The 55462-nt window shown below is 63.1% G+C and carries 54 protein-coding genes, 1 tRNA gene, 2 pseudogenes and 1 riboswitch (1 of these 58 cut by a window edge); of the genes and pseudogenes, 20 read left to right on the top strand and 37 right to left on the bottom strand.

The features are described from left to right. Together FHS78_RS07765 and FHS78_RS07760 are read right to left on the bottom strand one after the other, a co-directional pair. On the bottom strand, window positions 1-1504 hold the 5' portion of the coding sequence (locus FHS78_RS07765; RefSeq protein WP_167093232.1) for an MFS transporter. It extends 122 nt beyond the left edge of the window; 1504 of the gene's 1626 nt are visible here — the first part of the coding sequence; it begins with the start codon at window positions 1502-1504; its stop codon lies off the left edge, out of view. Window positions 1505-1661: 157 nt separating this feature from the next. Then, window positions 1662-2309 (bottom strand): NUDIX hydrolase, encoded by a 648-nt coding sequence (locus FHS78_RS07760; protein WP_246220393.1) that lies wholly within the window; start codon window positions 2307-2309, stop codon window positions 1662-1664. 432 nt (window positions 2310-2741) lie between these two features. On the opposite strand from FHS78_RS07760, the gene FHS78_RS07755 reads away from it, so the two are divergent. Then, window positions 2742-3341: a MarR family winged helix-turn-helix transcriptional regulator gene (locus tag FHS78_RS07755; RefSeq protein WP_205305244.1), complete on the top strand. Its 600-nt coding sequence runs from the start codon at window positions 2742-2744 to the stop codon at window positions 3339-3341. Window positions 3342-3385: 44 nt separating this feature from the next. Here the strand turns inward: FHS78_RS07755 and FHS78_RS07750 are convergent, their stop codons facing one another. From FHS78_RS07750 to FHS78_RS07725, 6 genes are all read right to left on the bottom strand, one after another. Then, complete coding sequence (locus tag FHS78_RS07750) at window positions 3386-3976, bottom strand: DsbE family thiol:disulfide interchange protein (protein ID WP_167092830.1); 591 nt, start codon at window positions 3974-3976, stop codon at window positions 3386-3388. After that, window positions 3973-4152, bottom strand: coding sequence for a heme exporter protein CcmD (gene ccmD / locus FHS78_RS19355; RefSeq protein ID WP_167092828.1), 180 nt, complete (start codon window positions 4150-4152; stop codon window positions 3973-3975). The genes FHS78_RS07750 and ccmD overlap by 4 nt, the downstream gene beginning before the upstream one ends. A gap of 7 nt (window positions 4153-4159) precedes the next feature. Next, the gene (locus tag FHS78_RS07740) at window positions 4160-4906 is read right to left on the bottom strand and encodes a heme ABC transporter permease (protein ID WP_425500292.1); all 747 of its coding nucleotides are present in this window, start codon (window positions 4904-4906) and stop codon (window positions 4160-4162) included. Window positions 4907-4999: 93 nt separating this feature from the next. Then, window positions 5000-5677: a heme exporter protein CcmB gene (gene ccmB, locus FHS78_RS07735; protein WP_205305243.1), complete on the bottom strand. Its 678-nt coding sequence runs from the start codon at window positions 5675-5677 to the stop codon at window positions 5000-5002. Continuing rightward, window positions 5677-6300 (bottom strand): heme ABC exporter ATP-binding protein CcmA, encoded by a 624-nt coding sequence (ccmA, locus tag FHS78_RS07730; RefSeq protein ID WP_167093224.1) that lies wholly within the window; start codon window positions 6298-6300, stop codon window positions 5677-5679. The genes ccmB and ccmA overlap by 1 nt, the downstream gene beginning before the upstream one ends. A 31-nt stretch (window positions 6301-6331) precedes the next feature. Next, window positions 6332-7144: a crotonase/enoyl-CoA hydratase family protein gene (locus tag FHS78_RS07725; RefSeq protein ID WP_167092825.1), complete on the bottom strand. Its 813-nt coding sequence runs from the start codon at window positions 7142-7144 to the stop codon at window positions 6332-6334. Between the two features lie 75 nt (window positions 7145-7219). Here FHS78_RS07725 and FHS78_RS19350 point away from each other — a divergent pair. From FHS78_RS19350 to FHS78_RS07715, 3 genes and pseudogenes are all read left to right on the top strand, one after another. Further along, window positions 7220-7945, top strand: a pseudogene (locus tag FHS78_RS19350) (histone H1-like repetitive region-containing protein); the annotation flags it as partial. A gap of 171 nt (window positions 7946-8116) precedes the next feature. Further along, a pseudogene (gene acnA, locus FHS78_RS07720) lies at window positions 8117-10780 on the top strand (aconitate hydratase AcnA); the annotation flags it as partial. A 198-nt stretch (window positions 10781-10978) separates the two neighbouring features. Next, a complete protein-coding gene (locus FHS78_RS07715; RefSeq protein ID WP_167092819.1) occupies window positions 10979-11719 on the top strand; it encodes a DUF1223 domain-containing protein in 741 nt (246 codons plus the stop codon). A gap of 3 nt (window positions 11720-11722) precedes the next feature. Here the strand turns inward: FHS78_RS07715 and FHS78_RS07710 are convergent, their stop codons facing one another. The 4 genes from FHS78_RS07710 to FHS78_RS07695 are packed head-to-tail and all read right to left on the bottom strand — an operon-like array spanning window position 11723 to window position 16620. Next, window positions 11723-12892: a DUF4340 domain-containing protein gene (locus tag FHS78_RS07710; RefSeq protein WP_167092816.1), complete on the bottom strand. Its 1170-nt coding sequence runs from the start codon at window positions 12890-12892 to the stop codon at window positions 11723-11725. A gap of 5 nt (window positions 12893-12897) precedes the next feature. Then, window positions 12898-14838 carry a GldG family protein gene (locus tag FHS78_RS07705; protein WP_167092813.1) on the bottom strand — a complete coding sequence of 647 codons (1941 nt, stop codon included), beginning with the start codon at window positions 14836-14838 and terminating at the stop codon, window positions 12898-12900. A gap of 4 nt (window positions 14839-14842) precedes the next feature. After that, complete coding sequence (locus FHS78_RS07700) at window positions 14843-15577, bottom strand: ABC transporter permease (RefSeq protein WP_167092810.1); 735 nt, start codon at window positions 15575-15577, stop codon at window positions 14843-14845. Then, window positions 15574-16620, bottom strand: coding sequence for an ABC transporter ATP-binding protein (locus FHS78_RS07695; RefSeq protein WP_246220392.1), 1047 nt, complete (start codon window positions 16618-16620; stop codon window positions 15574-15576). The genes FHS78_RS07700 and FHS78_RS07695 overlap by 4 nt, the downstream gene beginning before the upstream one ends. Window positions 16621-17205: 585 nt before the next feature. Here FHS78_RS07695 and FHS78_RS07690 point away from each other — a divergent pair. After that, window positions 17206-17628, top strand: coding sequence for a DUF2794 domain-containing protein (locus tag FHS78_RS07690; protein ID WP_167092807.1), 423 nt, complete (start codon window positions 17206-17208; stop codon window positions 17626-17628). Window positions 17629-17701: 73 nt separating this feature from the next. Here the strand turns inward: FHS78_RS07690 and FHS78_RS07685 are convergent, their stop codons facing one another. The 3 genes from FHS78_RS07685 to FHS78_RS07675 all read right to left on the bottom strand — a co-directional run bounded on the left by FHS78_RS07685 (window position 17702) and on the right by FHS78_RS07675 (window position 21856). Beyond that, complete coding sequence (locus FHS78_RS07685; RefSeq protein WP_167092804.1) at window positions 17702-18460, bottom strand: Bax inhibitor-1/YccA family protein; 759 nt, start codon at window positions 18458-18460, stop codon at window positions 17702-17704. A 133-nt stretch (window positions 18461-18593) separates the two neighbouring features. Next, a complete protein-coding gene (locus FHS78_RS07680) occupies window positions 18594-21167 on the bottom strand; it encodes an ABC transporter permease (RefSeq protein ID WP_205305242.1) in 2574 nt (857 codons plus the stop codon). After that, a complete protein-coding gene (locus tag FHS78_RS07675; RefSeq protein WP_167092801.1) occupies window positions 21164-21856 on the bottom strand; it encodes an ABC transporter ATP-binding protein in 693 nt (230 codons plus the stop codon). The genes FHS78_RS07680 and FHS78_RS07675 overlap by 4 nt, the downstream gene beginning before the upstream one ends. Window positions 21857-21989: 133 nt before the next feature. Between FHS78_RS07675 and FHS78_RS07670 the strand changes: the two genes are divergently transcribed. The 3 genes from FHS78_RS07670 (at window position 21990) to thpR (ending at window position 24463) form a co-directional block, all read left to right on the top strand. Further along, a complete protein-coding gene (locus FHS78_RS07670; RefSeq protein ID WP_167092799.1) occupies window positions 21990-22670 on the top strand; it encodes an arylesterase in 681 nt (226 codons plus the stop codon). Between the two features lie 56 nt (window positions 22671-22726). Continuing rightward, a complete protein-coding gene (locus FHS78_RS07665; protein WP_167092796.1) occupies window positions 22727-23773 on the top strand; it encodes an aldo/keto reductase in 1047 nt (348 codons plus the stop codon). Window positions 23774-23890: 117 nt separating this feature from the next. After that, the gene (gene thpR / locus FHS78_RS07660; protein ID WP_167092793.1) at window positions 23891-24463 is read left to right on the top strand and encodes an RNA 2',3'-cyclic phosphodiesterase; all 573 of its coding nucleotides are present in this window, start codon (window positions 23891-23893) and stop codon (window positions 24461-24463) included. Here thpR and FHS78_RS07655 read toward each other — a convergent pair. Both FHS78_RS07655 and FHS78_RS07650 read right to left on the bottom strand, forming a co-directional pair. Beyond that, window positions 24460-24933 carry a low molecular weight protein-tyrosine-phosphatase gene (locus FHS78_RS07655; RefSeq protein WP_167092790.1) on the bottom strand — a complete coding sequence of 158 codons (474 nt, stop codon included), beginning with the start codon at window positions 24931-24933 and terminating at the stop codon, window positions 24460-24462. The two genes, thpR and FHS78_RS07655, sit on opposite strands and share 4 nt — an antisense overlap. Continuing rightward, window positions 24933-25331, bottom strand: a complete 399-nt coding sequence (locus FHS78_RS07650) for a metallopeptidase family protein (protein WP_246220391.1) — start codon at window positions 25329-25331, stop codon at window positions 24933-24935. The genes FHS78_RS07655 and FHS78_RS07650 overlap by 1 nt, the downstream gene beginning before the upstream one ends. Window positions 25332-25370: 39 nt before the next feature. On the opposite strand from FHS78_RS07650, the gene FHS78_RS07645 reads away from it, so the two are divergent. Then, window positions 25371-25766, top strand: coding sequence for a 4a-hydroxytetrahydrobiopterin dehydratase (locus tag FHS78_RS07645; protein ID WP_167092787.1), 396 nt, complete (start codon window positions 25371-25373; stop codon window positions 25764-25766). A gap of 73 nt (window positions 25767-25839) precedes the next feature. Here the strand turns inward: FHS78_RS07645 and FHS78_RS07640 are convergent, their stop codons facing one another. Continuing rightward, window positions 25840-26622, bottom strand: a complete 783-nt coding sequence (locus tag FHS78_RS07640) for an SDR family NAD(P)-dependent oxidoreductase (RefSeq protein WP_167092784.1) — start codon at window positions 26620-26622, stop codon at window positions 25840-25842. Between the two features lie 391 nt (window positions 26623-27013). On the opposite strand from FHS78_RS07640, the gene FHS78_RS07635 reads away from it, so the two are divergent. Next, on the top strand, window positions 27014-27373 hold the full coding sequence (locus tag FHS78_RS07635; protein WP_425500293.1) for a YkvA family protein: 360 nt from the start codon (window positions 27014-27016) through the stop codon (window positions 27371-27373). Between the two features lie 3 nt (window positions 27374-27376). On the opposite strand, the gene FHS78_RS07630 is transcribed toward FHS78_RS07635, so the two are convergent. The 3 genes from FHS78_RS07630 to FHS78_RS07620 form a co-directional block, all read right to left on the bottom strand. Continuing rightward, window positions 27377-28600 (bottom strand): serine hydrolase domain-containing protein, encoded by a 1224-nt coding sequence (locus FHS78_RS07630; protein WP_167092778.1) that lies wholly within the window; start codon window positions 28598-28600, stop codon window positions 27377-27379. Between the two features lie 40 nt (window positions 28601-28640). Continuing rightward, window positions 28641-29501 carry a GDSL-type esterase/lipase family protein gene (locus tag FHS78_RS07625; protein ID WP_167092775.1) on the bottom strand — a complete coding sequence of 287 codons (861 nt, stop codon included), beginning with the start codon at window positions 29499-29501 and terminating at the stop codon, window positions 28641-28643. A 74-nt stretch (window positions 29502-29575) separates the two neighbouring features. Then, complete coding sequence (locus tag FHS78_RS07620) at window positions 29576-30580, bottom strand: NADPH:quinone oxidoreductase family protein (RefSeq protein WP_167092772.1); 1005 nt, start codon at window positions 30578-30580, stop codon at window positions 29576-29578. Between the two features lie 285 nt (window positions 30581-30865). Here FHS78_RS07620 and FHS78_RS07615 point away from each other — a divergent pair, with 285 nt between their 5' ends. The 4 genes from FHS78_RS07615 (at window position 30866) to FHS78_RS07600 (ending at window position 33656) form a co-directional block, all read left to right on the top strand. Next, entirely contained in the window at window positions 30866-31411 is a 546-nt protein-coding gene (locus FHS78_RS07615; RefSeq protein WP_167092770.1) for an invasion associated locus B family protein, read from the top strand. 159 nt (window positions 31412-31570) lie between these two features. After that, window positions 31571-32812: a dual-specificity RNA methyltransferase RlmN gene (gene rlmN, locus FHS78_RS07610; protein WP_167092767.1), complete on the top strand. Its 1242-nt coding sequence runs from the start codon at window positions 31571-31573 to the stop codon at window positions 32810-32812. Further along, on the top strand, window positions 32809-33333 hold the full coding sequence (locus tag FHS78_RS07605; RefSeq protein ID WP_167092754.1) for a hypothetical protein: 525 nt from the start codon (window positions 32809-32811) through the stop codon (window positions 33331-33333). The genes rlmN and FHS78_RS07605 overlap by 4 nt, the downstream gene beginning before the upstream one ends. Further along, the gene (locus FHS78_RS07600) at window positions 33330-33656 is read left to right on the top strand and encodes an antibiotic biosynthesis monooxygenase family protein (RefSeq protein WP_167092751.1); all 327 of its coding nucleotides are present in this window, start codon (window positions 33330-33332) and stop codon (window positions 33654-33656) included. Before FHS78_RS07605 ends, FHS78_RS07600 begins: the two co-directional genes overlap by 4 nt. 125 nt (window positions 33657-33781) lie before the next feature. On the opposite strand, the gene FHS78_RS07595 is transcribed toward FHS78_RS07600, so the two are convergent. From FHS78_RS07595 to FHS78_RS07585, 3 genes are read right to left on the bottom strand one after another with little or no spacing between them, the layout of a single operon-like run. Next, complete coding sequence (locus FHS78_RS07595; protein WP_167092748.1) at window positions 33782-34372, bottom strand: DsbA family protein; 591 nt, start codon at window positions 34370-34372, stop codon at window positions 33782-33784. Continuing rightward, window positions 34369-35304 carry a DUF3137 domain-containing protein gene (locus tag FHS78_RS19645; RefSeq protein ID WP_167092744.1) on the bottom strand — a complete coding sequence of 312 codons (936 nt, stop codon included), beginning with the start codon at window positions 35302-35304 and terminating at the stop codon, window positions 34369-34371. Before FHS78_RS19645 ends, FHS78_RS07595 begins: the two co-directional genes overlap by 4 nt. 28 nt (window positions 35305-35332) lie before the next feature. Next, window positions 35333-35908: a LemA family protein gene (locus FHS78_RS07585; RefSeq protein ID WP_167092741.1), complete on the bottom strand. Its 576-nt coding sequence runs from the start codon at window positions 35906-35908 to the stop codon at window positions 35333-35335. 129 nt (window positions 35909-36037) lie between these two features. Between FHS78_RS07585 and FHS78_RS07580 the strand changes: the two genes are divergently transcribed. From FHS78_RS07580 to ppa, 4 genes are all read left to right on the top strand, one after another. Then, window positions 36038-37276 carry an APC family permease gene (locus FHS78_RS07580; protein WP_167092738.1) on the top strand — a complete coding sequence of 413 codons (1239 nt, stop codon included), beginning with the start codon at window positions 36038-36040 and terminating at the stop codon, window positions 37274-37276. Window positions 37277-37351: 75 nt separating this feature from the next. Continuing rightward, window positions 37352-38674, top strand: coding sequence for a DUF3422 family protein (locus FHS78_RS07575; protein WP_167092735.1), 1323 nt, complete (start codon window positions 37352-37354; stop codon window positions 38672-38674). A gap of 138 nt (window positions 38675-38812) precedes the next feature. Next, the gene (locus tag FHS78_RS07570) at window positions 38813-40042 is read left to right on the top strand and encodes an argininosuccinate synthase (protein ID WP_167092732.1); all 1230 of its coding nucleotides are present in this window, start codon (window positions 38813-38815) and stop codon (window positions 40040-40042) included. Window positions 40043-40083: 41 nt separating this feature from the next. Beyond that, window positions 40084-40617 (top strand): inorganic diphosphatase, encoded by a 534-nt coding sequence (gene ppa, locus FHS78_RS07565; RefSeq protein WP_167092729.1) that lies wholly within the window; start codon window positions 40084-40086, stop codon window positions 40615-40617. Between the two features lie 31 nt (window positions 40618-40648). Here ppa and FHS78_RS07560 read toward each other — a convergent pair whose 3' ends face one another. The 5 genes from FHS78_RS07560 to FHS78_RS07540 all read right to left on the bottom strand — a co-directional run bounded on the left by FHS78_RS07560 (window position 40649) and on the right by FHS78_RS07540 (window position 44762). After that, window positions 40649-42076: a serine hydrolase domain-containing protein gene (locus tag FHS78_RS07560; protein ID WP_167092727.1), complete on the bottom strand. Its 1428-nt coding sequence runs from the start codon at window positions 42074-42076 to the stop codon at window positions 40649-40651. Next, the gene (locus FHS78_RS07555; protein ID WP_167092725.1) at window positions 42063-43067 is read right to left on the bottom strand and encodes an aldo/keto reductase; all 1005 of its coding nucleotides are present in this window, start codon (window positions 43065-43067) and stop codon (window positions 42063-42065) included. The genes FHS78_RS07560 and FHS78_RS07555 overlap by 14 nt, the downstream gene beginning before the upstream one ends. A gap of 36 nt (window positions 43068-43103) precedes the next feature. Further along, complete coding sequence (gene folD, locus FHS78_RS07550; protein WP_167092723.1) at window positions 43104-44012, bottom strand: bifunctional methylenetetrahydrofolate dehydrogenase/methenyltetrahydrofolate cyclohydrolase FolD; 909 nt, start codon at window positions 44010-44012, stop codon at window positions 43104-43106. Window positions 44013-44031: 19 nt separating this feature from the next. Then, a riboswitch (ZMP/ZTP riboswitch) is annotated at window positions 44032-44118 on the bottom strand. Window positions 44119-44155: 37 nt separating this feature from the next. Then, window positions 44156-44491 carry a DUF167 domain-containing protein gene (locus FHS78_RS07545; protein ID WP_167092722.1) on the bottom strand — a complete coding sequence of 112 codons (336 nt, stop codon included), beginning with the start codon at window positions 44489-44491 and terminating at the stop codon, window positions 44156-44158. Beyond that, window positions 44469-44762: a YggT family protein gene (locus FHS78_RS07540; protein WP_167092720.1), complete on the bottom strand. Its 294-nt coding sequence runs from the start codon at window positions 44760-44762 to the stop codon at window positions 44469-44471. The genes FHS78_RS07545 and FHS78_RS07540 overlap by 23 nt, the downstream gene beginning before the upstream one ends. A gap of 244 nt (window positions 44763-45006) precedes the next feature. On the opposite strand from FHS78_RS07540, the gene FHS78_RS07535 reads away from it, so the two are divergent. After that, a tRNA-Ala gene (locus FHS78_RS07535) sits at window positions 45007-45082 on the top strand. Between the two features lie 100 nt (window positions 45083-45182). Next, window positions 45183-45419: a GIY-YIG nuclease family protein gene (locus FHS78_RS07530; RefSeq protein WP_167092718.1), complete on the top strand. Its 237-nt coding sequence runs from the start codon at window positions 45183-45185 to the stop codon at window positions 45417-45419. A 132-nt stretch (window positions 45420-45551) separates the two neighbouring features. Here the strand turns inward: FHS78_RS07530 and FHS78_RS07525 are convergent, their stop codons facing one another. From FHS78_RS07525 to FHS78_RS07490, 8 genes are all read right to left on the bottom strand, one after another. Next, window positions 45552-46271 (bottom strand): glutamine amidotransferase, encoded by a 720-nt coding sequence (locus tag FHS78_RS07525; protein WP_205305240.1) that lies wholly within the window; start codon window positions 46269-46271, stop codon window positions 45552-45554. Between the two features lie 75 nt (window positions 46272-46346). Next, entirely contained in the window at window positions 46347-47132 is a 786-nt protein-coding gene (locus FHS78_RS07520; RefSeq protein ID WP_167092716.1) for an SDR family oxidoreductase, read from the bottom strand. Window positions 47133-47177: 45 nt separating this feature from the next. Further along, entirely contained in the window at window positions 47178-47558 is a 381-nt protein-coding gene (locus FHS78_RS07515; RefSeq protein ID WP_167092714.1) for a hypothetical protein, read from the bottom strand. A 12-nt stretch (window positions 47559-47570) separates the two neighbouring features. Continuing rightward, window positions 47571-48740 carry an acyl-CoA dehydrogenase family protein gene (locus tag FHS78_RS07510; protein WP_246220389.1) on the bottom strand — a complete coding sequence of 390 codons (1170 nt, stop codon included), beginning with the start codon at window positions 48738-48740 and terminating at the stop codon, window positions 47571-47573. 14 nt (window positions 48741-48754) lie between these two features. Continuing rightward, window positions 48755-49567 carry an enoyl-CoA hydratase/isomerase family protein gene (locus FHS78_RS07505; protein WP_167092710.1) on the bottom strand — a complete coding sequence of 271 codons (813 nt, stop codon included), beginning with the start codon at window positions 49565-49567 and terminating at the stop codon, window positions 48755-48757. Window positions 49568-49713: 146 nt separating this feature from the next. After that, complete coding sequence (locus FHS78_RS07500; protein ID WP_167092708.1) at window positions 49714-50799, bottom strand: WD40/YVTN/BNR-like repeat-containing protein; 1086 nt, start codon at window positions 50797-50799, stop codon at window positions 49714-49716. Between the two features lie 562 nt (window positions 50800-51361). Continuing rightward, window positions 51362-52720: a DUF1329 domain-containing protein gene (locus tag FHS78_RS07495; RefSeq protein ID WP_167092706.1), complete on the bottom strand. Its 1359-nt coding sequence runs from the start codon at window positions 52718-52720 to the stop codon at window positions 51362-51364. Between the two features lie 419 nt (window positions 52721-53139). Further along, on the bottom strand, window positions 53140-55164 hold the full coding sequence (locus FHS78_RS07490; RefSeq protein WP_167092704.1) for a DUF1302 domain-containing protein: 2025 nt from the start codon (window positions 55162-55164) through the stop codon (window positions 53140-53142). Between the last annotated feature and the right edge of the window lie 298 nt (window positions 55165-55462).

Genomic DNA, 55462 nt, shown 5'->3' with positions numbered 1-55462 from the left:
CCGCCACGATGGCGAAGGAAACCGTGGGCAGGAAACCGCCGAACCAGCCATTGCCGATATGATAGGGCAGCGACATGGAAGTATAGCGGATGCGCGTGGGGAAGAGCTCGACAAGCGCCGCCGCGATCGGGCCGTAGACCATCGTCACCAGCAGTACGAGCACGAAGAGCAGTGCGATCACCGCCACATAGTTGATCTCGTCCGGATTGGCCGATTTCGGATAGCCCGCATCGCGCAGCACGGTCTCGAGCGTTGCCGTGAAGGAAGCGCGCATCTCCATCGCGCCGTCCTGCGTGGCGTCGAAAGACGCGATCTCCGCCTCGCCGACCTTCACGACCGCCCCTGTCCCGGCGGGCGCGGCTTCATTGCTGTAGGGAATGCCGTCTTTTGCCAGTACCGATTTCGCCACGTCGCAGGACGAGGTGAAGGATGCCGTGCCGACCGGATTGAACTGAAAGGAGCATTCCGCGGGATCGGCCACGACCACGACCGGCGCTTCGCGCTGCGCGACTTCCAGCGCAGGATTGGCGAAATGGGTCAGCGCGGTAAAGATCGGGAAGTAGCTCAGCGCCGCGATGAGACAGCCTGCAAGGATCACCGGCTTGCGACCGATCCGGTCGGAAAGCGACCCGAACACAATGAAGAAGGGCGTGGCAAGCAGCAGCGAGGCCGCGATCAGCAGATTGGCCGTCTGCCCGTCCACCTTCAAAATCCGCGTCAGGAAGAAAAGGGCGTAGAACTGGCCCGTATACCAGACCACCGCCTGCCCCGCCGTGAGACCGAGCAGCGCGATCAGCACGATCTTCAGATTGGGCCATTTGCCGAAACTTTCCTTGATCGGCGATTTGGAGAGCGTGCCTTCCTCTTTCATCTTCTTGAAGAGCGGCGACTCGTTGAGCTGCACGCGAATCCAGACGGATATGCCGAGCAGGATGATCGAGAGAATGAAAGGAATGCGCCATCCCCAGCTTTCGAATTCGGCGCCGTCCATCGACAGCCGCACACCGAGAATGACCAGCAGCGACAGGAAAAGGCCCATCGTCGCCGTCGTCTGAATCCATGAGGTGTAATTGCCGCGCTTATGCGTCGGCGCATGTTCCGCGACATAGATCGCGGCGCCGCCATATTCGCCGCCCAGTGCAAGACCCTGCGCCAGACGCAACGCGATCAGGATGATCGGGGCCGCCATGCCGATGGTCGCATAATTGGGCAGAAGGCCTACGATGAAGGTCGAAAGCCCCATAATGGTGATGGTGACGAGAAATGTATATTTGCGGCCGACAAGATCGCCCAGCCTACCGAACACCAGCGCCCCGAAGGGCCGCACGGCAAAACCCGCGGCAAAAGCGAGCAGGGCGAAGATAAATCCCGCGGTCGGGTTCACGCCAGAAAAGAACTGGACACTGATGATCGCGGCAAGCGAACCGTACAGATAAAAATCGTACCACTCGAAAACCGTGCCCAGCGACGAGGCGAAAATGACCCGCCTCTCTTCGCGTGTCATCTTGTGCTTATAAGCCTGCTCACCGCCCGACAATTCGGCCACGTCATTTCCCTCCCCCGATGAAACGGCCCGTCTCCTTCCGCACGAACGGGCCTCCTCCGTCGGGGATCATGCCCAAAGGAGACGGCAACGCCAAGCGGCGAAAATACGAAAGCCCTCAGCCCGCGGAAGGGGCCGCGGGAAAGAAATTCCCGTTCTCTCCTTCCGGATTGCCGAACGGTACGATACCGGCCTTGTCCATAACGCTGCGATATTGTGTGAGCGCCCAATAGACGCTGGGGAAGGCAAGCTCTTTCCACGGAATATCGTCCCATGCAAAAAGCGCCACCTCAAGGCTCTCTTCGCCGGCGGAAAATTCGGGCCGGGCCAGCGTTGCGCGATACATGAGCTGTACCTGCGAAATACGCGGAATATTGTAGACGGCCAGCAGATCGTGAATGGCGATTTCAGCATTCGCCTCCTCGCGTGCCTCGCGCCGTGCGCCGTCCTCCGTCGTTTCGCCCTGCTCCATGAACCCCGCCGGCAATGTCCAGAACCCCCGGCGCGGCTCGATGGAACGGCGGCACATCAGAATACGCCCGTCGTGCTCGACGACGGATCCGACCACGATCCGCGGATTCACATAATCGATAAAACCGCAAGCGTCGCAGATGTCGCGGGCAAGATTGTCTCCATCCGGCACGCGGCGCGAAAAGGCGACATCCTCCGCCCGCCCCGGCTCCTGGGGCTTGGGCACACGATGCGTGACGGCGTCGCGCATTGCAGTTCGTTCATCTTCGTTGTCGTCTCGGTTGTCGCCCGTCATCGCCGTGTCACTTTTCGTTATTGCTACTCAATCGTTACCGCCCGCCCGAAAGGGTCTGTCTGCCCACGGAATTACGCAACTACCGCTCGGATAGGCAGCCGAAGCGGCGCATTATTGCTCCGGCTACAGATATATGCGCCCCATAAGCACGATTCTTTCGTCCTACCCTCTTGCGCGGCAGGGGTCCGCAGGTGCATATGATGATAGATCGGCGCAGACGTTCAGGCCATATCCCGGCACACAGGCATTCGAATATGCGGTGTTGCCATGGCCGGCCATCGCGCGCCGGGCAGCGTTGTCGTTATGCGCTCGATTCAGCCAGCAGGACAACGCGTCCAGAATGACAACATGGCTCAAGCCAGCCGTCGGCTTTCCGCATGCGGCCCGTTTCCCGCGGATCACTCCGGCGACAAACATCTGAAGGAAAATTGCATGGCCCCGAGGAAGACTGCCGGAAGTTTCGACCTTGAAAGCTCGCTGAGCCATTTGCTGCGCCGCGCGCAGCAATTCGCCTATGACCAGTTCGTGCAGGAAATGGGCGACAGCTCGCTCACGCCCCGCCAGTTCATCGTTCTATTCGCCGTCAACGAGGAAGAGGGCCTGAGCCAGACCGATCTGGTGAACCGCACGGGCATCGACCGTTCGACGCTGGCCGACATGATCAGCCGCATGATCAAGAACGGCCTTCTCGCCCGCAAGCGCACCGCCGAAGATGCCCGCGCCAATTCCGTGCGCCTCACCGCCGCCGGCCGCCGCGCGCTCAAAAGCGCCATGCCGCGCGCTCTGGCCGCCGAGAAGGCGCTTCTCGACATCATGCCCAAGACCATCCAGTCGGACCTGATGAAGGCGCTCACCCATCTGAATGAAGCGGTGGAAGGCCTGAAGGCCGGGGAAAGTGCCGCGCCTGCCAAAAAGGCCCCGGCCAAGCGCGCGCCGGCCCGTAAGAAACCGGCCGCGAAAAAGCCCGCCGCCAGGAAGGCCCCCGCCCGCAAGCCGGCGGCGAAGAAGGCGACGGCCCGCAAGAAGAAGTAATCCGTTTTCGCCAGTGGCCCGGCAGCGGCGGCTGCCACCCCAGACTAGGACCCGGCGGCCTCGGCTGCCGGGGATGCGGCCCGCAGCGCCGGAAGGATATCGTTCTCGATACTTTCCGGTGTGAGCGGGCCGACATGTTTCACGGCAATCCGCCCCTCGCCATCCACCACATAGGTTTCCGGCACCCCATAGACGCCCCAGTCGATGGAGGCCTGTCCCTTGGCGTCGGCGCCGATCCGGTCGAACGGGTTGCCCAGTTCGGAAAGGAAACGCCGCGCGGCGCGCGGATCGTCCTTGTAATTGATCCCGTAGAGCGGCACCTCGGGGTGCTTTTGCCGAAACTCGACCAGCATCGGCATTTCCTCGCGGCACGGCACGCACCAGCTCGCCCAGACATTGACGATGCTCGCTTTGCCCCCGCGCAAGTTTCCGTCGGCGAGACCCGGCTGCTGTAGCCCTTCGACGGGCGGCAGGTCGAACGCGGGCACCTCCCGCCCGATCAGTGCCGACGGCACACGGGATGGATCGCCGCTGAACAGCGCCACGAGAAAGAAACCGGCCAGAACGAAGAAAACCGCGGCCGGGATCAGCGCCAGCAGTCGCCGTCTTCCTCCCGCCGAAGGCTCGTCCGTCACGCGCCGTCCTCCGGTTTGCGGTTGCGGCGGCGCGTTTCCAGCTTGTCCACCAGACGCTTCTGCGCCCTGAGATCGGCCAGGCTCTGCCAGATCACACCGATAAAGACAAGCGCGGCCAGCCCGTAGCTCGGCCAGACGAAGGCGGCATATCCGCCCATATGGAAAAATTCGGCCATATTCGCCCTACCCTTCGGCCCGGCGCAGGCTCATCGCCCGCACACGCCGCCTGAGCACTTCCGCCCGCATCCGCACAAGCAGCATCACGACAAAAAACAGCGTGAAACCGACAGCGAGCGTCATCAGCGGCACGAGCATGGAGGATGCGACGGTCGGTCCGTCGATCCGGAACACGCTGGCCGGCTGGTGCAGCGTATTCCACCAGTTCACCGAGTAATGGATGATCGGCACATTGACGAACCCGACCAGGGCCAGCACCGCCGCCGGCCGCGTCGCGGCATGCGGGTCGTCGATGGTGGCGCGGAGCGCCATATAGCCCAGATAGATGAAGAAAAGGATGAGGACGGAGGTGAGGCGGGCATCCCAGACCCACCACGTGCCCCACATCGGTTCGCCCCAGAGCGAGCCTGTGACCAGCGCTAGAAAGGTGAAGGCCGCCCCGATGGGCGCCGCCGCTTTGGCGCAGACATCGGCGATCGGATGACGGAACACGAGCGCCACACCGCTTGCCACCGCCATCACCGAATAGACGAAAAGCGACAGCCAGGCCGACGGCACATGGATATACATGATCCGCACCGTCTCGCCCTGCTGATAGTCGGGCGGCGAGGCGAAGAGCGCAAAATAGAGCCCCACCGCCATCACCGCCGCCGTAAGCACGCCGAGAGGCGCGACAAGACGGCCCGACAGCGCCATGAAGCGCGTGGGATTGGCAAAGGCCTGGAGCCGCTGCGAGGCGGTGAGCATGGTCATGCCTGTGATGTAGCCCGGCAGGGCGGGAAACGGCAAGAGAGCGGGGCGGTTTGTGATCCCGACATAAGGTCGCGCCTCATTCGAACATGCCCCCTATTTCAGCGCGGCCCGCAGCCCCGCCGCCGCGGCCACCGGGCCAATGACGAGGCTTGCCAGCGTCACCGCCCCGAGAAGACTGAGCGCCTGCAGCATGACGCCGGGCGGCGCGCCGGAAATCGCCTCATCCGCGGCCCCAACGCCGAAAATCAGCACCGGCACATAGAACGGCACCACGAGCAGCGAGGCGAGCAGGCCGCCGCGCCGCACCCCGACGGTCAGCGCCGCCCCGATGGCGCCGAGAAAGCTCAGGGCGGGCGTCCCGATGGCCATTGAGAGGATGAGCGGGGGAAACACATTGACCGGCAGGTTGAGCAGCAGGCCCAGAAGCGGCGCGGCGACGAGCAGCGGCAATCCCGTCGTCAGCCAGTGGCTGAACGCCTTGGCCGCCGCGATCGCCTCCAGCGGCAAAGGCCCCATGGCGAGGAGATCGAGCGTCCCGTCTTCGAGATCCGCCTGAAACAGGCGTTCCAGCGTCAAGAGAGACGAGAGCAGCAGCGCCACCCACAGGATACCCGGCGCAATCTGCGCCAGCAGCGACAGGTTGGGGCCGACGCCCACCGCGACGACGCTTACCGTAATCAGGAAAAAGAAGACGGCCATGCCGCCCCCGCCCCCTGCGCGCACGGCGAGCCGCAAATCCCGTGCGATCAAGGCTGCAATGGCGCGTCCCATCAGGCCACCTGCCGGCGCGGCGAAAGGTCGAGCGTCAGCTGGCGCTTGAGCCCCAATTCGAGATGCGTCGCCGCCACGATGAGCCCGCCCAGTGCCATATGCGCTTCCATAAGCTCCGCCAGGATGGCGGTCGAGGCCTTGTCCAGCGCAACGCTGGGCTCGTCCAGCAGCCAGAGAGGGCGCGGCGCCACCAGAAGCCGCGCCAGCGCCAGCCGCTTGCGCTGCCCGGCGGAAAGATAGGCAACCGAGAGATCGGCCAGATCGCCGAGCCGCACGGCATCGAGCGCGGGGAGAACATCGAGGGCGCCGCCCCCCGGGCCGTCCAGAAACGCAGCCCAGAACCGAAGCGTCTCTTCCACCGAAAAGGCGGGTTTCAGCGCGTCGAGATGGCCGAGATAATGCGCCTGCTCGCCGACTGGCGTGTCCTCTTTCCCGCCTTCGAGCGTCAAATCGCCCGCCGCCCGCTCCACGAGCCCGGCAATCTGGCGCAACAGGCTCGACTTGCCCGCCCCGTTGGGCCCCACCAGCACCAGCGCCTCGCCGCTCGCCACCTCGAAACTCAAGCCTTCATAAACGAGGCGTCCGCCCCGGATGCAGGCAAGATCGGCTGCCCGCAATGTCATCATCCGCGCGGCGGGCGGCGCCATCGCATCCTCAAATATCGTCAAAATTCCCGCCCCGTCCCTTGCCGCCGGCAAAGCGCGTCGCGCCGGCAACCGTTTCACCGGAGGCGAGCACCTTCCGGCCATGTGTGAACTCGTTTGCGAGCGCCTGATCGTAGGGCAAATCCCATTGCTCATAGGCCGACATCCGGTCGTGCCGGAGACAGCCTTGCGGAAACCGTGCGATCTGCTGCGCCAGCTCTTCGGCGGTTTCCCGCGCCGTCCCCGGTTCCGCGATCCGGTTGGCAAGACCCATTTGCAACGCTTCCTCCGCATCGACCGGCCGGCCGGTGAGAATGAGATCCATCGCCCGCGAATGGCCGATGAGCCGTGGCAGGCGGACCGTGCCCCCATCGATCAGCGGCACGCCCCAGCGCCGGCAGAATACCCCCATCGTGGCATCCCGTTCCATGACGCGCATGTCGCACCACAAGGCGAGCTCCATGCCGCCCGCCACCGCATAACCGGAAATCGCCGCGATAACGGGCTTGGAAAGGACCATGCGCGAGGGCCCCATCGGGCCGTCCGCGGCGAGCCTGTCCGCTTCGAGACCGGTCCCGGGCGACGTCATGCGATTGGCGCCGCCTTCCCCGCCCCTGGACACCGCTTTCAGGTCGGCCCCGGCGCAGAAGGTTCCGTTCTCGCCATGAAACACACCGACCAGCGCGTCCTCGTCGCGCTCGAAATCGAGAAAGGCCTGCGCCAGTGCATCGGCGGTTTCGCGATCCACCGCGTTCTTCACCTCCGGCCGGCTGAGCACGATCGTCGTGACGGCGCCGTTTTTCTCCGTTCTCACCGCTTCCATCGCCACCTCCCCTGAACTGTTCCGTGATGCTCATTATCATGGCTCAAGACCGCGTGCGAAGCATGGCATTAGCCGATGAAAGTCATTATAGTCCGCCGCGTCACGAACAGCGGCCCGCAACGACAGATCGGCGGCGGATCGACAGCGGCGTTGGAGGCGTGCGTAACACGCATCGCGCCACATCGTATCGCATCGCATTTCCGGGCCCGGCAAGCAGCATCGAGGATCGAACTGATGGCGAAAAAGGCAGTGGCGAAGGCCAGTAAAAAGGCCCCCGCAAAGAAGCCCGTAGCAAAGAAGAAAGCGGCGGCGAAAACCGCCACCGCTAAGAAGACCGCGGCAAAGAAGGCCCCCGCGAAAAAGGCGCCTGCGAAAAAGGCCGTAGCCAAGAAGGCCGCGCCCAAGAAGACGGCCGCCACCCGGAAACCGGCTGCCAAGAAGCCCGCTGCGAAGAAGACGACGACGGCCAAACCCGCCGCAAAAAAGGCGACCGCCACCAAAAAGCCGGTAGCCCGCAAGACCGCGCCGAAAAAGACCGCGGCCACCAAAAAGGCCACCACGGCAAAGAAAACGACCGCCGCCAAAAAACCGGTAGCGAAGAAAGCGGCACCCAAGACGACCGCGAAAAAGGCGCCTGCGAAGAAAACGGCGGCAAAAAAGCCCGCCGCCCGGAAAGCCGCCCCGAAAAAGGCAACCGCGACCCGCAAGACCGCGACAGCGAAGAAACCCGCCGCGAAAAAGCCGGTAGCGAAGAAAGCGGCGCCCAAAAAGACCGCCGCGACCCGCAAGGCCGCGCCTGCCAGGAAGGCGACGACGGCCGGAAAGGCAGCCCCTGCGAAGAAAACCGCGACGGCGCGCAAGCCTGCTGCGAAGACGGCGCCCGCCCGCAAGGCGACGCCTGCCCGCAAGCCGGCGGCCAAACCTGCCGCCCGCAAGGCTCCCGCCAAGAAGGCCGCGACCAAGACCGGCGGCAGCTTCGGCGCCAGGAAGACGCTGAAGGTCGGACGGCGCACCTATACCTATTACAGCCTGCCCGACGCGGCGAAGGCCGGTCTCGACGGTATCGAGCGTCTGCCTCTCTCGCTGAAGGTGCTGCTGGAAAACCTGCTGCGCCATGAAGATGGACGCACCGTCACCGCCGACGACATTCGCGCGGTGAAGGAATGGATGGTGAACCGCACCTCCACCCGCGAAATCGCCTATCGTCCGGCGCGTGTGCTGATGCAGGACTTCACCGGCGTTCCCGCCGTGGTGGACCTCGCCGCCATGCGCGACGCCGTGAAGACGCTCGGCGCCTCGACGAGCAAGATCAACCCGCAGGTGCCGGTGGACCTCGTCATCGACCACTCCGTGATGGTGGACAAGTTCGGCACCCCGCTCGCCTTCGAACAGAACACGGAAATCGAGTATCAGCGTAACCGCGAACGCTATGAGTTCCTGCGCTGGGGTTCCAAGGCCTTCGATAATTTCCGCGTCGTGCCGCCCGGAACCGGCATCTGCCACCAGGTGAACCTCGAATATCTGGCCCAGACGGTCTGGACCAAGAAGGAAGGCCGCACGGAAGTCGCCTATCCCGACACCTGCGTCGGCACCGACAGCCACACCACCATGGTGAACGGCCTGTCGGTTCTCGGCTGGGGCGTGGGCGGCATCGAAGCCGAAGCGGCCATGCTCGGCCAGCCGGTCTCGATGCTCATTCCGGAAGTCATCGGCTTCAAGCTCACCGGCGAACTCGCCGAGGGCATCACGGCGACCGACATGGTGCTCACCGTTACCGAAATGCTCCGCAAGAAGGGCGTGGTCGGCAAGTTCGTTGAATTCTACGGCGACGGCCTGCAGCACCTTTCCCTCGCCGACCGGGCGACCATCTCCAACATGGCTCCCGAATATGGCGCGACCTGCGGCTTTTTCCCGGTCGACAACGAGACCCTGAAATACCTCAAGGCCACGGGCCGCTCCGAGGAGCGCGTCGCGCTGGTCGAGACCTATCTCAAGGCGCAGGGCATGTTCCACGAGCCGAACATGGAAGAGCCGGTCTTCACCGATACGCTGGAACTGGACCTTTCTTCCGTCGAGCCGAGCCTGGCCGGTCCCAAGCGTCCGCAGGACCGTGTCGGCCTGTCGAAGGTGAAAGACAATTTCGAAAACGCCCTGACGGGTGAATTCGGCAAGGCGTCGGAAGCCGACAAGCGCGTCCCCGTCGAAGGCGAGGATTACGACATCGGCCATGGCGATGTGATGATCGCCGCCATCACCTCCTGCACCAACACCTCCAACCCGAACGTGCTCGTCGCGGCCGGCCTCGTCGCCCGCAACGCTCATAAGCTCGGCCTGAAGGTGAAGCCCTGGGTGAAAACCTCTCTCGCCCCCGGCTCGCAGGTCGTGACCGACTACCTCACCAAGTCGGGCCTGCAGAAAGACCTCGACGCGATGGGCTTCAACCTGGTCGGTTACGGCTGTACCACCTGTATCGGCAACTCCGGCCCACTGCAGACGGAAATCAGCCAGGCGATCAACAAGAACGACATGGTCGTCTCGTCGGTCCTGTCGGGTAACCGCAACTTCGAAGGTCGCGTGAGCCAGGATGTGAAGACGAACTACCTCGCTTCGCCCCCGCTCGTCGTCGCCTATGCGCTGGCCGGTTCCACCCGCAAGAACCTGACGACTGAACCCATCGGAATAGGTTCTAACGGTCAACCGGTCTATCTGAAGGACATCTGGCCGTCCTCCAAGGAGATCGCCGAGATCGTTCATGCCTGCGTCACGCCGGAAATGTTCCGCTCGCGCTACGCCAACGTCTTCGATGGCGACGACAAATGGCAGAGCATCAAGGTCACCGGCGGCAACACCTATAGCTGGGACGACAACTCCACCTATGTCCAGAACCCGCCCTACTTCGAGAACATGACGAAGAAGCCGGGCAAGCTGGAAAATGTGGACGATGCGCGTGTGCTGGGTCTCTTCGGCGACTCGATCACGACGGACCACATCTCGCCCGCCGGCTCCATCAAGCTGCAAAGCCCCGCCGGCGAGTACCTGATTTCCAAGCAGGTCGGCCAGCAGGACTTCAACTCCTACGGCGCCCGCCGCGGCAACCATCAGGTCATGATGCGCGGCACCTTCGCCAATATCCGCATCAAGAACCAGATGCTGAAGGGGATCGAGGGCGGCTACACCAAGCTGCAGCCCGAAGGCACCCAGATGCCGATCTACGATGCCGCGATGGAGTACAAGCGCCGCGGCACCCCGCTGGTGATCTTCGCCGGCAAGGAATACGGCACCGGCTCCAGCCGCGACTGGGCGGCCAAGGGCACCGTGCTCCTCGGCGTGAAGGCCGTGATCGCCCAGAGCTTCGAGCGTATCCATCGCTCCAACCTGGTTGGCATGGGCGTTGCCCCGCTCCAGTTCCTGAACGACGAGAGCTGGGAATCGCTGGGCCTCGACGGGTCGGAGACGGTCAGCATCGACGGTCTGGAAACGCTGAAGCCGCGTGACACGGTCAAGGTCACCATCACCTTCGCCGACGGCACCAAGAAGGTGATCGACGCGCTCGCCCGCATCGATACGCAGGACGAGCTCGACTACTACACGCATGGCGGCATCCTGCGCTACGTGCTGCGCAACCTCGCCGCATAAGCGGTTCCAGGCGAAGTGGTTCCGGTTCGCCGTCCGGAACCGCGACGAGTGGACATAAGCGAAAGCGCCATACGAAACGCGAAAGGGCGGTTCTTCGGAACCGCCCTTTTTCTTGGGCTTCTCGCTGCTTCCGGCCCTCACCGCAGCTTCACCGCATCGTGACTCGTTCGTGTCCGGCGCGCCGCCTATGCTGCGCTCATGAGAAAGCCGCTCTTCCATATTGCACTCGCCCTTGCCGCCGGGATCGTGGCCCCGGCCGCCGTCGCCGCCGATACGCAGACGCGCCCCGTCATTGTCGAACTCTTCACCAGTCAGGGCTGTTCGAGCTGCCCGCCCGCCGACGCCTATCTGCGCGATCTTACGCGCCGGGAAGACGTCCTGCCGCTCTCCTTCAATGTCGATTACTGGGACTATCTCGGCTGGCGCGACACGCTGGCGAGCCCCGACAACACCGCCCGCCAGCGGGCCTATGGCCGCGCCCTTGGCCTCTCCGGCGTCTATACGCCACAAATGGTGGTGGACGGCGCCGCCGAAGGCATCGGCAGCAACCGTCGCGAGATCGACGCCCTGATCGCTGCGCGCAAGCCCGCCGCCAATAGCGTCTCCATGTCGCTCAAGAAAGAGGAAGGCCGCCTCACCGTGTCGATTGCCGCCGGGCCCGCGCCGGAAAAACCGGCCGTCATCTGGCTTGTCCGCTATGCGAAATCGGAAACGGTCGGGATCGAACGCGGCGAAAACCGGGGCGAGACGATTACCTATGCCAATGTCGTGCGCGGTATCGCCCCAATCGGCATGTGGGACGGACGAAAGATGCGCATCATGCTGCCTGGAGAAGACGTCATGCCGGACAAGGACGCACGCTGCGTCGTGTTGCTGCAAGAGCCCGGCCTCGGCCGCATTCTGGCTGTCGCCGAACCGGATATGCGGGTGGACGACTAGCTTCTATTCGCCGCCCCGCCCGGCATCCGCCCCGGCGTCTTCCATCATGCCCCGCACCGCATCGTCGACCGTGGTGTCGGCCCGTGTCAGCAGGGCCATGGTCTGGGTAACCTGCGTGGTCACCTTCGACGGCATCTTGTAGGCCCAGCCATCGACGCGCGCCCTGAGCGTGTCCGCCCGCTCCCTGGCGGCGTCCTTCGTGGCGTCCACGTCGATCTTCGCCCAGAGCCCGCTGCCCGCGCCGCTCATCGTGAGGGTCAGCGCCAGCCCATCATAGGTGGTGAGCTTCACCACCGGCGATGTGTCGGGGAAGTTCAGCTGATCGGCCTTCAGCACATCGTCGAAATTCACTCCGGCCAGCGCGGTCGCCACGCCGTCGAGCACCGGTCCGCCGCGCGACACGCGCCCGCCCGGCATATTGGCGATGCTGAAATGCTCGGTCTCCGGCGTTGCCCGGTCGAGCACCACCGGATGTTCGCTCCCCGCCCAGAGCGTCACGGACCTGATGTCCTTCTTGTCGAGCCCGAGGAAGCCCGGCGCCAGCCAGGCATTCGTCTTCTTGAAGAGCGGCAGACGGCCCCGGGCAAGCCAGGTCTGGTCTTCGTCGGCGCGCCGCACATAGATCACGCCCTGCCCGCCCGCATCGACCGTCCGGTCCGGCACATGGCCGACCAGAAGCGACGCCATCGACTTGCCGTCGGCATCCCTGAAACTCACCCGCACCGCGGAACCGAGATCTTCCGGCGCAAGCAGCCCCAGATTGCGGTGCCATTCCTTGTTGGCCGTGCGCGGCTCATAGGCCTCCATCTCGGAAAGTCCCAGCAACGCCTTTTTGACCAGCTCGGTATCGGCGGGATAACCGTGACGCGCAGGCAAACGCCACACGCCGTCCTCCTTGCGGGTGATCACGATCTTGTCGGTGCCCTGCAGCCCACGGCTGAACGTGTATTCGATGCTCTGCACCTTATCGAGGCGGTCGGCAAGCCCCGCGAAAAGCGGCATCGGCTCGAAATCCGTCGCCACGCTGCGCTGCGCGCCGGTAACCGCCACGACCGCGGCAATCACCACGATGGTGGTCAGCGCCGCCAGCACAACGAGATTGCGCAAGGGCCGCTCTTCGCGCAGCACCGTCAGGAAATCCCGCTTCCCCTTGTTGGAACCGTTACCAGTCATCCGTGTCAGGCTCCCTTCTTGCCGGCACCGCGCGCGACCCGCGCCTTGCGGCGGCGATAGCGCCAGACCGCCAGCCCCAAGGCGACAAGGGCCACCAGAATCGGCATCGCCAGCACATTGAGGAAACGCACATAACTGCCCAGCGTCTCGACATTCTCGCGCAGGCTGCGCTGGACACCGCGCATTTCCTGCCGCGCCGCCAGCAGCTCCTTGCGGAACTGGCGGATCTCGGCATTCGCCTTTTCCCTGTCTTCCGGCGCGACGTCGTCGCCCGTCTGGAGGTCGGAAAGACGGGCCTCGGTCTTGTCAATCGTCGCCTGCAAGGCTTTCTGCCGGGCGAGGTAATGCTCCTCGGCCTTCGTCTTGAGCTTCTCGACCACCTCGAAGCGGCGGTCGGCCCGTTCGCGTGCGCGCAGCGAAATCAGTTCGTTGGACCCCATCAGATTGTCGATGGCCGACATGATGAAATTTGCATTGTCGGCAATGGGCTGCGCCACCCGTTCGCCGCTATAGGACTGGGTCTGGACCCAGAACCGGTCGGCGAAGATGTCGCTGTCGGCCACCACGATGATATTGACCGGCTTGTCGCTCTTGGCCTTGTAGTCCGGCATTTTCGATTTGGTCGACGAACTTTTCCGGTCGTCTTCGGCCCGCGCGGGCGGCTCGGCCTCGAAGGCGCTCTCGACCGGCCCGGACAGGCGCGCGGCAATGACATATTGCTCGTCATCCGGCTTGAACCCCGCCAGCAGCTGGTCAGGCCGCGGCCCGGTCGCCACATAGTCGCGGTCGTAAAGCCGCGAATCCTTCGACGAGGTGATGAGCGGTGTGAAGCTGGTCGTCGCGCCCTTTTCCGGCGTGAGATAGCCGACCGTCCCCAGATTGATCCGGTCCACATCCGCCGTCACGATGTCGGATCGGTTCATGTGTTCCTTGGGTACTCTCAGCCAGATCACATAATCGCTGTCCTGTTTGCGCGCATCGAAGCCGGTGCGCACGCGCTGCGCGAGCCCCTTGTCGCCGACAATCTTGTCCGGGGCGTAATCGACGCCCCAGCTGCGGAACAGACGATGCAGGTCGGAGGTCTGGGTGAAGCCGCGCACGGGCTTGCCGTCCTCGCCGCGCTCCATGCTCACTTCCGAGAAGGGATCGACAAAGGCGAGTACGCGCCCGCCGCGCATCACGAACTGGTCGATGGCATAAAGCGTCTGCTCGTCGAGTTCCCTGGGATGCGCGATCATCAGCACGTCCACATTGTCGGGCACGCGATTGAACTTCTGCTCCAAGAACTCCATCTCGAAGCGGTTGACGAGTTCGGTATAGATCATGAACGGCTGGGACCGGCCTTTCATAGCGGCCATCAGCCCGCCCGAGCCGGTGTCGAGCGGCAGGTTGGTCACGATGCCCAGCACCGGCTTTTTCGCCCGCGACAGCGTCTGCACCATCTTCATGATGTCGTATTCGAGATAGTCCTGCCGCTCATCCGTGAAGAAGGGGATACGCTCGAGCCCGTCCACGAGATTGTTGCCGACAAGACCAAAATAGATGACATCGCCCTCCGTCGTCGGCGCGCCCTTGAGCCCCAGCGACATGGCGAGATCTTCCTGCTCGGAGAAAGGCTCCGGATCGATCACCCGCAGGACGATCTTGCCGTTCGACTCGTCGCGGATTTCCTCCAGCAGGTCACGCACCTGATTGGCATAGGTGCGGATGCGCGGAAAATCCGTGGCGAGCTTTTCCGAATAGAAAAACCGCAGCGTGATGGGCTCGTCGATATTGGCGAGCACTTCCTTCGTGCCGTCCGACAGCGTGTAGAGATCGTTCGCCGTCAGGTCGACCTTGGCCGCGCGGAACACCGTGTTCGAGAAAGTATTCACCGCCACGAAAAGAACCGCGAGCAGCACGAGCGTGAGAATCCGGTAGGCGGACCGGCTGATGGGCATGTTCATCCGTTTACCCCGCCTTCTTCATATCGACCACCACGCCGCAGGCGATCAACCAGACCGCAATGAGCGAGCCGAAATACACGATGTCGCGCAGGTCGATCACGCCCTGGGTGATGGAGTTGAAATGCGTCAGGAACGAAAAGGACGCAATGGTGGAGATGAGCGTTTGCGGCGCCCAGCCACTGAAGAAATCGATGACGATGGGAAGGCCCGACACCGTGAAGAGGAAGCAGACCGCTACCGACACCACAAAGGCGATGACCTGGTTGCGCGTAGTCGCCGACAGGCACGAGCCGATGGCGAGATAGCCACCCGCCATGAAGAAGCTGCCGATATAGCCGGCCAGAATGACGCCGTTATCCGGCGAGCCGAGATAGTTGACCGTCAGCCACATCGGGAAGGTCAGCACGAGCGCCAAGCCCGAAAACACCCAGGCCGCGAAGAACTTGCCGAGAACGGCCGCATAGAGCGGCACCGGCTGCGACAACAGCAGCTCGATCGAGCCCGTGCGGCGCTCTTCCGCCCACAACCGCATCGAAATCGCCGGGATCAGGAAGAGATAGAGCCAGGGATGGTAGGAAAAGAAAATCGACAGATTCGCCTGATCGCTCTCGAAAAAGCCGCCCAGATAAAAGGTGAAAGCGCCCATCGTCAGCAGGAAAATGACGATGAAGACGAAGGCGAGCGGCGTGGCGAAATAGGCCGCGAGCTCGCGGCGGAAAATGGCGCGCATTTCGTTCATGCCGCGCTCCTTCCGCTGGCGCTGCCCTTGAGACCGCCGGCTTCCACGGGTTCGGTATCGGCCCGCGTGAGATGGCGAAACACCTCGTCCAGCCGGCCCGGCTCGCCATGCAGCGCCCGCACCGGCCAGTTGCGCGCGCGCGCGAGCGCCGCCACGGCGTCGATCAGGGTCGTATCGCTTTCCATGCCCTGCTGTCCCACCTCGTCGCGCGGGAAAAGCGTGAAGGTCGTATCGTCGCCGCGCTGCGCTTCCTCGCGCTTCGCCGCGCCCTGCACGCCTTCCAGTGCCTCTCGCACCTCGCCGGCAATGGCGCTCGGCACCGTCAGCGACACCGCGTTGTGATAGCGCGAACGCGCGGTCAGCGCCGCGGGCGTCCCGTCGGCGACGATCTCTCCGCGGTCGATGATGAGCGCGCGCGAGCAGATCGCATCCACCTCTTCGAGAATATGAGTGGAGATGATGATCGCCTTTTCCGGCGCCATCCGCGCGATGAGCTTGCGCACTTCGAATTTCTGGTTGGGATCGAGACCGTCGGTCGGCTCGTCCATGATGAGAACGGGCGGATTGTGCAGGATGGCCTGGGCAAGCCCCACCCGGCGTCGAAAGCCCTTGGACAGCGTGTCGATGGGCTGCTCGAGCACGGCCTCGAGTTCGGTCGCGGCCACCGCCTCTTCGATGGCGCGCTCCGCATCCCGCCCGAACAGGCGGCGGATACGTGCGATGAAGCGCAGGAAACCGAGCGGCGTCATGTCGCCATAGGCCGGCGCGCCTTCCGGCAGATAGCCGAGCGAGCGCTGCGCATTCAGCGTGTCGTTGACGACGTCATGCCCGCAAATGCTGGCCGTCCCGGAACTGGGGGTAAGAAAGCCCGTCACCATTTTCATCGTGGTGGATTTGCCCGCCCCGTTGGGGCCGAGAAAACCGAGCACCTCGCCACGACGGACGTCGAAACCGATATGGTCCACCGCGGTGAACGGACCGAAACGCTTGGTCAATGCCTCGATAGAGACCATGACCTCCGCCGCCCCTGCTTTGCCCTGCATGTCCGAAATTCTGCTGCTCCCTGATCAGGCGGACCCTTTGCGCGATCCGTCTTTGCCCGCGCCTCCCAACGCAAACGAATGATGGGTGTAAGGCAGCTATCCCGGCGCATCAAGTGAAGAAAAGGTCATTCAGCTCTTACACTTAACATCGCACCGCTCATGGTGGCTGCGCAGAAGCGGCCCAAAGAAAAGCCGTCCAGGCGGGGGGCGTCCTGGACGGCAGTTATCTCTCTGATTGTTGCCTGCGGCCCGAAGGCCGTCAGGCGCGTTGCCTTCCGGGGTAGGGAGGCCCGGCCCCCGCTAAATCCCGGTGGGGCTGGGGGGCTGATGAAACCGGAACTCAAGGGACCGGGCCATGTAGGCAACGATGACAAGATGCCCCCCCAGTGTGGCCGCTCAAGGGCTGAAAAAAGGCAATATTGTGTTGTCTGCCCTTTGCATGTTTTCCGCCGGGTTCAGCCATTTTTTGCGGGCTTTTTCTCGAGGTCCCGGATGACGGAACCGTGACGAAGGCTGGCCTGTCATGCCTTTCGCCAGCTACACTGCCGGGGTACTGAATTCGGTCCAGAGGAGTGGTTGCGCCCCATGACAGACACCGGAAGCGTTATCGACGGTCGCCAGCCCATCGCCCTGTCCGGGGACTCGCAACCGCGGCTTACCCTTGTCAGCTCGTCCACCGCGCCGAAACCGGCAAAGCACCGCGAACCGGACGTCTTCTTCACCCGGGCGGAACTGGACGCCATCCTCTCAGTCTATGGGCGGAAAGTGGCCGAAGGCGAATGGCGCGACTACGCCATGGGCGGATTTCGCGAGACCGCCATCTTCTCCATCTTCCGTCGCACGAGCGAGATGCCGCTCTACCGCATCGAAAAGCGTCCCAAACTCGCCCGACGCCAGGGGGCCTGGGCGGTGCTCGGCGCTGACGGCCAGATCCTGAAACGCGGCCACGACCTGAAACAGGTCTTGAAGGTCTTCGAAAAACGCTCGCTCAAGATCGTGGACTACTGAGCGCCCTTCTCCGACGAAACGAAAAAGCCCCGGTGTCTCCACCGGGGCTTTGCGTTTCGTCCGCGTGTTCGCGTCAGCTGCGCTGGTTACCCAGGAACTGCAGCAGGAACATGAACAGGTTGATGAAGTCGAGATAAAGCGCCAGCGCGCCCATGATCGCCTTCTTGCCTGCGACGGCGGCGCTGTCGCCGGCAAAGTACATTTCCTTGATCCGCTGCGTATCCCAGGCGGTGAGGCCTGCGAAGATCAGCACGCCGATCGCCGAAATCGCGAACTGCAGCGCGGAGCTTTGCAGGAAGATGTTCACCACCATCGCGATGATGAGGCCGATAAGCCCCATGATCAGGAACGAACCGATGGGTGAGAGGTCACGCTTCGTGGTGTAGCCGTACAGGCTCAGGCTGCCGAAGGCCGCCGCCGTCACGAAGAAGGTCGTGGTGATGCTCTCGCCGGTAAAGCGCAGGAAAATGCTGGAAAGCGAAAGCCCCATCACCCCTGCGAAGGTCCAGAACAGGATCTGCGAGGTCCCCAGGCTTAGCTTGTTGATGCCGAAACTCAGCACCAGCACGAAGGCCAGCGGGGACAACATGATCACCCAGGCCAGCGGGCTCTGATAGATCACCTGACCGAAGGAGGTCAGCATCAGTCCCTGGGCGGTTTCCTGAACCGCGGCCTGGAACGTGAAATAGGCAATGAAGCCGGTCAGGGCGAGACCGCCCGCCATGTAATTGTAGACCCGCAGCATGTAGCTGCGCAGGCCTTCATCAATTCCGGCGCGTGCGCTGGCGCCGTATTGCGTCTGCTGAAGCCGGTCTTGATCGTAGTTCGCCATATAAATCACCCTCCTGAGTGGTTGGTGAGTATATTGGCGGACGCCCACTGAAATTCAAGGAAAACCGGACATTTCGGGACGTTTCTGAACCGGATTTCATTCAGGGTTTACAGGCTGTTACTCAGGGGACCGCCTAATCCGCCCTGAGAACCGGCGCGGCCGGCGCCGAGAGGGACCGCCAGGTGCCGAAAAGCCCCATGATCATGGTGGCAAGCGCCGCCAGCACGACCGTCAGCGCCAGCGTGCCGGGCAGGAAATGCCAGGGCAGATCCATCACCCGCACGACGACGATCCAGGCGGCCAGCGACCCGGCCATGGACGCGATCAGCGCCGTGACGAGCCCCAGCACCGCATATTCCCGCAAGAAAATGCCGAGCACCCGCACCCTTGTCGCGCCCAGCACCTTGAGCAGGACAGCGTCGCGCACCCGCGCGCGATAGCCGGCCGCCATGGCGCCGGCCAGCACCAGCACACCGGAGGCGAGCGTCACCATGCCCGTCGCACGGACCGCCAACGCGAAATCGTCCAGCAGGCCGTTCACCGCCTGGAGCGCCTCCTTCACCCGGATCGAGGTAATGTTGGGAAAGGCGCGGGTTACATCGGCTTCCAGCTTGCGCTCTCCGTCTTCGCCCACGAGCCCGTTATCCATGGTGACGGTCGCAAGGTCGGTATGCGGCGCGGAAGCGAGCGGCCCGGGCGAAAACACCAGCACGAAATTGATGCCCATGCTGGTCCAGTCGATTTGCCGCGTATTGGCGATGGTCGCCGTCATTTCACGGCCCAGCACATTGACGGTAATCCTGTCTCCGGGGCCGACGCCGAAACCCCGGGCCAGGTCCTCCGCGAAGGAAACCAGAAGCGGCCCCTGATAATCGCTCGCCCACCACTGCCCCCGCACCAGCGTCGAATTATCCGGCATGGCGGACGAATAGGTGATGCCGCGATCGCCCCTGAGCGCCCATTGCGCGTCGGGCGCGACGTTCACCTCGTCGGCGGGCACGCCGTTCACCGCCGCGATGCGCCCGCGCAGCATGGGCACTTCCTGAAACCCGGTCACGCCCTCATGCGCCGTCACGAGATCGCGCAACGCCGCCGTCTGGTCGGGCTGGATATCGACAAAGAAGAAGGACGGCGCGCGGGCCGGCAGATTGCCCGTGATCTCGCCCGACAGATTGCCGTTGATGAGCGAGACCGTAACCAGCAACGTGAGCCCGAGCCCCAGCGACAGCACGATGGAGGGCGTCGGCGCGCCGGGCCGGTGCAGATTGGCAATGGCGAGCCGAAGCTCGGGCCGCCGCACCCTCGGGCTTTTCTCGGCAAGTTTCATGACGCCGCGCGCGGCAAGCCACAAAAGCGAAAACACCAAACCGGCGCCGAGGACGAACCACATTGCGAAGAAGCGGTCTTCGGCAAGCCCCACCGCCAAGGCGGCGAGGACGCCCAGCGCAAGCCCGACTGCGAGCACATAGCGCCGCGGCGGAAAACGCCGCATCGGCGCGATGATGTCGCGGAAAAGCCCGGTCGCAGGCACTTCCCGCGCCCGCGCAAGCGGCCAGATCGCAAAGGCCAGCGCCGTCAGCACGCCATAGGCCGCGGCCAGTACGAGGGGGCCGGGATAAACGCGAAGATCGGCGGGCACGGGGATCATGTTCCCGGCGACGGCATCGACGATGAAGGGCGCGGCCGCGCCCGCCGCCAGCCCCAGTGCGATGCCGACCATGGCCAGCGCCATCACCTGCAGAAGATAGATCCGGAAAATGAGCGCGCCCGGCGCGCCGAGGCATTTGAAGGTCGCGATGACGCTCCGCTTGCCGTCGAGATAGGATTTCACCGCATTGGCAACGCCCACGCCGCCGACCAGCAGCGCCGTCAGCCCCACCAGCGACAGGAACAGCGCCACGCGCTCCACGAAGCGGCGCACGCCGGGCGAGCTGTCCGTGCGGTCCTGCACCCGCCAGCCCGCATCGGGAAAGCGTTCCCGCAATCCATCGATCCAGCTTTTGAGCGCGACATCGCCTCGCGCGCTTTCCGGCAGGCGAATGCGGTAGTGCCAGTTAACGAGACTGCCCGGCTGCACGAGCCCCGTCGCGGACAGCGCCGATTGCGCAATCATCGCGCGCGGGCCCAGCTCGAACCCGCCTGCCACCCGGTCCGGTTCATGATCGATCGCGGCGCGAATACGAAACGTCTCGTCGCCGATGACGAGGGTATCGCCCACTTTCAGCGCCAGCCGGTCGAGCAGGTTGGGCTCCACAACCACGCCGAACAGCCCATCGCGTTTTGCCAGCGCGGATGAAAGCGGCTGCGCCGGCGCAAGCGTCATCGCACCGTAAAGCGGATAAAGCCCGTCCACGGCTTTCAGCTCGACCAGGCTTTGCCCGTCCGAGGTCGCGCCGCCGCTTCGGGCCATGGCGCGCATCTCCGCGCTGACGGAAACCCGGTTCCCCTCCGTGAGATAGGCCAGTTCCTCGGGTGTCGCCTGGCGGTGGATGAGACGGATATCGACATCGCCGCCGAGAATTTCCTGTCCCCGCTCCGACAGCCCCCGCGTCAGCGCCATCGAAACCGAGCCGACCGCCGCGATCGCCGCGACGCCCAGCGCAAGACAGGCGATCAGCACACGAAAACCGCGCATCCCGCCCCGCAGCTCGCGCCGGGCATAGATCCAGGCGAGCTTCCAGCCCGGCGCCATATCGGCGCCGCTCATGCGGGCACCCCGGCTTCGATGGAGGAAATACGCCCATCCTTGAGGCGGATGACGCGGTCGCAACGCGCGGCCAGCGCCTCGTCATGCGTGATGAGGACAAGCGTCGTGCCCTTCTGCGCATGAAGCTCGAACATGAGTTCGATAATTTCCGAGCCGGTGGACTGATCGAGATTGCCCGTCGGCTCATCGGCAAGAAGGACTTCCGGATTGCCGGCCACGGCGCGCGCCAACGCCACGCGCTGCTGCTCGCCACCGGACAACTGTCCGGGATAATGGCTGAGGCGGTGTGAAAGCCCGACACGGGAAAGCTCCGCCTCCGCGCGCTCGAACGCATCGGCGCGCCCGGCGAATTCGAGCGGGATGGCGACGTTTTCCAGCGCCGTCATGGTGGGAACGAGGTGGAAACTCTGGAACACAATACCTATGTGATCGCGGCGGAAGCGCGCCAGCGCATCTTCGCCAAGCCCCGTCAGATCCTCGCCCGCCGCCGAAATTCGTCCGCCCGAAGGCCGCTCCAGGCCCGCCAGCACCATGAGAAGGGTGGATTTGCCGGACCCTGAAGGCCCCACAAGGCCGGCCGCCTCGCCCCGCGCAACGGCCAGGTCGATCCCGCGCAGAATGTTGACCGGCCCCGCATCGCTGGGCAAGGTCAGGCTCACATTTTCGAGTTCGATGATGTTCTCGATCAAATCCTCACCCCGTCCGCCTGCATATCGCGAGGGACGGACCCGCCCGCCGCATCACGCAACAATTAAGGCATATGGCATGTTCCAGACGCGAGACAAGCAAGGCCGTCGCGGAAAAGCCCCGTTTCGGGTTGCGATGACGGCTTTCGCAATGGCGTTTCTGGCCTCATGGCCGCTAAAGGCAATGGCCGAACCGCCCGCGGCGGCGCCGGTCGCGACGCCGCTGACGATCGTCGCGTTCGGCGACAGCCTGACGGCGGGCTATTTGCTGCCGCCCGATGCCGGTTTTCCCGAGCAGCTTCAGGCTGCGCTGAAAGCCCGGGGGCATGAAAATGTAACGGTCAGGAACGCGGGCGTCTCCGGCGACACGACCTCGGGCGGGCTCTCCCGGCTCGACTGGGCGGTCGGACCGGAAACGGACGCGGTGATCCTCGAACTCGGCGCAAACGACGCGCTGCGCGGCATCGACCCGGCGATTGCGCGCAAGAACCTCGACGAAATCATCACCCGGCTGAAGGAGCGCAATCTCTCCATTCTGCTGGCCGGCATGTATGCGCCGCCCAATCTGGGCAAGGACTATGCGGCGCGCTTCAACCCGATCTATCCGGAACTCGCCGAAAAACACGACCTCACCCTCTATCCCTTCTTTCTCGACGGCGTTGTCACCCACCCGAAGCTCATGCTGAGCGACGGCCTGCATCCCACCGCCGAAGGCGTCGCGGAAATCGTGACCCGCATCATGCCCGATGTCGAAAAGCTGATTGCCCGGACGCGCAGGGAGGCGCGCGAAAGCGCAGCCCCGGCGGACGCACCGTAAATTTCCAAACCAGTAACGACACAAACCGCCATCAACACGAAAGAGGGGGCAACCGCATGGAATATCGTGAACTCGGCCGTACCGGCCTCAAGGTGAGTTCGATCTGTCTCGGCACCATGACCTGGGGCGAGCAGAACACCGAGGCCGAGGGCCATGAGCAGATGGATTACGCCATCGACCAGGGCATCAATTTCTTCGACACCGCGGAAATGTATGCCGTGCCGCCGCGCAAGGAGACGCAAGGCTCGACCGAAAAGATCATCGGCAGCTGGTTCAAGGCCCGGGGCAATCGCGACAAGGTGATCCTGGCCACCAAGGTGGCGGGCCGCGCGCCGATGGACTGGCTGCGCGACGACGGCTCGCCGGTCGAGCAGAGCCGCGCCCAGATCATGGAAGCGGTGGACAAGAGCCTGAAACGTCTGCAGACGGATTATATCGACCTCTACCAGCTCCACTGGCCCGACCGGCCCGTCGCGCTTTTCGGCAGCAGCGGGCTCGCCTATCGCCATGTCAAAGCGGAAACGCATCCCATCGAGGAAATCCTCGAAACGCTGGACGAGATCGTGAAATCCGGCAAGGTGCGCCATATCGGCCTGTCCAACGAAACGCCCTGGGGCACGATGAAATTCCTTCAGGCCTCGGGAACCAAAGGCCTTGCCCGCATCGCCTCCATCCAGAACGCCTATAACCTCCTCAACCGCACCTTCGAACTGGGCGGCGCGGAGATCGCCCATCGCGAGCAGGTCGGGCTTCTCGCCTATTCGCCGCTGGCGCAAGGCTATCTCACCGGCAAATACCAGAACGGGGCGTTGCCCAAGGGCTCGCGCAAACAGCTCTTCAACCGCCTGCAGCGCTATGAAAGCCCGCAGGCCGACACCGCCATCGAGAAATATCTGGCACTGGCAAAGAAGCACGGGCTCGACCCCTCGCAGCTTGCCAACCAGTTCGCCACCACGCGGCCTTTCGTGACGTCGAACATCATCGGCGCGACGACGATGGAGCAGCTGAAGCTCAACATCGCCTCGAAGGATCTGGAGTGGACGGAGGAGCTGGAAAAGGAAATCCACGAGATTCACCAGAGCCAGCCCAACCCCTGCCCTTGATGTTTTCTTCCGCCCCTGTCATCCCGGGCTTGTCCCGGGATGACAGGGGTTGTTAGCTCAAAACCCGTCGCCCTGGGCCCGGCATGAAGCCGGGGTGACATGCTAGAGAGCGTTCCCATGATCCGCCTCTTCACAGCGCTGGAAATTCCGCCGGAAGTCTCCGGGAAGCTGACCCAGCTTCAGCGCGGGCTCGATGGCGCCCGCTGGATCGAACCGCATGATTTCCACATCACGCTTCGCTTCCTGGGCGACATCCCGGAAAACCTTGCCGACGATGCCGACGAGGCGCTTTCGCAAATCCCGATGACGCCCTTCCCCGTCGAGATCGAAGGGCTTGGCGAATTCGGCGGGGCAGAGCCGCGCGCGCTATGGGCGCGGGTCAAACCGTCCGAACCGTTGCGCGTCCTGCAGGGCCGCCACGAAAGCGCCATGCGCCGCATCGGGCTCAAACCCGAAACGCGCAACTTCCTGCCCCATATTACCATTGCACGGCTGAAACGAGCCGACCCCGCCGAGATCGCGCAGTTCATCCAGGCCCATAACCTGTTTGCAACGCCGGGCTTTACGGCCACGCGGTTCGCGCTCTTTTCCTCGCGCGCCAGCAAGGGCGGCGGGCCTTACGTCATCGAAAAGACCTATCCGGAAGACGCCTTCGAGCCGGATGAGGAATGGGCCGATAGCGAAACCTAATCCGCAAGATGCGAAATCAGCCCGTCCGACGCTTCTTCCAGCATGTCGAGCACGCGGGCGAACCCGTCATCCCCGCCATAATAGGGATCGGGCACCGAGCGCTCGGGATGGTCGGGGGCGAAATCCATCATCATGACGATACGGCCTTTCGCATCCGCCGGCGCCTGCAGGTGCAGGATTTCGTAATTGTCCTCATCCATGGCGAGGATGAGATCGAAGCGCTGGAAATCCCCCTTCTTCACCTGCCGTGCCCGAAGGGACGACAGATCGTAGCCGCGCGCTTCACCCGCCGCCTGCGCGCGCGGGTCCGGCGATTTGCCGACATGCCAGGCGCCCGTACCCGCGCTGTCGATTTCCACATCGAGCCCGGCCGCCGCCGCGCGGGCGCGGAACACGGCCTCCGCCGTGGGCGAACGGCATATATTGCCCAGACACACGAAAAGCACGGCGGGACGCGTAACGCTACCCATCACGCACCGCGCTCGATGGCATGCATGTCATCGTCCGAAAAACCCAGATGATGGCCGATTTCGTGAACAAGCACATGGCGGATGATGTCGCCCAGCGTCTCGTCATATTCCGTCCAGTAGTCGAGCATCGGCCGGCGATAGAGAAACACCATATCGGGCAGATGCGACACCTCCAGCACGCTGCGATGCGTCTCCGCCACGCCGTGATAGAGGCCCAGAATATCGAACGGGCTTTCCAGTTCCATCTCGCGCATCACATCCGCATCCGGAAAATCCTGAACGCGGAGGATCACATCCGCGCAGCGCGTGCGAAAATGGTCCGGCAATTCGCTGAAAGCGGTTTGCGCGATCCGCTCGAATTCCTCGAGCGTGGGGGCCTTCGTCTCCGACCAGTCCAAATCTTTCTCCCTGACTTGCATGGCAAAGGTAGGTGCGCGATGGTCGCGCATCAATCGCCCAATCGACATGAAGAGTTGCGGCGGACATCAGAGGCAAAGGATACGGATATGACCGACAAGCTGTCCGATGCGGCGCGGCGCAAGGCGCTGGCCAGGCTCAAGGGCTGGACCAAGGTGCGCGGACGCGACGCTATCGAGAAAAGCTACCGCTTCAAGGATTTCAACGAAGCCTTCGGCTGGATGAGCCGCATCGCGCTCGTCGCCGAAAAAGCCGACCACCATCCCGAATGGGCCAATGTCTATAACCGCGTCGACGTCGTGCTGACGACGCATGACGCAGGCGGCGTGAGCGAGAAGGACATCGCCATGGCAAAGGCGATGGACAGGTACGCTGGCGCGGCGGGGCGGCCTGCCAAGACAACGAAGAAGAAATAGGCGACGAAAGAGCGCAAACGAAAAAGCCCCGGCGTTTCCGCCGGGGCTTTCTTTTGCCGTGAGGCCTTGTCGCTTAGCGCGGCGCCATGCGGATCGCACCGTCGAGACGGACGTCTTCGCCGTTGAAATAGCCGTTCTGGATCATGGTCATGGCCAGGTTGGCATATTCGGTCGGATTGCCGAGGCGGGACGGATAGGGCACCTGCGCGCCCAGCGCCTGACGGACCTTTTCCGGTGCACCGGCGAGAAGCGGCGTATCGAAGATGCCCGGCAGGATGGTGTTGATACGGATGCCTTCGCGGGAAAGGTCGCGCGCGATGGGCAGCGTCATGCCGACCACACCGGCCTTGGAGGCGGAATAGGCGGCCTGACCGATCTGGCCGTCCTCGGCCGCCACGGAAGCGGTGTTCACGATCGCGCCGCGGTCGCCGTCTTCCAGCGGATCGAGCGACATCATGCCCGCCGCCGACTTGGCGATGCAGCGGAAGGTGCCGACCAGATTGATCTGGATGATGAGGTTGAACTTGTCGAGCGGGAAGTGCTCGATCGCACCCGTCTCCTTGTTGCGGGACGCCGTCTTGATGGCGTTGCCGGTACCGGCGCAGTTCACCAGGATACGCTCCTGGCCGATGGCCTCGCGCGCCTTGGCGAAACCGGCATCGACGCTGTCCTCGTCGGTCACGTTCACCTTGCAGAACACGCCGCCGATATCCTTGGCGACCGCTTCGCCCTTGTCTTCCTGCAGGTCGAACAGCGCGCATTTCACGCCCTGCGCAGCCAGCGCACGGGCCGTCGCTTCGCCGAGACCGGACGCACCGCCCGTGATGACGGCGGAAATATTGGAGTCGAGTTTCATTGGGCTCTCCCTGTTTTTCCCCGAGCGGGAATGGTTCGGGGGTTCGAAGCGGCCGGCAGTCCGGCGCATCCGCCCCGCTTTGTATGGCCTGTGCCCGGGGGCGCAGAAAGGGCCTCCGGCAACGGGTTCGGCTATGGGATTTAGCAAATTCCGGCCCCTTTACGCGAGCGTTAAATGCCCGAAAATGCTGGGAAACCGCGCAAAATGAGATCGGCGTCACGATTGACGCAGGGGCGCCTTGCGCTTGCAACGCCCCCTCTCCGCCCCCATTTTTCTACTGCGTGTACCAAATGGCATAAGCAGGAAAGGCGACGAAAGCGAGATGGCCCCTTCGCAAGGCTCACATTCCAGCCCGGACGGCGTCGAGCGCGAGCTGGAAAGCCCCCGGCTCATGTTGCCTGCCGTGATGCACCGCAATGAGGAAAAGGTTCGTAAGGGTTTCTGGAAGAAGCTCCTGAAGGTGGCCGGCCGCATCCCCTTCTCGGAGGAAGCGGGCGCGGCCTATTACTGCGTGCGCGACCCCGCAACGCCGGTGCGCGTGAAGGCGATCCTGCTGGCCGCGCTCGCCTATTTCGTGACGCCCGCCGACCTCATTCCCGATGTCGTGGCAGGCTTCGGCTTCACCGACGATGCCACCGTGCTGATGGCGGCGATGGGGCTCGTCTCGAGCCACATCAAACCGACCCATCGCCGTCATGCGCGGGAGGCCTTGCACATGCCGCCCCGCGAGGACCTCGAGGAAGAGGGCTGATCCTTACCCTGCGAAGACGCCGCCCGAGCGCTTGTATCCGATCGCGTCATACGCCGCGTCGACAAGCGCCTGACCGCGATCGTTGAGCAGGATGCCGAAGCCCATCCGGTTCATGTTGTAGCCGAAGCTCATCTGCGCGCCCGGATCGGCAAAGCCGATGGACCCGCCCATGCCGACATGGCCGAATGCATCTTCCGACAGCACACAGCTCGAATTGATCGCGTTCGGCACCGCCGAATTGTCCATCGACTTCATGAAACCCAGCGCGAAACGCGACGGGATGAGCAGCGTCGCATCTTCATGCGTCGCCATGGCAACGCGCCCCATGCGGTTGAGCGTGTCCGCCGAAACGAGTTTGCCGCCGCCATTCGCAAGCGGCTGATACATGCCCGCAAGGCCGCGTCCGTTGGTGATGCCGTTGGCCGATCCCACTTCCGCCGCATGGCATTCGCGCGAATTGAAATTGGCGCCGCCATTATTGAGCAGGAAGAGATGCGATGGCGATTGCGGGTCGTTCATCACCGCCTGTGTGAAGCGCGAGGTTGCCGCATCGGCGGGAATTTCCGCATCGATCATCGCCGCGACCCGGGGCTCCTTGTCTTCCGGCAGACCGATCCAGAAATCGAGACCGAGCGGGCCGGCGATTTCATCGCGGAAAAACGCGCCCAGCGACGTGCCCGATGCGCGCCGCACCATCTCGCCCACCGTCCAGGCGAAGGTGACACCGTGATAGCCGTTGCGTGTCCCCGGTTCCCAGAAGGGCGTCTCGCCGGCGACCAGCCCGCACATATAATCGTGGTCCCAATAACCGCCGGGCTTCACCTTCTCGCGCACATGCGGCACGCCGGCGGAATGGTCGAGCATCATGGAGACGAGCGTCTCCTCCTTGCCGTTCGTGCCATATTCCGGCCAGTAATCGGTGACCTTCGCATCGAGGTCGAGCTTGCCGCGATCGGCCAGCATATGGGCGGCAAGCGCCGTCGCCCCCTTGGTGCAGGAAAAGACGATGGAGACCGTGTCCCGGTCCCAGGCATCGCCGTCGCGCGCCTTGCGCCCACCCCACAGATCGACCACCGTCGTGCCTTCGAGCGTGATGCAGACATTGGCGCCCACCTCGTCGCGCTTCTCGAAATTCTCGACGAACGCTTCCGCAACGCCCTCGAACTTCGGGTCGCAAATGCCTTCCACTTTGCCGACGCTGGTCTCGCGCGAAAAATTCCCGGTCATGTCCTGAAACATCCTTCCCTGTTTTTGGTTCGTATCGGGATTACTGAGCCGCGTCCCCTGCACTCGCAGAAGCGGGCACCCCTTGTTCTTCATTTTCGTTCGCCGCGCCGCCAATCTCCGCCCCGCCGGGTTGCGCATCGGCCGGCGCCGGCGGAGATGTCTCGCCATCCGCAACCGGCGCATTCATCTGCCGTTGCGGGTCGATGTCGGCACCGGCGAGGGCCGGTTTGATGTGGCGCGACAGAACCTGATAACCGGCGCCGGACAAGGTCAGCCCGTCCCAGCGAAAATAGTCGACATTCACCTTGCCGTTCGGCAGCAGGAGGTCCTTCGTCACATCGATGAAATGGACGCTCGGATCGCTTTCCGTATATTTCGCGACAAGCTCGTTCGCCCGCGCCATGCCGTACCAGCGCGAAGTACGCATGGGCTGCGGCGGAATGGAGACGAAAAAGACCGGCGCCTCAATCCCGTCCTTGCGCAGCGTCTGCAGCAGCTCCACGAAATCCTTCAGCACGTCTTCCGGGCGGCGGCCATGCACATCGGCCAGATCGTCCGCGCCCGCCATGATGACGACGGCGGCCGGACGGTAGGGCGTAGCAATGCGCGAGGCGTAATGCGTGATATGCGCAACCTGCGCGCCGCCGAAACCGCGATTGATGGCGACATAGGGCGCCATGTCGCGCTCGAGCGTCGCCCAGCGGCGAAGGCTGCGCCCGCCGAGAAAGAGAACCGCGTCCTGCGGTGGCGGATTGGAAACGTCGCGCCGCTCGAAAGCGGCGATCTCGGTTTCCCAGTAATCCGCATCGCCCGAGGCGAGCAGCACATGAATGAGAAATCCGAAAAGGGCCAGAAGGAGGAGAAGAAAGCCTCCGCCGAGAATGACGATCAGGCGATGCATGGAACGCTGTACTCCCCCAGCCCAAAAACGGGCGGGGCGCGTTTTCGCCCCGCCTCAATCTCGAATGCGGGCCGTCAGCGAGACGGCACGAGCACGATCTTGCCCTTCACCTTGCGGGCGGCCATGTCGTTCAGCGCATCGGCCACTTCCTCGAACTTGTAGGTCTTCGAGACATGCGGCTTCAGCTTGCCCGCCTTGAACCAGTCCATCAGTTCCTGAAGATTTTCCTGGTTGCGCTGGGGCTCTCGCGCCGTGAAGGCACCCCAGAAAACGCCGACGATCTGGCAGCCCTTGAGGAGCGCCAGATTGAGCGGAATCTTCGGGATCGGACCGGAAGCGAAACCGACCACCAGGAAACGGCCTTCCCAGTTGGTCGCGCGCAGCGCGGCTTCCGAATAGTCGCCGCCCACCGGATCGTAAACGACATCGGCGCCATTCCCACCCGTCAGCTCCTTGATCTGGTCGGAGAGCTTCTTCTGCGCCTCCTTGTCGAGCGCACCGGACGGGTAGAGCAGCGTCTCATCGGCGCCATGCTCTTTGCAGACGGCAAGCTTGTCTTCCGACGAGGCGGCCGCGATCACCTTCGCACCCATCGCCTTGCCGAGTTCGACCGCGGCAAGCCCGACGCCGCCCGCCGCGCCAAGCACCAGCAGCGTCTCGCCCGGCTTGATCTGGGCGCGATCCTTCAGCGCATGATGCGAGGTGCCATAGGTCATCAGGAAGGCGGATGCGGTGGTGTAGTCCATCTCTTCGGGAATGGGCGTCACGCGGCCCTCATCGATGGCGATCTCCTCGGCGAAACCGCCCCAGCCGCAGGAGCCGATCACCCGGTCGCCTTCCTTCACGCGGGTCACGCCCTCGCCGACCTTGACGACCTTGCCGGCCACCTCACCGCCCGGCGAGAAGGGCAGCGGCGGCTTGAACTGGTATTTGTTCTCGATGATGAGCACGTCCGGGAAATTCACCGCCGCGGCATGCACTTCGAGCACCACCTGGCCCTTGCCGGGTTCGGGGCTCGGCACATCCTCGATGACGAGCGTCTCCGGCGGTCCGTATTCCTTGCACAAAACGGCTTTCATGAGCGTCCCCTTAGAGCTTGTAGTTGAATCTGTCTTTTCTGGATTGGTCGATTGCGATGGCCCTGTTTATCACAAGGCCCCCGAAAGCCGCCAGAACACAGGGAAGAGAACGCCGTGTGGCGACCTGCCCTTCCAAATTTTGCCGGATTTGCGTTCTAGCTTCCGAATAATGATCCAGGGGCGATTCTCCGGGGGTGATTCTCTGGAAATCTGTCCCCCGCCCCGTTATGGTCGAACGCCGCCCGACGGTCGGACGAATCTGAGTGGAACATGATGCCAAAAGCGATGCGTTTCCCCGGAAGCCTTGTATTCCTGAGTCTTTCCCTTGCCCTTATTGCCCTTTCTACCGCGCCTGCGAAGGCGGCGGATGAGCTGAAGCTGCTCGGAAAATATGGCGACTGGGCCGCCTATACCTATGGCACTGGGAAGGACCGCATCTGCTATGCGATGACCGAGCCCAAGCAGATGCTGCCCCGGGGGGCCAATCGCGGCGACGTCTATTTCATGGTCACCCACCGCCCGGCCCGCGGCACGCGCAACGAGATCAGCATGCGCGTGGGCTATCCCTTTTCCTCGACCAGCCGTCCCTTCGCGACCATCGACAAGGACAAGTTCCAGCTCTTCACGGGCGTGAAAGAAGGCGGGGAGCATCGCTTCTGGGCCTGGCTCGACAATGTGAAGCGTTCCTCCGCCATGGTCGACGCCCTGAAGAAGGGCTACAAAATGGTCATCAAGGGCACGTCTTCGCGCGATACGCTGACCACGGACACCTATTCGCTGAAGGGCAGCGCGGACGCGCTCGGCAAGATCGACACGGCCTGCCCGAAATAGGCCGTTTACCGTTCGCCGCCCCCATATAGGAATCCGGGCCTCATCTGTGATATGAGACCGGCCAAAGGCGGCCTGTCCCGCGACCCGGCCCGAAAACGGGCAGGACGGGCGGCTGTCTGATATGATTTTCCGGAACAGACACGAAACAGGGCATCGGCCATGGCGCCCCAGCTCGACATTGCGCGTTCAAACCCCAACGCTCCCGCGCTCGACGGTCAGGAGACCGGCGGGGCGGATGCCGCGCGCCCGCGCCGGATCAACGTGGTCGGCCTCACCCGCGCCCAGCTCGCCGACGAGCTGAAGGCCCTCGGCCTGCCGGAAAAGCAGATCCGGATGCGCGTCAACCAGCTCTGGAACGGCATCTATAATCGCGGCCTGAAAAGCTTCGAAGGCATCACCTCGCTGTCGAAGGAGCTGCGTGCGCAACTGAACGAGCGCTACGAGATCGCCCGGCCGGAAGTGGTCGAGGAACTCGTCTCCGTGGACGGCACGCGCAAATGGCTGATGCGGCTGGCGCCGGAAAAGCCGGGCATGCCCGGCCCCGAAATCGAGACCGTCTATATTCCCGAGGAAGGCCGCGGCACGCTCTGCATTTCCTCGCAGGTCGGCTGTACGCTCACATGCACCTTCTGCCATACCGGCACGCAGAAGCTCGTGCGCAACCTCACCCCCGGTGAAATCGTCGGCCAGTTGCTGGTCGCCCGGGACAGCCTGAACGAATGGCCGGAGAGCGCCGACCAGCCGCGCATCCGCAATTCGGACGACCGCATGGTGACGAATATCGTCATGATGGGCATGGGCGAACCGCTCTACAATTTCGAGAATGTGCGCGACGCGCTGAACATCGTCTCGGACGGCGAGGGCCTGCAGCTTTCCAAACGCCGCATCACGCTCTCGACCTCGGGCGTCGTGCCGGAGATTCCGCGCGCGGGCGAAGAGATCGGCTGCATGCTGGCGATCTCGCTCCATGCGCCGAACGACGAAGTGCGCAACCAGCTCGTGCCGCTCAACAAGAAGTATCCGATCGAGGAACTTCTCGATGCCTGCCGGCAATATCCCGGCCTGCGCAACGCGCAACGCATCACCTTCGAATATGTGATGCTGAAGGACGTGAACGACAGCGTGGAGGATGCGAAAGCGCTTGTCCGCCTGCTGAAAGGCATCCCGGCAAAGATCAATCTCATCCCGTTCAACCCCTGGCCGGGCTCGCCTTATGAATGCTCCGACTGGGCGCAGATCGAGAAGTTCGCCGATGTGGTGAACCGCGCGGGCTATGCGAGCCCCGTGCGCACCCCGCGCGGCCGCGACATCATGGCCGCCTGCGGCCAGCTCAAGAGCGAAACCGTGAAAAAGCGCGCGAGCGAAAAGCTCAAGGAACGAAAAGAAGCTGCAGAGGCGTGAACCCTAATACCGACAGCTTCGGCAATCGATCGGCGAGAATTCTTGCCTCCTATCTTGCCGGCTGCGCCGCAGCCGCCCTGGCGGCATCCTATCCGGTCTCCTATAAGCTCATTATCCTGGGATGGGTCATGGGAGGAGGTTTCGGCGGTTATCTCGGCGGCGCTCTGTCGGCCTTGGTTTTCCCGCTCTATACATGGATGCAATTTTTCATGATGGCGATCATTTTCGCGATACCCGGATCCGCCATCGCTGTTTCACTGATCGAATTTTTCCGGATAGAGAAACCAATTATCTACGCACTCCTTGGCCTTCTGACCGCGCTGACGATATTCCCCCTGCTGGGGCAGAAGACAACGGAGACGCCAAAAGGCGATTGGCAAACAATAGAGGGGTTTCTGCTTTCCGCTTATCTCTCAATTCCGCTCGGCGGTATCGTTGGCGGACTGATCTATGGGAAAGTGAATCGTCGATTTTATAAGCCCCTTCGAAGGAAAGATAGGGGAGCGGGAGAAAGCCCATGATCGCCGTCATCTATCGCTGGCGCGTCGCGCCGGAACATGAAGAAGACTTCAAGCGCCGCTGGCACGAAATCACCGAAGACGTGATGAAACATTATGGCGGCGGCGGCTCGCGTCTTCACAAGACCGAGGACGGCGACTGGGTTGCCTATGCCCGCTGGTCCCGCAAGGAAGACCGCGACAAGGCCTTCGAACAGGTGACAAAGAAGCGCGAAGGCCGCACCCCACAGGGCGAAGGCAAGGCGGAGCTCATCGAGGAAGTCTGGCTGGAGATCGTGGACGATTTGCTGATCCCCGAAGCCGACCTGCCCGACCGCTTTCACTGAGCCGAGCGGCCACGTCCAACAATAGCCGTCATTGCGAGCGAGAGCGAAGCAATCCAGAAGCGGCCGGCGCGGAGCTGGATTGCTTCGTCACTTCGTTTCTCGCAATGACAGCGGCAGCATTTTCGCTACCGCCTCGCCCACTCCAGCGCCTGTTCCAGCCGGTCGTTCCCCCAGAACAACTCCTCGCCCACGGTGAAACTCGGCGCGCCGAAAATACCCTTGGCAATGGCCTCGTCCGTCTGAGCCTTGAGCGCGGCCTTCACCTCGTCGCTGCCGGCCTTCTCCAGAACGGGTTGAGGCTCCACTTCCAGCGCGACGAGAATGCGCGCCAGCACGTTTTCCTCGGAAATATCCCTCTGTCCCGCAAAATTCGCGAGATAGACCTCGCGCGTGAAAGCGGGCCTGAGCGCTTCCGGCAGCGCCAGCACGATACGCGCGGCGCGAAGTCCGTTTTGCGGAAAGCGCACCGGCTCCTTCAGCGTGAGGCCCTGCGCGTCACAGATGCGCTCCATGTCCCGCCACATATATTTTCCCTTGGCGGGATAGATGTTGAACGGACTGTCGTTCCACCCCTGCTCGCCGAAAATCGGGCCTAGCAGAAACGGCCGCCAGCGAACGGAGACGTCCGCCCTCTGCGCCGCCTCTTCCAACCGCATCGCCGCCGGATAGGAATAGGTGCTGGCGAACTCGTACCAGAATTCGACTGTCTCACTCACACTCTTGTCTCCTGATTGAGTTTCAATATGCGCACGGCGGAAGCGATGAAGAGGATGGGCGAGACGAGTCTTTCCACCTTTTGCGGATCGTCCACGCGGGTAAAGACCGACGGGTTGCGGAAATGATCCTTCCCCAGATGGACGGACAGATAGAGCTTCTCGTCGAGAAAGGCAGCCTGCATGCGCCCGCCCAGCCGGTCGCGCATCGCCAGCAGCCGCTCCATGAACGCAGGCGTCAGCAGATACCGCGCCTCCACCTGATCGGTCGAATAGACCTCGAACACGTTCTCGAATTTCGGGTCTTCCAGTGCCACGCGCTCCCCGTCGCGCCCCATGCCGCCCAGCGCATTGAAGATCGTGCCGTGATCTGTGTGAAGCACGGTCCGCCCCTGAAAGGGCTTGGCGAAAGTGAAATAGCCGATGAGACCGTGAAACACCGTCGTCTCGCTGGTGCGGCCCTTGCTGTCGCGATGCTCCTCGACGAGCTTGCAATCGGCGAGTTCGAAACGCGCCCTGTCGATCTCGCCCCAGACATGGTCTTCCAGATGCCGCTTGTCATATCCGGGAAGAATGCCGCATTGGCGCAGCGGCTCCATCAGCGTCACCGGCGCATCGGGGCTGTATTCATAACCGAACCATCGAAAGATGCGGGAGAAGAGATCGGCCTTGAATGTCTTGCCCCATGACGAGAGTGGCCAGAGGGCAAGCGCCGTTCCTGCAATACCGATGAAACCGCCTGCGAAGAGAGCGAACTGAATTTCCGTGGAGGTCGACAGCGCCAGCGCCATGGCGATGGCAAAGAGGACCGCCGCGCCCGCAAGAATGTAGGAGCGCTGTGCGATCTTCGCCCGCTCGCCTTCCTTCACCGCGAGCCAGGGCTCCAGCTCCGCGGTCAGGAACCCGTCAAAGGCGCGCGCCCGTTCGTCGGCCACCGCATCCAGCATCTCCCGGCGCATCGGATCAGGCCGGCTTCATATAGTCGTCGACATCCACCGGCGCGCGCGCTTCCTCCTCCACTTCGTAAAAGGGCATGGAACGCACCCCCGCCATATTGGCGATGATACTGCCGGGGAAGATTTCGACCGCATTGTTGAGTTGCGTGACGGAGGCATTATAGAAACGCCGTGCCGCCGCGATATTCGCTTCCACCTCCTCGAAGGTTTCCTGCGCGCGCACGATCGTGTCGGACGAACGAAGCTGCGGATAATTCTCCGCGACCGCGAAAAGCTGCCGGAGCCCGGCATCGAGCTTTTTCGAGGCGTCGAGATGCGCCTTCACCTCATCCGGGTCGTCGCGCTTGTAGGGCCGGTCCACCTGCGCCCGTAGCGCGGTCAGTTCCGTCAGCAGCGATTTCTCATGCGTCATGAAATTCTGCGCGAGCTTCACGACATTGGGCACGAGATCGAAACGCTTCCTGAGCTGTACATCGATGGAGGACATCGCCTCCCGCGCCTTGTTGCGCCGCGAGATCAGGCTGACATACCAGCCATATCCGGCCACGAGAACGATAAGGACGATTATTCCGACGGTCAGCATGGGGGCCTCTTCTCCAATATACCCCAAGCCTAGCACAGAGACGGTGAACGCAAGACCGGATTGAGGCACAATCACGCTGTCCCAACATCGATCCCGCCATGCCGAAAGCGTGACACAGCAGAGAACCGTATGACCGAGCGCGACGCGCCCACACCCCTTCGCCGTTCCATCCGTCTCATTCCGCTCGCGCTTTACGGCGTCGGCGTCACGGTGGGCGCCGGCATTTACGTGCTGACGGGCGCCGTCGCGGGAACGGCGGGCGCCGCCGCGCCGCTGTCGTTTCTCCTCGCCGCCCTGCTCATCGCCCCGACCGCCTTCAGCTTTGGCGATTTGTCCTCGCGCATGCCCTTCGCCGCGGGCGAGGCGGCCTATGTACTGGCCGGCTTCAGGCTTTCATGGTTGTCGCTTCTGGTTGGGCTGATGGTGGTGGCCGGCGGCATCGTTTCGTCGTCCACCGTCACCAATGGCGCGGCGGGCTATATCGGCGAAATGGTTCCCCTGCCGCCTTTCGTCATCAAGATCGGTTTTGTGACGCTGCTCATGGGCATCGCCATGTGGGGCGTCGTGCAGACGGTCGCCGTCGCCATTCTCTTCACATTGGTCGAAACCGGCGGTCTCCTTCTCATCATCGCAGCGGGGCTTGCCTCTCCCGGCGAGGGAGCGACGCTGCAGGAAATGTTCCTGCCTTTCCTCGTGGCGGACGGCTTGCCCTTTTTCGGTCTCGCCGGCGTCACGGCGGGCGTGATGCTCGCCTTCTTCTCCTTTATCGGCTTCGAGGACATGGTGAACATGGCGGAAGAGACGGAGGCGCCGGAGCGCACCATGCCCCGCGCCATCATCCTGACGCTCTGCATCACCACGCTGCTCTACATCGCCACCGCGGCAGTGGCGCTTCACACGGTTGCCGCCGCCGATCTTGCGGCAAGCAGCGCCCCCCTTGCGCTGGTCTTCGAGCGGGCGACGGGCCATGACGCGGCTTTTTTCGCCGGCATCGCCGTCATCGCCACGGTGAATACCGTCCTCATCCAGATGGTGATGGCATCCCGCGTCATCTACGGGCTGGCAGGCAAAGGCGCCGTCCCCGCGCTTCTCGGCATGGTGCATCCCGCAACGCAGACACCGCTCATTGCCACGGCTCTGGTCGCAGGAATTATCGTGGCGCTCGCCCTCTTTTTTCCGCTGGAGGGCCTGGCGCGCACCACTTCCTATATCGTGCTCGCCGTCTTCGCCCTGGTGAACGGCTCGCTCGTCGCGCTGAAGCTCAAGGGCGCCGGACCCGCCGCCTTCACGGTGCCGCTGGCCGTCCCCCTGCTGGGCGCGCTGCTCAGCGCGGCGGTCCTTGCCGTGGAACTCTGGCGCGCCCTCTGACGCGGGGCGGGCCGCCTTCCTGCGGGCATCCTCATCGCCTATGATCGCGCCAAACGAACGGCCGGAAAGACCCTCATGCCGCTCTCTCTCAAGAGCCTCACCGAATATTCCCTTCGCCGCGGCCTCCATGAAGAGGTTCACAGCCGCCCGCCCACCGATGTGGACGGCCAGCTTCTCTGCACCCATTTCGCCGTACTGACCGGCGAGCGCGGCGCGGAGGCCGAACGCGAACGGATCGGCGAACTGGCCGAGGAAATGGGTGCTCCCCTGGCGCGCGATCTGGGCAATCACCTGTCGCACGACCTGGGGCCTGTGCGTCTCGTCTGGGAGCGGCATACCGAGTTTTCGACCTATACGTTCTTCAAGCCGCTGGAAGGCAGAATGACACCCGAAGAGGTCTTTGCCTGCGCACCGCTCTCCGACCTGCCCGACAGCGCGGCGCGGCTTTTCGACGGGGAAATCCTGACGGCGGTGAAGATCGCCGTCATGCCGTGCCCGGAAGCCGAAATGGAGCCCCTCCTGCCCTCGGTCTTCGGCGAAAACAAGCTGACCGGCTCCCGCCTCGCGCAAGGCCTGGCCACCGCCTGGACCGATCTGCGCCTCGACGATGACGGCTTCGGCCGCATCCTGATCGCCAATGAAAGCCTGCGCCCCGGCCGGATGGGCCGCATGCTGCAGCGCCTGATCGAGATCGAGACCTATCGGATGACCGCCCTTCTGGGCTTTCCGCTGGCCCGCGAGGTGACGCCCGAAATCGGCGATATGGAGAGCGCGTTGGCCGAAATCGCCGCCGAAACCGCCACGATCCGGGGGCTGGAGGGCGAACAGAAGCAGCTTGCACGGCTGACCGAGATGGCCGCCCATGCCGAAAGGCTGTCGGCGCATACCGAATACCGTTTTTCCGCCTCGCGGGCCTATTACGAGCTGGTGGAACGCCGCCTCGGCGAGCTCAGCGAGGCAAAAATGGAGGGATATCAGCAGATTTCGACCTTCGTGACCCGGCGCCTCCGCCCGGCCATGCGCACCGTGGAGGCGGTCAGCCGCCGCCTCAACACCTTGTCGGAGCATATCGGCCGGGCCTCCGAACTGCTGCGGACAAGGGTCGATATCGCCCTTCAGGAGCAGAATCAGCGCCTTCTGGGCTCTGTGGAACGGGGCGTGAGGCTCCAGCTCCGGCTGCAGGAGATGGTCGAAGGGCTCTCCGCCGTCGCCATCGCCTATTACCTGCTGAGCATCCTCGCCTATCCGCTGGAGGCCCTGCACGAGGCCCCCTTCGGGGAGACCCTGCCCGGCGACCCGCTCACCTGGAAGGCCGTTATGGGCCCGCTCTTCATCGTGGTGATCTATCTGCTGGTCCGCCGCATGGGCCGGGTGCTCAGGGGCCCCGAGGACGGCTAGAAAGGCAAGGACCCGGGGAATAATCCCCCCGGTTGTGCGGCCTCTCAATATGCCTATAGTGCGCCGCAACGCGGTATGGATATCGCACGGCCCCGTCATATCGGTGGCCGCAATTCCCAATTTATCGGAGCGGCGTCGATGAACGACGTGAAAGACGTGAAAAAGGTCGTGCTTGCCTATTCCGGCGGGCTGGACACATCTGTCATCCTGAAATGGCTTCAGGAGACCTATGGCTGCGAGGTGGTGACCTTCACCGCCGATCTCGGTCAGGGCGAAGAGCTCGAGCCCGCCCGCAAGAAGGCGGAAATGCTGGGCATCAAGGAAATCTATATCGAGGATCTCCGAGAGGAATTCGTCCGCGACTACGTCTTCCCGATGTTCCGCGCCAATGCGGTCTATGAAGGGGTCTATCTGCTCGGCACCTCCATCGCGCGGCCGCTCATCGCCAAGCGCCAGATCGAGATCGCGCATGAGACCGGCGCCGACGCCGTCAGCCATGGGTCGACCGGCAAGGGCAACGACCAGGTCCGCTACGAAGTGAGCTACGGCGCACTCGATCCGGACATCAAGATTATCGCCCCCTGGCGCGAATGGGATCTGAACTCCCGCACCAAGCTCATCGAGTTTGCCGAGAAGCACCAGATCCAGATCGCCAAGGACAAGCGCGGCGAAGCGCCCTTCTCCGTCGATGCGAACCTTCTGCACATCTCCGCCGAAGGCAAGGTGCTGGAAGACCCGTTCGAGGAAGCGCCGGAATATGTCTACAGCCGTTCCGTCTCGCCGGAGGAGGCACCCGACAAGCCGACGGTTGTCGAAATCGATTTCGAAAAGGGCGACGCGGTCGCCGTCGACGGCGAGAAGATGAGCCCGGCGACGCTGCTGACGAAGCTCAACGAGCTGGGCGGCGCCAACGGCATCGGCCGTCTCGACCTCCTGGAAAACCGTTTCGTCGGCATGAAGTCGCGCGGCATCTACGAGACGCCGGGCGGCACCATCCTGCTCGCCGCCCATCGCGGCATCGAGCAGTCGACGCTCGATCGCGGCGCCGCGCATCTGAAAGACGAGATGATGCCGCGCTATGCGGAACTCATCTATAACGGCTTCTGGTTCTCGCCCGAGCGCGAAATGCTGCAGGCCGCCATCGACAAGAGCCAGGAAATGGTGACCGGCACGGTGCGCCTGAAGCTCTACAAGGGCTCGGTCAGCGTCATCGGCCGCAAGTCGCCCTATTCGCTTTATTCCGCGCAGCACGTCACCTTCGAGGACGATGCCGGCGCCTACGATCAGAAGGACGCGGAGGGCTTCATCCGGCTCAATGCGCTGCGCCTTCGTCTTCTTGCCGCGCGCAACAAGCGCGTCGGCAAGTAACCCCCAGCAACCTGTAAGAAACTCTCAGTAATGGAAGTCAGATGCGTATCGACGCCATCCCAGTCGGGGAAAATCCGCCGGAAGACCTCAACGTCATCATCGAGGTGCCGCATGGCGGCCACCCGGTGAAATATGAACTCGACAAGGCGTCCGGTACGCTCTTTGTCGACCGCTTCATGCATACGGCAATGCACTATCCGTGCAATTACGGCTTCGTGCCGCATACGCTTTCCGACGATGGCGACCCGATCGACGTCCTCGTGGTTAGCCGCATCCCGGTCGTGCCGGGCTCGGTCATCCGTTCGCGCCCCATCGGCGTATTGATGATGCATGACGAGGCCGGTCAGGACGAAAAGATCCTCGCCGTGCCGGTGAAAAAGCTCAATCCCTACTACAAGGATGTGCACAACTACACCGACATGCCGGACATCCTTCTCCAGCGCATCACCCATTTCTTCGAGCACTACAAGGACCTCGAAGAAGGCAAATGGGTGAAGATCGATGGCTGGCAGGATGCCGACAAGGCCCGCGAACTGATCGTCAAATCGATCGAAGCAGGCGCCAAAGCGGCCTGACAAAGCGGATAGCAATCACCGCGTGAGGAAATCAGGGCAGGCGCCAGCCTGCCTCCATCCCCATGATCTGGGCGGCGGCCTCCTGAACGAGGTCCGCCGCCTTGTTCGTATTGGCGAGCAGAACCACTGCGTCGCCGCGCAGCGGATGAACGACCACCAGGCTCGAAAAGCCCGGCCGGTCGCCCAACTGCCACAGCGTGAACCCGTCCCGCGTCGAGCGCGTGTGAAAGCCCAGCGCCGGTTCGCGCCCGCCGCCGATCATCATGTCGCGCAGCGCCGGATCGAGCCCTTTCGAGGCGAGAAAACCTTCCGCGAAGAGACCGAGATCATGCGCGCTGCTGCGCAGCGACAACGCCACGCGCGGTTCGTTCCCGCCAAGCGTCGGCACCGGCACATTGCGCTCCAGAAAGAAGACCCCCGCGATCAGCGCCAACAGAACCCCGAAAACGAGCGCGCGTTCTTCCCCCCGGTGACCGCGACGGAGCACGCCCTGGCCCGGGCGGTATACCAGTGCCAGAAAACGCCAGAAAAGAAATCCCGCAAGACCCAGGCAGACGAGAAAGGTAATCGCATAGGCCAGCACCGCCGCGAGCATCGGCCAGCCAATGAAAAGCCCCATCGGCACCATGGCCGCCGCGAAAGCGCCCGCCGTCGCGATGACGAAATCGCGCGGCACCATCCGGATCCGGTCCAGCAGGAAATGAACCGCCGCGAAAGCGAGCGGCAGCGCCAATGCAAGCATGGCCAGCCAGGGCAGGAAAACGGCGGCAAGCGCCTGCCATAGCGGTACATAGCCCCGCGCCACCGAACGTGTCAGCGCCTCCGGCAGCCGGTAGCCCGAGGACAGCATGTCGAAAGGCTTGAACACATAGGCCGTGACGATGCGCTCAAAGGGGGCGTCCACCCTGTCTTCCATAACCCGGGCAAGCCCGCCATAACCGCCCGCCATTACCAGGTCGGCGCCCGCCACGCGACCGCGGCTCTGCCAGATACCCGAGACGATGCCGGCACGCCGGCCCTTTCCTTCCAGCACCTGTCGCAGCGGAACGGCCTGCCCGTGTTCGGCAACCGGCTCGCCGAGCGTCAAAAGCCGCGCCCCCACCATGCGCATCGCCGTATAGGCCGCCACCGACTTGCCAAGCGCACCCGCTTCGAAAAGCGTGTTGGCGCTCACCTTGCGGTCGCCCAGCGCATCGGCAAGCCCGTAGCCCTTTTCGAAAACCAGAACGCCCTTGCGGATAACGGCCACGGCAAGGCCGGGCACGTCTTCTTCCGCCATACGGCGCGGCAGGTAATCGTCGAGCGCGCGCGCCATATCGCCAACCGGCCAGCGCGCCATGCCGCCATCCACTCTGGCGTCACTCGCCTGCGCGCCCGGCAAGGCCGCGAGCACCGTCAGCAGCACAAGACAAAAGCCGATAAGGCTGGCGCGGACCCGCGCGCGATCAGATGGGCGCATCGAGCGGTATCCGGGGAATTTGCCGCCTGAGACCGAGCGCTTCGATCTCCGCGATCTGCGCTGGGTCGAGCGGCCCTTTTTCCACGGCGTCGACAAGCTGGCCGAGTTCCGCGCGGTTCTTGACGCCGAGCACCACCGTGTCGACGCCCTCGATGGCCAGCGCATAGCGATGCGCGATCGCGGCCGGATCTTCGCCCCAGCTTTCGCAGAGCGCGCGGAAAGGCGCGGCCTTCTCGTAATCCTTCATGTCGGGATCGCCCGCTTCGAGCGGACGGTCGAATGCCGCGGTAAGCGCACCCGCCTGCACGGCGCGAATGCCCATCACGCCGACATCATTGTTCTTCGCGGTCCGGATGATGTTGCGCGGTTCCGTTGGCTCTTCATAACGCTTCAGCCCGCCGGCCGAATCCATCAGATTCGCAATCACCTGCACCACGTCGGGCTTCGGCTCGCTCCTGAGCGCTTCCATGATCGATATGGGCAGGCCGATCCCCGTCACACCCCAGGTGCCGATGATCCCTCGCGCCTTCAGGCTCTCGAAGGTCGGGATCACTTCCCCGACGAAACGCGACCAGGAGACGCCGCCGTTCTTGGCGTAGTCGGGATGCTGCTCATAAACGTAGTCGTCGGGATGAATGTTGGAATGCAGGATGTAGCAATCCGCATGCTCGCGCTTCAGCGTCTCGAGGCTGAGGCGCACCGATTTTTCGAGCCGCCCGGGAATGTCGTCGGCGTGGCGCGCGCCGACCATGCACTTGGTGGAAACGCGCAGATGAGACGGCCAGCCGCCGTCGAACGCTTCGCCGACGACCGATTCCGCCTGACCGTAAAGCGGAGCGAGGTCGAGGAAATTGATGCCCGCTTCGACCGCGGCGCGCACCGTCGCGACGGCCTCCTCGCGCGTCGAATTTCCCCAGACGAGGCCCAGCCCGCCGCCGCCCAGCGTCAGCGCGCTGACGGGCCACAAATCTCCAAGCTGACGCATCTCCATGGCGAGCCTCCTCTGCCTGAAAGTCGTCCAGTCGCCCTAAAAATCGGAGGGCAACGCAATGCCATGCTGTCGGCAGGCGGCGATCACAGTGTTGCGCAACAGGCAGGCAACCGTCATCAGCCCCACGCCGCCCGGCACGGGCGTGATGGCGCCCGCGACCTCCTTGGCTTCATCGAAGCAGACATCGCCGATGAGCCGCGTCTTGCCCTCGCCCTTTTCCGGCGCGGGTACGCGGTTGATGCCGACATCGATCACGATGGCGCCGGGCTTCACCCAGTCGCCGCGCACCATGTTCGGGCGGCCCACCGCCGCGACCAGAATATCGGCCTGCCGCGCCAGCGCGGGCAGGTCGCGCGATCGGCTATGCGCGATGGTAACGGTGCAGTTCTCTTTCAGCAGAAGCTGCGCCACGGGCTTACCCACGAGATTGGAGCGCCCGATGATGACGGCATGCTTGCCCGCAAGCTCCCCGCCCGCCGCCTGCTTCGCCATGATGACGCAGCCCTCCGGCGTCGCGGGCACCATGGCGGGCAGACCGCTCGCAAGGCGGCCGGCATTCAGCGGATGCAGCCCGTCCGCATCCTTGACGGGATCGATGGCGTCGATGACGTTCTGCTGGGAGATCTGCTCGGGCACCGGAAACTGCACGAGAAAGCCGTGCACGGCCGGGTCGGCATTGAGCTCGGCAACCTTGGCAAGAACCTCTTCCTCGCTGGCGCTGCCATCCATCTTGTATTCGAAGGAGTTCATGCCCGCCTCGCGCGTGGCGATGCCCTTGTTGCGGACATAGACCTCGCTCGCCGGATCGGTGCCGACCAGCACCACGGCAAGGCCGGGCGTCAGCCCGTGCTCGGATTTGATGCGTGCAACTTCCTGCGCCACACGGGCCTTGAGCGCGGTGGAGATGGCCTTGCCATCGATGCGATTGGAAACTGTTTCGGACATGCGGCACCTTTCTTACGAGGGTGGGTGCCCAGGCGAGCGGCGTTTGGAAAACCCTTACGCTCCCCGGTGATCGATCCACCTCTTCTCGCCAGTCACGCAAGGTCGCGTGGACTATAGAGAGCCCCGCCCCTTGCGGCAACGCCTCAGGAGAGGCCGCGGATATATGCCGCGATATCTTCTTCCAGCACCGCGCTGTCGCCCCTCACCAGCAGCATTTTGAGCGGCGCCGTCTCGCCGGAGGCGATGCTGAGGGAGCTTTTGGGAAGCCCCCATGCCTTGGCGACGAGTTTCATCACCGCCTCATTGGCCTTGCCCTTTTCCGGCGCGGCAGTGACCCGCAGCCGCAACCGCGTCCCATCGCCGTCGCCGACCAGCCCCTCGATCCGGTTGGCGCCGGATTTGGGCGTCACCTTGAGCGCGACCAGCACCCCGTCCGGTGCGCGCCGGACCGGCAGATCACCCGGCAAAGGAGGCCGCATAGGTCTCCCACATCAGGTTCTGGGCGAAGACCAGCAGCAGGATGAGGACCACGGGAGAGATATCGATACCGCCCAGATCCGGCAGCACCCGGCGGATGGGCCGCAGAACCGGCTCCGTTAGCTTGTAGAGCGTGTCGGCCACGGCATAGACGAAGCGATTGCGCGTATTGACCACGTCGAAGGCGATCAGCCAGCTCAGCACCGCCTGGATGATGATCACCCAGATATAGAGATGGATGATGGTGGAAATCAGCTGCAGGAGAGAGGTCATGGGAGCCCTTCTGATGTGGCATCTGCGCAAGCGCACTCCACCCTGTTTCCCGGTGAAATGCGCGACGACACGGCGTTCAAGCAGATGTAGCGGGCCAGAGCGCCCGGTTCAAGCACGGCAAGCGCTCCACCCCCTATGGAGAACGGCGCCGAAGGCCACCAATCTCTTGACATATGCCGGTCGCAAAGCATATGTAGCGGCTTCCGGCGCATGGGCTTTCGGCCCCGCCGAGGCAAGCTGGAACGGGGCCGTAGCTCAGTTGGGAGAGCGCGTCGTTCGCAATGACGAGGTCAGCGGTTCGATCCCGCTCGGCTCCACCAGCCTTCGCCTATCGGCTACGGCTCGGCAAGCCCGCGATATCGTAGCGAAGGCTGCCGCGTCGAAGTGGCAAAGCCACGCAGACGGGCCCATACTTCCCTCATGAAATTTGTCTATATTCTTCAAAGCCTGTGTGGCGAACACTGGTACACCGGCGTCACGAGTGATGTGGAATCCCGCCTTCGGAAACACAACGCAGGTGAAGTCCCCCACACATCCAAGTTCAAACCTTGGCGCATTAAGACCTATGTCGCTTTCACCGATGAGAAGCAGGCGACGGAATTTGAAAAATACCTGAAATCCGCATCTGGTCGCGCCTTCGCCAAAAAACGGCTCTAAGCCCCCCAAATCAAAAGAGCCGGCTACGGCTCGGCAAGCCCGCGATATCGTAGCGAAGGCTGCCGCGTCGAAGGGACGAAGCCACGCAGACAGCTTCACGCCAACTGGGTTGTCATGAAGTCTCGCTGACCGCTAGCTGGCCTCCCCCAGCCAATGATCCAGGAACCGCTCCAGCCAAGCCCGGAGTTCTCCGTCATATTGCTGCCGGTCGCGGCGATGGTCCGGTGCCGGCTGGGCGCCCGGAAGCTCCAGCCGCTCGCGGCCCCGGGTCAGCCAGATATTCATCATCAGTGCCGTCAGCTCGGGATGGAACTGGATGCCATAGGCATTCGTCCCGTAGCGCATGGCCTGCACGGGATAGGCCTCGCTCTCTGCGAGCCGTACCGCGCCCGAGGGCAGCTCAAAGCCCTCGCGATGCCACTGATAGACATAGGTCGGATCGGCAAAGAGATCGCTTCCCTCGTCGGTGGGATGGATCGGGTAATAGCCGATCTCGACCTTGTCGTCCTCCCGGCCATAGACCCTCGCACCCAGCTGCTTCGCCATGAGCTGACCGCCAAGGCATATGCCCCAGAAGGGCGCCTCTTCCTTCAGCGGCACGCCGATCCAATCGATTTCCGTCCTGATGTAGTCGAGATCGTCATTGGCGCTCATCGGCCCGCCAAAGACGATGGCCGCCCTGTGTTCTTCCATCGTCTCCGGCAGAAGATCGCCCAGTGCGGGCCGCCGGATATCGAGCCTATGCCCGCGAGCCCGGAGCGCCTGACCGACCCGGCCGGGCGTCGAGCGCTCCTGATGCAGCACGATGAGGATGGGCCGGGAATCGGCAACGGAATGGGACATGGCACTCATGCGAGGTTGGACCCCTCGAATGTGAGGTGGTCGCACCAAACCTGCAAGCCCCATGCCCCTTCCATCCACGGTCGATTACATGGCGGAGATGCCGCCATCGATCTTGATCTCCGAGCCCGTGATGAATTTGGACTCGTCCGACGCCAGGAACAGCACCGCATAGGCGACATCGTCCGGATCGCCCACCACGCCCAGCGGCACCTGCCGGGCGAGCTTTTCCTTCAGTTCGTCGCGCGAGATGCCCCGCGCCATGCCGTCCAGGATCGGCGTGTCGATGAAGGTCGGATGGATGGAATTGGAGCGGATGCGATAGCCCCGCTTGGCGCAGTGAAGCGCCACCGATTTGGACAACAGCCAGACGCCCGCCTTGGCCGCGTTATAGGCGGCCATATTGTGCCCCGCGATCAGCCCGGCGATGGACGAGGTATTGATGATCGAACCCGGCGCATGCGGCACCATGTAGGAGATGGCGTGCTTGCAGCCGAGAAAGACGCTGTCCACATCCACCGCCTGCACATGCTTGAAGGTCTCGAAATCGGTGTCTTCCACCGTCGTGCCACCGCCGATACCGGCATTGTTGAAGAGCACATTGATACCGCCCATCGCATCGTTCGCCGCGGCGAGCGCATGCTTCCACTGCTCTTCCTGCGTCACGTCGAGTTCGACCGCGAAGGCCGCGCCCGGCACTTCGGCATTGATCCGCTTGGCGACCTCTTCGGCGCCCTTCGCATTGATGTCGGCAAGCGTCACTTTCGCGCCCTCGCGCGCCATCATCAGCGCCGTGGCTTCGCCAAGCCCCTGCGCGCCGCCGGTGATGAAGGCCATCTTGCCGGTCACGCGGCCCTTTGCGGTTCCTGTCATCGGATACTCCCTTTCACTCTTTTCTGGTTTGTGAACTGTCGATTCTCAGTCGGCCGCGGCGGGTTCCGCGCGGCCGGTTACGATCCATGCATAGATGAAGGCGATACCCAGAATGCCGTCGATCGCCGGCCCCGGCAGGTCGCCGCTGACGATGCGCCCCTCGGAAAAAAGTGCCAGCGATGCGATGAAGAAGGAAAGCTTCTCCACGATGGCCGCGAGGATGAAAGGCCGGTAACGCTTCGGATCCTGCGCGATTACCATGAAAGCGAACTGCCAGGCGAGCGCCAGCCCCATGAAGCCGTAGAAGAACTGCGGATGCGCGAAGGGAACGCCCCGCGCGAAATTCTCCTCCATGAAGAAGGACGGCACGATGACGAAGAAGCCGTAGATCGCCGCGAGGAGAAAGATCGATTTGGCCGCTTTCATGAAGGTTCCTCTTTAAAGCATGGCGGTGTTGGTCGGGACGCCGAGAAACAGACGCCCCGTCAGCTCATAGGTCGTGTCGGCCACCATCGCATGCTGCGTGGCGACGTGGATGTCGCGAAAACGGCGCTGCAGGGCGTGACTGCGATAGACCGAAGAACCGCCCGCCAGCGTATACATGAGATCGATCGTCCGCCCGGCCGATTTCACGGCATGGACGCTTGCATGACGCAGATCGCGGCGATGGGCTTCAGTGATTTCGCCATGCCGCGTCGCCGCCTCCCAGGCCGTGTCTATCGCCTCATAGAGATAGGCGCGGGCGGAACGGGTGAGAGCCTCCGCCTCGGACACATCCAGATGCGCCTTGGCGCGCTCCGCCAGCGTCTTGGACGAGCCTTGCGGCTTCTTCGCCGTTGCCGTTTCGACGAGATCGTCGATGGCGCCCCGCGCCGCGCCAAGCGCCACCCCCGCAATGCCGATGCTGAGAAGCCCGAATGTCGGGAAAGCATAGAGCGGGCGCGCAAGCGGTTTGTCGGAAATCAGGCTGATCGCCTGCGAGGCCGGTACGAAAACATCGTTCACCTCAAAATCCGTGCTGCCCGTCCCGTTCAGCCCGGACACATCCCATGTATCGAGCAACGTGACCTCGCTTTCGGGAAAGAGCAGCATCCGGTTCTGAGGTACGCCCTCGGGCGCCATTTCCGGCTTGCCGTCCTCGCCCAAGACGAGACACCCGCCCGCGATCCAGTTCGCATTGCGCGAGCCCGAACCCCATTGCCAGCGTCCCATGGCGCGGTAGCCTTCGACACCGTCGCGCACCTCGCGCACGGCCTTGCCGCGCGGCGCGAAAACGCCGGCGCTGATGACGTCCGGCGCGCCGAAAACGGCCCGCGCCTCATCGGGCGGCATGAAGCCCGCGAGAAGGCCGGTTGTCCCGCCGATCATCACGCACCAGGCCGGAGAGGCGTCGGCACGCGCCAGCCGTTCCACGACCTCCACCAGAAGGCGGGGATTGGCTTCGAGCCCGCCGCAGGCCTCGGGAATGCAGAGCCGGTAAAACCCGGCCGCCGCGAACCTCGCCGCAATGTCCTGCGGCAGAAAGCGATTGGCCTCCACCTCCGCCGCGCGCTGCGCCAGCTCTTCCGAAAATCCGTCGGCCGCTGCCAGAATGTCTGTTGCCGTCATCGCCTCTTCCTCCCTCATATGCCGCGGCCGAATTTCGGCGTCCGTTTTTCAAGGAAGGACCGTACCGCTTCGCGGTGATCGTCCGTCGTGAAGGTGACCATTTCATAACCGACCGAGGCATCGAGGATGGAATGGGCGAGTTGCTTCAGCCCGATATTCGCCGACACCTTGGAATAGCGGATCGCCATCTGCGCGCCACCCGCCAGCCTGTCGGCGAAAGCGTCGACACGGGCGTCCAGCTCATCCTCGGGCACGGCATGATTGACCAGACCGATACGGGCCGCCTCCGCGCCGGAGATCGCATCGCCCGTCATGAGATATTCCTTCGCCCGCGCATAGCCGATCAGCTGGGGCCAGATGATCGCACCGCCATCGCCGGCAACGATGCCGGCACGGACATGCGGATCGGCAAAGCGCGCGCTCTCGGCGGCGAAGATCACGTCGCAGAAAAGCGAGAGGGTGGCGCCAAGCCCGATGGCGGGCCCTGCGACCTTGGCGACGATCGGTTTTTCCAGATCGAGCAATGAGAAAACGATGCGCTTGGCCTCGGCCGCGTCGGGGCCTTTCGTGCCGTCCTCGAACCCCTGCTTCATCCAGTTGAGATCGCCGCCTGCGGAAAAGCTCGCCCCCTCGCCCGTCAGCACGACGATGTCGGAGGCCGGATCGTCAGCCGCATCGAGAAAGACGCGCGACAATTCTCGGTGCATCACCGCGTCGACAGCATTGAGCTTGCCGGGATTGCTGAGGCTGAGCGTCAGAACGCGGCCGCGCCGTGTCGCCTTGATGCGCTCATAGCCCGAAAAATCGACCCCCTGCTCCCCTGCCATCTCGTCCTCCCTTTTTGCCGGCATCGCCTTTTCTGTTTTCACGATTGTGACGCCGAAGGGGAGATGAGGAAAGCGGCGGGCCGGGCAAGGCACGAAAAAACCCCGGCCGAAGGGCCGGGGTTTCCAAACTCGGAAGAGCGTACCGATCAGCTGCCGGACGGGTCGGCGATCGAGTAGCTGGCGCCCACAGCCTTTTCAGCCTCGGCGGCGGTATCGGGCATGACCTTCGCACCCGGCTCGCCGAAGACGACGACCTGGCCGTCCGCACCCTTCACCACGGCGGAGTAGCCGAGACGGTCGGAGCGCGTGACTTCCTTGAAGTTCTGGCCGCCATCCGCGCTGTACCCGACATAGCCCTGAAGACCGGTCAGCACGACATGCTCCTTGTCGAGCTGGACGCCGCCCGCGATGGATTTGTCCGTGCCCGTATCGACCTTCTTCCAGGTCTCGCCATTATCCGTCGTGCGATAGGCGTTGCCGCGCATGCCGAAAACCATCACCGAACCGTCATCCATTGGAAGACCACCCCAGAACGACCCTTCATAAGGCGTCTGGATACGGTCGAAGGTGGCACCGTCGTCGGTGGAACGGTAGACCACACCGAATTCGGCGGCGATAAAGATATCACCGGACGTCGTTTCGAACGCACTGTTGAGATGATAGTCGTCCAGCAGGCCTTCGCTCAGCGAACGTTCCTTCCAGGTCTCTCCGCCATCCTTCGTCTCTACGAATTTGGAGAAGGCACCCATGGCAAAGCCGTGCATCTTGGTTTCGAACAGCACCGTCATGAAAGGCGTTTCGGATTCCGGATCGTAGAAGGCCCGTTCCCAGGTCACACCGGCATCGCGCGTCCGCAACACGATCGCATCATGGCCGACGGCATAGCCGAGCTTGTCGTTAATGAAGGTGACGTCGGTCAGCGTCGCTTGGGTCGGCACGGTCTTGGCCTGGGTCCAGCTTTGGCCCTGGTCGTCGGAATAGACCACATTGCCAAACTCACCCACCGCGACGATGCGGTCGCCGGCATGGGCGGCGGCCAGCAGCAGCTCTTTTGCCGCCAGCCGAGACTGGGTCGCATATTCGATTTCTTCGTTCTGGGCGCCATTCTGGCCCTGTGCCGCGGCTTCGGCAGCCTGGGCGGTCAGCGGCATGAAAGCGACAAGTGCGGCGACGGCGCTGCAGGCCAGTGCACGCGCTACCGTTTGCGTAATGGTTTGGATGCTCGAAATCATAGGTCCCTAGGGCTCCTCACTTAGATCGACATGCTATCGGGCAACATCCCCGAAAACAGAATGCCGATCGTCTAAACAGCACTGGAACATCCCGTCCGCGCTGAACTTGCGCAGGATGTTCCCGGGCGCGCCTCCCGGCGCCGAGTAGGCGACAGCCTGCTCCCCCTACCCTTTAATCCCCGATATACCGGGGCCGGATTTCGGATGGATCGCAGGCCCGACGACCGCCCCGTTTATTCTTTTATCGCGGCCGCCATGTTGGTCAGCCGGACTTATAGCGCGTTCCGGCGCGTCATGCATCAACGGAAATGAAACGCGGTAAATTTGCGCGGACACGGTCAACAATGCTGGCAAAGTCAGTGTTTCGGGAGATGTCAGACGCTGATCGGAGGCTGACGGACAGGCACCGAAACCGGGGGCTTGCCGCGGTGGAAAAGGTCTAATCCGGGACCCGGCCCGGCGCCGAAACAAACCGGGCTCAAAAACAAACCGGACTTAGAAACAAACCGGGCCCCGGATTTCTCCGGGGCCCGGCCGATCTCCCGAAAAGGAGAGGTCTTGCTTAGCGAACACCCATCTGACGGATGGCGTTCGGCGTAAAGCGCGACTTGTCGAGCTCGTCGGCGAAGTAGTTCACCGGCGGTTCTTCGTTCTGCATGGCGAGCGCCAGGTAGCGGCCGGCCTGCAAGTCGTAGACGATTTCCGCGCCCGAACCGCAAAGCGGCACATTGTAGCGCTGGAGCTGATGCAGCTCCTGCACACGCCAGAGCTGACCGCGGCCGTCATAGAGTTCCGCCGTGGCGATCTGCCATGCATCCTCGTCATTGTGATAGACGCGGCGCGAATAGACATGGCGCGTACCGGCCTTCAGGTTCGCCTCGAATTCCCACACGCGGTGCAGCTCGTAGCGGATCTTGTCCTGGTTCAGGTGAAGCGGCCGGATGAACTCGTCATAAGGCGTGGATTCCGCCTCGTAGTCGTTGGCGGCAATGATGCGCTTGTGCTTGCCGATAACGGTCCAGTCGTAGCGGTCCGGCGCGCCATTATAGCCGTCGAAGCTGTCGGACGTGGACAGACCATCGGAGTTCGTGCCCGGGTTGTCGTAGGCGATATTCGGCGCACGACGCACGCGACGCGTGCCGGGGCTGTACTGCCAGGCCTGGCGCGGCTGCTTCTCGGCGTTGATAGCATCATACACGAGGATCACGTTACCCGCGGAACGGGCAGGCGCGATCGTGTTGTTGATGTAATAAAGCGAGATGTTGTCCAGATCCTCCGCGCGCTTGGCGGACGGGTCGGACCAGTTCAGGATCACTTCGTCCTGCACGATCTGCATCGTGTAGTCGCCCGAGCGCGTCACCGGCGCCGCCGCGAACTGGCGAACCGCCTTGAAGGAGCGGTAACGCAGCGTGTGGTTCCAGATCATTTCGAGCGCATTGTTCGGGATCGGGAAGGGGAAACCGAAAATGGCTTCAGAGATGCCCGAGCCGCCGGCGACGAGTTCGCCGACCGCCGCATTGCGCTTATTGGCTTCGTAAACCTTGTCCGGAAAGGCGCAGCTACGACGCGTCTGATAGACGTTCATCTTGTAGTCTTTATACGTCTTCATAAGCGCCTTGTAGCCCGGCGTCAGCACGTCGTCATACTTGGCCATATTCGAGGCGTCGATCGTGTATTTGACCGGATCGTCCTTGAACGGGTCGGCCAGATGGTCGCCCGGCTTGTAGTTCACATTGCTCGGCACGGTCTGCAGGCCACCGGTCCAGGCCGGGATGTCCCCTCCGTCGCCGGCCTTCTCGGCGCCCATCGGGGTAAGGTCGTTACCCAGACGGTTCACCTGTGCTTGCGGCACCTTGGCCAGAGCGCTGGTCGTCAGCGCACCGAACACAAGGGCGGACACCAGCATGGTTGTCCTTTTCATATACGTTCCCTCCACTGGATTCTTATGAGGCTTCCGACGCGTCCGAAACTCACGCACACGCCAAGGCCGGTTTCCCCGCCTATTCTGGCAAGATCATAGCAAAACAAAGGACCGCAGCAAACGGTTCCCCCCCGTATTTCTGTGTCCCCCGAGCATCGCTCATTACTCATTTTCCGCCAGTTTTGCCCGGCACTGCATTAAATCTTTTTAATGAAGCGGTCCGCGGACACATCCCGGGCAGAGGATCGCCCTGTCCGGAAATACTCCGCCTACGGATGTTACCCCGCACACCTGGAGAGAATGCCGCGTCCCGGCATCCGCCCCGCGAAACCCGCCCGCCTGAAAAAATGCGGTGCGCAAGAAATAGGCCCGGCGGCATCGCTGCCGCCGGGCCCTGATTTCGTGATCTCCAATGCCGATCAGAAGGCGTAGGAGATACTCGCCGCGACGAAATCCTTATCGGACGAGAAGTTGCGGAACGGATTACCCCAGTTATGGGTGTAGGAGATATTCGCCTTCCACACCGACTGAAGATCCGCCGTCAGACCGACCGACACCGCCTTCTTGTCCTGAACGAAACCGGGACCGACCGGGCCGGCCGAATAGCCCGTCACGTCATGCGCGAAGTTGATATTCGGCGTGAGCGTCCAGGGCGTGTCGAACGCATTGTTGTACTGGGCGCTGAAGGCAAGACGGTAACCGGACGAAAACTGCGAGGCGTATTTCGCCTGGCAGGCACCCGGCACGAAAGCGCCAGTGGTGGGGTCAATCTGCGAACATGCCTCGTCGCCCAGGATCGCGGTCGTAAACGGGCTGTTGGCTCTATTCGCCGCGCGCGGAATACCGAGACCGCTGGTTGCACTGTCGAAATCCGGCAGATACTGGAAGCCGGCATTCATAACCATGAACATCACATCCGCGCCGATGGTCGAAACCACCGGAGAGGACGGATTGAGCGTGCTGATCAGTCCCAACTGGCCGTTGATCACGTCGTGACGCGCATAGCCGCGATAGGCATCGCCATACCCCGCCGGGTTGTAGGTTTCGCATAGCGAGCTGTTCGGGACACCCGTAAAGCCGCCCAGATCGGCATTGGCCAGATCGTTACAGTTAATGTTCGTATCGCTGAGCGCGAACGGCATGTTGGGCGAATAGGAGACTTCGCCGGACAGGGCCGAGCCGCCCATGATCGGAACCAGGGTGTTGAAGCTGAATCCGAAGGTCGTCGTCATCGGATATTGCAGCAGATAGTGCTTCGTCATTGCCGCGGCGCCGACAACCGTTTCCAATGCCGTAGTCCCGCCTCCTAAATCGGTACCTGCGCATGTTAGGAAGCCCCCATAGGTTTCGGGAAGGCCGCCACCTGCCAGAAAATTACAGCCACCGTACAGCGTGGTCGGCCCACCAGTGGGGGCGCCTCTACCAAGGATTGTGTCGGCGACGGTCAAGTTGGCCGCAGTGAAGGAGCCGACCGGCGCCACAAGGCTGTAGCGGTTGACATAGAGGCCCATATCGGTGCCGTCGTTCAGCCAGTCGGCATAATACCTCAACGCGACGCCCCATGTGCTTGTATCCTCGCCCTGCTCGTCGGCGGTGCGGGGAAGCGTAACCTGATGCGGATATTCACCGATAAACTGGACATAGCGGCCGCCCTCGCCGCCGGCGTCGGAGCCGGAGAAGAAGGTGCCGGCGGGATCGAGCGTCAGCTTTTCCCAGTCGAACTGCCAGAACGCCTCGATGGAGAAATTCGCCGGCAGGCCCATATTGAAATAGACCGCCGGAATCGGCTGGAAAGCTTCCTTCAGTTCCGAGCCCGGCGTGCGCAGCGCGCTCAGATCCATCGGCAGATAGGAGCTGATGCCGCCCGGAATGAACAGACTTTCGCCCCAGTTGACGACCTGCTTGCCAACGCGCAGCGTGACCGGCCGCCCCAGCAGGTCGAAATTGCCATAGACATAGGCATCGAGAATGGACAGGTCCCGGGCTGCCGAGAGATGCGCATCACTCCCGCGAACGGCGTCTTCGAGCGGCCGCGTGCCGTAGCCGGAGCTGCGTTTGCCCACATGCTCGTCCGCCCAATAATCGTAAAAGCCCTTGATACGGAGAAAGGCCCCGAAATTCTCGTAGCGGGCGCTGATGTCGGTCGTGATCTTGCCCGTCATCGTATAGGGCACGCCGGGACCGTTATTGATATTGCCGTCGTCATCATTGACGCCCATCGACACGCCGTTGCCCGCCGGACACCCGCCATTCACAATCGCGATATGTTCGCAATTCTGGTTGGAGGCGCGGATACCCACGCCGAACGACACCGTATTGTCGACGGTAATGTCCACATCGCCGACTTTCAATTGCGTCGCCTGGGCGACCTGCGGGGACATCCCCAGCGCTGTAGCCACGACACCGCCAAACAGCAGCGCCGAGCGCAAGCTCCTTTTTATCATTGAGTGATCCTCCTCGATCCTCGACGTCTTCACTAACTTTGCAGCTGGATCGGGAGGTGTAATCTGGAAGCGATCGACTGTTCCCCCCCGGCCAGTCAGCATCCCTCAATCACAAGCCCACCTTTATTGAAGGGCCAAGTCAAGTCGGAGGGCGGGCTGGACGCGGAGAAGCGCTCCACATTCGGCCCCGGTATGACATTTTTGTAAGCGGTGTTCCGGTCACACCCCGCCCATTTCACCGGCTTGTTTTCGGCTTCCAGCGTTTCGCGAGCTTGAGGACTTCGAGACGGAGTTCATC

Origin of the sequence: Parvibaculum indicum (assembly GCF_011762095.1) — a bacterium.
Taxonomy (GTDB): Bacteria; Pseudomonadota; Alphaproteobacteria; order Parvibaculales; family Parvibaculaceae; genus Parvibaculum; species Parvibaculum indicum.
Note: the sequence above shows the minus strand (reverse complement) of the source record. Positions and strands in the feature narration are given on the sequence as shown.

Excerpts from the sequence above, each read along its gene's own strand:
- FHS78_RS07760 (WP_246220393.1), bottom strand. The coding sequence starts at position 2,309 with ATGACGGGCGACAACCGAGACGACAACGAAGATGAACGAACTGCAATG.
- FHS78_RS07755 (WP_205305244.1), top strand. The coding sequence starts at position 2,742 with ATGGCCCCGAGGAAGACTGCCGGAAGTTTCGACCTTGAAAGCTCGCTG.
- ccmD (WP_167092828.1), bottom strand. The coding sequence starts at position 4,152 with ATGGCCGAATTTTTCCATATGGGCGGATATGCCGCCTTCGTCTGGCCG.
- FHS78_RS07740 (WP_425500292.1), bottom strand. The coding sequence starts at position 4,906 with ATGACCATGCTCACCGCCTCGCAGCGGCTCCAGGCCTTTGCCAATCCC.
- ccmB (WP_205305243.1), bottom strand. The coding sequence starts at position 5,677 with ATGGGACGCGCCATTGCAGCCTTGATCGCACGGGATTTGCGGCTCGCC.
- ccmA (WP_167093224.1), bottom strand. The coding sequence starts at position 6,300 with ATGACATTGCGGGCAGCCGATCTTGCCTGCATCCGGGGCGGACGCCTC.
- FHS78_RS07725 (WP_167092825.1), bottom strand. The coding sequence starts at position 7,144 with ATGGAAGCGGTGAGAACGGAGAAAAACGGCGCCGTCACGACGATCGTG.
- FHS78_RS07715 (WP_167092819.1), top strand. The coding sequence starts at position 10,979 with ATGAGAAAGCCGCTCTTCCATATTGCACTCGCCCTTGCCGCCGGGATC.
- FHS78_RS07710 (WP_167092816.1), bottom strand. The coding sequence starts at position 12,892 with ATGACTGGTAACGGTTCCAACAAGGGGAAGCGGGATTTCCTGACGGTG.
- FHS78_RS07705 (WP_167092813.1), bottom strand. The coding sequence starts at position 14,838 with ATGAACATGCCCATCAGCCGGTCCGCCTACCGGATTCTCACGCTCGTG.
- FHS78_RS07700 (WP_167092810.1), bottom strand. The coding sequence starts at position 15,577 with ATGAACGAAATGCGCGCCATTTTCCGCCGCGAGCTCGCGGCCTATTTC.
- FHS78_RS07695 (WP_246220392.1), bottom strand. The coding sequence starts at position 16,620 with ATGCAGGGCAAAGCAGGGGCGGCGGAGGTCATGGTCTCTATCGAGGCA.
- FHS78_RS07690 (WP_167092807.1), top strand. The coding sequence starts at position 17,206 with ATGACAGACACCGGAAGCGTTATCGACGGTCGCCAGCCCATCGCCCTG.
- FHS78_RS07685 (WP_167092804.1), bottom strand. The coding sequence starts at position 18,460 with ATGGCGAACTACGATCAAGACCGGCTTCAGCAGACGCAATACGGCGCC.
- FHS78_RS07680 (WP_205305242.1), bottom strand. The coding sequence starts at position 21,167 with ATGAGCGGCGCCGATATGGCGCCGGGCTGGAAGCTCGCCTGGATCTAT.
- FHS78_RS07670 (WP_167092799.1), top strand. The coding sequence starts at position 21,990 with ATGACGGCTTTCGCAATGGCGTTTCTGGCCTCATGGCCGCTAAAGGCA.
- FHS78_RS07665 (WP_167092796.1), top strand. The coding sequence starts at position 22,727 with ATGGAATATCGTGAACTCGGCCGTACCGGCCTCAAGGTGAGTTCGATC.
- thpR (WP_167092793.1), top strand. The coding sequence starts at position 23,891 with ATGATCCGCCTCTTCACAGCGCTGGAAATTCCGCCGGAAGTCTCCGGG.
- FHS78_RS07655 (WP_167092790.1), bottom strand. The coding sequence starts at position 24,933 with ATGGGTAGCGTTACGCGTCCCGCCGTGCTTTTCGTGTGTCTGGGCAAT.
- FHS78_RS07645 (WP_167092787.1), top strand. The coding sequence starts at position 25,371 with ATGGTCGCGCATCAATCGCCCAATCGACATGAAGAGTTGCGGCGGACA.
- FHS78_RS07640 (WP_167092784.1), bottom strand. The coding sequence starts at position 26,622 with ATGAAACTCGACTCCAATATTTCCGCCGTCATCACGGGCGGTGCGTCC.
- FHS78_RS07635 (WP_425500293.1), top strand. The coding sequence starts at position 27,014 with ATGTTGCCTGCCGTGATGCACCGCAATGAGGAAAAGGTTCGTAAGGGT.
- FHS78_RS07630 (WP_167092778.1), bottom strand. The coding sequence starts at position 28,600 with ATGACCGGGAATTTTTCGCGCGAGACCAGCGTCGGCAAAGTGGAAGGC.
- FHS78_RS07625 (WP_167092775.1), bottom strand. The coding sequence starts at position 29,501 with ATGCATCGCCTGATCGTCATTCTCGGCGGAGGCTTTCTTCTCCTCCTT.
- FHS78_RS07620 (WP_167092772.1), bottom strand. The coding sequence starts at position 30,580 with ATGAAAGCCGTTTTGTGCAAGGAATACGGACCGCCGGAGACGCTCGTC.
- FHS78_RS07615 (WP_167092770.1), top strand. The coding sequence starts at position 30,866 with ATGCGTTTCCCCGGAAGCCTTGTATTCCTGAGTCTTTCCCTTGCCCTT.
- rlmN (WP_167092767.1), top strand. The coding sequence starts at position 31,571 with ATGGCGCCCCAGCTCGACATTGCGCGTTCAAACCCCAACGCTCCCGCG.
- FHS78_RS07600 (WP_167092751.1), top strand. The coding sequence starts at position 33,330 with ATGATCGCCGTCATCTATCGCTGGCGCGTCGCGCCGGAACATGAAGAA.
- FHS78_RS07585 (WP_167092741.1), bottom strand. The coding sequence starts at position 35,908 with ATGCTGACCGTCGGAATAATCGTCCTTATCGTTCTCGTGGCCGGATAT.
- FHS78_RS07580 (WP_167092738.1), top strand. The coding sequence starts at position 36,038 with ATGACCGAGCGCGACGCGCCCACACCCCTTCGCCGTTCCATCCGTCTC.
- FHS78_RS07575 (WP_167092735.1), top strand. The coding sequence starts at position 37,352 with ATGCCGCTCTCTCTCAAGAGCCTCACCGAATATTCCCTTCGCCGCGGC.
- FHS78_RS07570 (WP_167092732.1), top strand. The coding sequence starts at position 38,813 with ATGAACGACGTGAAAGACGTGAAAAAGGTCGTGCTTGCCTATTCCGGC.
- ppa (WP_167092729.1), top strand. The coding sequence starts at position 40,084 with ATGCGTATCGACGCCATCCCAGTCGGGGAAAATCCGCCGGAAGACCTC.
- FHS78_RS07560 (WP_167092727.1), bottom strand. The coding sequence starts at position 42,076 with ATGCGCCCATCTGATCGCGCGCGGGTCCGCGCCAGCCTTATCGGCTTT.
- FHS78_RS07555 (WP_167092725.1), bottom strand. The coding sequence starts at position 43,067 with ATGGAGATGCGTCAGCTTGGAGATTTGTGGCCCGTCAGCGCGCTGACG.
- folD (WP_167092723.1), bottom strand. The coding sequence starts at position 44,012 with ATGTCCGAAACAGTTTCCAATCGCATCGATGGCAAGGCCATCTCCACC.
- FHS78_RS07545 (WP_167092722.1), bottom strand. The coding sequence starts at position 44,491 with ATGCGGCCTCCTTTGCCGGGTGATCTGCCGGTCCGGCGCGCACCGGAC.
- FHS78_RS07540 (WP_167092720.1), bottom strand. The coding sequence starts at position 44,762 with ATGACCTCTCTCCTGCAGCTGATTTCCACCATCATCCATCTCTATATC.
- FHS78_RS07530 (WP_167092718.1), top strand. The coding sequence starts at position 45,183 with ATGAAATTTGTCTATATTCTTCAAAGCCTGTGTGGCGAACACTGGTAC.
- FHS78_RS07525 (WP_205305240.1), bottom strand. The coding sequence starts at position 46,271 with ATGAGTGCCATGTCCCATTCCGTTGCCGATTCCCGGCCCATCCTCATC.
- FHS78_RS07520 (WP_167092716.1), bottom strand. The coding sequence starts at position 47,132 with ATGACAGGAACCGCAAAGGGCCGCGTGACCGGCAAGATGGCCTTCATC.
- FHS78_RS07515 (WP_167092714.1), bottom strand. The coding sequence starts at position 47,558 with ATGAAAGCGGCCAAATCGATCTTTCTCCTCGCGGCGATCTACGGCTTC.
- FHS78_RS07510 (WP_246220389.1), bottom strand. The coding sequence starts at position 48,740 with ATGACGGCAACAGACATTCTGGCAGCGGCCGACGGATTTTCGGAAGAG.
- FHS78_RS07505 (WP_167092710.1), bottom strand. The coding sequence starts at position 49,567 with ATGGCAGGGGAGCAGGGGGTCGATTTTTCGGGCTATGAGCGCATCAAG.
- FHS78_RS07500 (WP_167092708.1), bottom strand. The coding sequence starts at position 50,799 with ATGATTTCGAGCATCCAAACCATTACGCAAACGGTAGCGCGTGCACTG.
- FHS78_RS07495 (WP_167092706.1), bottom strand. The coding sequence starts at position 52,720 with ATGAAAAGGACAACCATGCTGGTGTCCGCCCTTGTGTTCGGTGCGCTG.
- FHS78_RS07490 (WP_167092704.1), bottom strand. The coding sequence starts at position 55,164 with ATGATAAAAAGGAGCTTGCGCTCGGCGCTGCTGTTTGGCGGTGTCGTG.